The organism is Luteibacter sp. 9133 (genome assembly GCF_000800155.1).
GTDB lineage: Bacteria > Pseudomonadota > Gammaproteobacteria > Xanthomonadales > Rhodanobacteraceae > Luteibacter > Luteibacter mycovicinus.
The window spans coordinates 348,015-405,685 of record NZ_JUHO01000001.1; the positions used below are offsets into that span (position 1 = coordinate 348,015).

Sequence of the window (57,671 nt, forward strand, 5' to 3'; positions counted from 1 at the left end):
GCTGCCTCTGATCCCATCGGGCTATACCGGGAAGGCTTGGTACGACCCGGGCCGCCGGCTCCGCGGAAGCGGCGCCGGCGGCTTCTTGTCGTTGCAGGGGGCAGCCCTGCTGGCGCGCAAGTCGTACCTATATCGATGCCCTGCTCGCCGCGTTGCATCGCGGGCAATGAGCGCGCCCGCGAATCGCCATAAACGCGCCGCGCATCCGCCCGGACGCGCACGCACATTGACGTGACACCCAGGGGATCCCACGCATGAACCGCACACCCGGCCTCGACACGCTGCGCGCGATTGCCATCGCCTGGGTGATGTTGTTTCACAGCTATCTGGTCGGCGGCCTCGGCGATGGCTTCAGCAAGCTGGAATGGTCGGGGTGGATGGGCGTCGACCTGTTCTTCGTGCTGAGCGGCTACCTCATCGGCACGCAGGTGCTGAAGTCCCTGAAGACCACCGGAAGACTCGATTTCCCTGGCTTCTACCGGCGCCGTTTCGTACGGATATTTCCTGCGTTCATCGTCGTGCTGGCGATGTATGCGTTATGGCCGGCATGGCGAGAAACGCCGGGTATGCAGCCGTTGTGGCAATTTCCGACGTTCACCTTCAACCTGTTGTTCGACAACGGCGACAACTATGCGTTCTCCCACGTGTGGTCGCTATGCGTGGAAGAACACTTCTATCTCGTCTTTCCCTTGCTGGCCTTCGCGCTGACGCGCAAACCCGCTCTGTGGAAGTTCATCACCGTATGCGTCGCGGTGGTCGCCGGCGGCCTCCTGTTGCGGGCATGGCTGTGGTCCGATTTGCTGGGACCGGCTCGCGATACGGACATCGGTGCGGGACTGGTCTACCTCCGTTACCTCTATTACCCCACGTGGTCGCGCCTTGATGGGCTCGTCGCCGGTGTCGCCCTGGCGGCGTGCGGGGTGTATCGCCCGCAGTGGATGGCATGGATCCATGCGCGCGCGGGCTGGGTGCTCGGCGCCGCCACCGTTCTCCTTGGCGTCTGTCTGGTCCTTTTCGACGGTGCACGCCCCCTGTTCTGGCCCTGCGTCATCGGCTACCCCCTGCTGTCGCTGGCGATGGGTGGCTTCGTCGCCGCCTTCAGCGGCCCGACCGTCTTCGCAAGGCTGCGGGTGCCCGGTGCCGGATGGCTGGCCGCCGCTTCGTACAGCCTCTATCTCTGCCACAAAGGCGTTTTTCATCTGACGGAGGGGCTGCTCGGTGACGGTCTGGCCGGTCATCGCTTCGTCCGTTTCGCCATCTATGCGTCCGCGACCCTGGCTGGCGGTGCGCTGCTTCACTATGGTGTCGAGCGCCCGTTCCTGCGCTGGCGCGACCGCCGCGTTCATGCTTCGGATACACTACCGCCGCCCAAGGTGATTCCCGGCGTCGCAGCCGGGGATTGAAACGGGAATCCGGTGACCCGCGCGATCCACGAGGTCCGCGTCATTCCGGAGCTGCCCCCGCAACGGTAGGCGAGCCAAAGGTCTGCATGAAGCCACTGTGCCCCGAAAGGCATGGGAAGGCGCCGACCGGCAGGGATTCTCCCTGCGCTCGCAAGCCCGGAGACCGGCCTTCGAGGTAACACCGGACAGGCGGAGGGCCATGTCGAGGGTGGCCGGCCGGCCTTCCGCCATCGGCGATCCCCGCTACCGTCTCCCTGTCTCTCGCCATTCATGCCGCGCGGATGGGCGCGGTAGTGCAGGAGTCACCACGTGTCGCTTCGTATTTCCACCCTCGCGGTCGCCATCGCGATGGCATGCCTCGTTCCCGCCGCGGCCTTCGCCGATGACACCTCCACTGACCTCGACAAGGTCGTGGTCACCGCGAGCCGGACCGAGCAGACCCAGGCGCAGGTGCTGTCCGCCTCCACGGTGATCGACCGTGCCGGGATCGAGCGGCTGCAGCCGCGCTCGCTGGCCGACCTGCTGCGTGCGACGCCCGGTGTGTCCATCGCCAATAACGGCGGCCCGGGCAAGTCGACCTCCGTCTTCATGCGCGGCACCGAGTCCGACCACGTGCTGGTGCTGATCGATGGCGTGAAGGTGGGTTCAGCGACCTCCGGTACGGCGGCCTTCCAGGATATTCCGGTCGACCAGATCGAGCGCATCGAAATCGTCCGTGGCCCGTTCTCCAGTCTCTATGGCTCGGACGCGCTGGGCGGCGTCATCCAGATCTTCACCCGTCGTCCGGAAGGCAGCTTCGTGCCGAACTTCTCCGTCGGCGGCGGCAGCTACGACACCTTGCGCGGCTCGGCCGGCTTCAGCGGACGCGGCGCCAACGGCTGGTACGCGGTGGAAGCGAACCACGACCAGACCGACGGCATCAACGCATGCCGCGGCCGCCCCAGCCCGGGCGGCGGCGGTTGCTACACCTACGAGCCGGACAAGGACGGTTACCGCAACAATGCGCTGTCGCTGAAGGGCGGATGGCGCTTCGACGAGCAGTGGGACGCCGACGTCAATGCCATGCGCACCGAAGGCGCCAACCATTACGACGGCACCAGCAGCAACTTCGCCGACTCGTCGACGCAGGTCGTTGGCGGCCGTCTGCGCTATACGCCGTCGAAGGACGTGAAATTCACCCTCAACCTCGGTCGCAGCGGTGACTTCTCGACCGACTACGAGAACGGCGTCTACGCCGATACGTTCAACACGCATCGCGACGTCGCCTCGGTGCAGGCGGACCTCGGTCACGTCGGTGGGGACGCAGGCCAGACCACGCTCGGTTACGACTGGCAGCGCGATCGCGTCGTCGGCAGCACCGACTACTTCGTCGATGCGCGTCGCAATCACGCGATTTTCGGCCAGTGGCTGCAGGCATTCGGCGACAGCTCGATCCAGGCCAGTCTGCGCCGTGACGAGAACAGCCAGTTCGGCGGCAAGACCACCGGCAGCCTGCAGTACGGCTACATGCTGACGAAGGACCTGCGTGTCACCGGCAGCTACGGCACCGCGTTCAAGGCACCGACGTTCAACGACCTGTACTACCCCGACTACGGCAATCCGGACCTCCGCCCGGAAACTTCCCGCAACTGGGAGCTGGGGCTGCGCGGTACGCCCACGTGGGGTAACTGGTCGATCAATGCCTTCCAGAATCACATCGACAACCTGATCGTCTTCGACTCGAGCCTGACCGGTCCGCTGTTCCCGTTTGGTGGCGCGAACAATATCGACCGCGCACGGATCCGTGGCGTGGAGCTGGCAGCCGACACCACCGTCGCCGACTGGCACCTCTCGGGTAACGCGACGTGGCTGCAGCCGGAAGACGATAGCGACGACGACAGCAAGGGCAACCTGTTGCCACGACGTGCCCGCCGTACCGCGAATATCGACGTCGACCGCTCGTTCGGCGCGCTGAGCGTCGGTGCCAGTGTGTTCGCCTCGGGCTATCGCTATGACGACTCGACCAACCTGCACCGGCTGGGTGGCTACGCGCTGACCGATCTGCGCATCGCGTACGCCTTCGCGCCGGCGTGGTCGGTGGAGCTGGCCGGCAAGAATGTCTTCGATCGCCACTACGAGACCGCGCGTTACTTCAATCAGCTGGGTCGCAACTACATGCTCACGTTCCGTTACCAGCCCCGCTCGTAATCCGTCCCCCCGTACGAGGTACGACCCGATGAAACCCCTGTCACGTCCGTTGTTTGTCGCCATGTCGGCATGGTTCGCGCTGATCATGATCGCCACGCGTTTTCATCACTTCGGCGATGTACTGCATCTTCCCGACGCGTCGATGGCGTTGTTCTTCCTCGGGGGTATCTACCTGCGAAAGCACCTGGCCTTCGTCGCCTTCGTCGTCCTGGCCGTGCTGATCGACTGGGTTTCGATCAGCTACGCGGGCGTGAGCGACTTCTGCATCACGGTGGCCTATTCGTTCATGCCGCTGGCGTACGCCGTGCTCTGGTACGGCGGCCGCCTGGTGGCACCGCGTTTCGACGGTTCACTGGCATCGCATGCGATGGTTTTCGCGGCATTGCTGGTCTGCGCCACGGTCTCGTACGCCATATCCAATGGTGCGTTCTACTGGCTGGGTGGCCGTTACACCGATACCAACATGACCCAGTACGTCCAGCGCTTCATGCAATGGGCGCCGCTCTTCGTGCATGCCGCCGCGGCGTATGTGCTGGTGGCTCAGGTGGTCCAGGCGGCGGTCTGGCGCTTCGCACCGCGGGCACGGGACGCCCGTACCACTCACGCATGAGCGGCGACACCACGCCATGGAGTGAAATGGACGAGGAGGCTCGTCATCGCGACCGCATGCGCCGGAAGAAGGAGCTGATCGACCGACGTATCGCGAAAGCGACCATCGATCGCGGCGTGCTCGTGGTCAACACCGGCAACGGCAAGGGAAAGAGCTCGTCCGGATTCGGTATGCTGGCGCGGTCGCTCGGCCATGGCTTTCGTTGTGGCGTCGTCCAGTTCATCAAGGGCAGTTTTTCCACCGGCGAGGAGGCATTCTTCCGCATGTACGAAGACGGTCCGCTCGATTACCACGTGATGGGCGAAGGCTATACGTGGGAGACACAGGACAAGGCGCGCGACATCGCGGCGGCCATGGCCGCGTGGGATGTCGCCGAGCGCATGCTCGCCGACCCGGCATACGATTTCATCCTGCTAGACGAGCTGAACATCGCGCTGGTGAAGCAATACATCCCGCTCGATCGCGTGCTCGACGCCTGCCGGGCGCGGCCCGAACGACAGCATGTGGTGATCACGGGCCGTGGCGCGCCGGATGCGCTCGTCGAACTGGCGGATACCGTGACCGAGATGCGCGTGGTGAAACACGCCTATCAGGCGGGTATCCGCGCGCAGAAGGGCGTGGAACTGTGAGCCGTTCGTGTCCCGCGCTGCTGGTCTCGGCACCTGCGTCGGGGCAGGGCAAGACCAGTGTGACGGCGGCGCTGGCGCGTGCGCATGCGCGTGCCGGCCGCCGGGTCCGCGTCTTCAAGACCGGACCCGATTTTCTCGACCCGATGATCCTCCAGCGCGCATCCGGCGCTCCGGTTTACCAGCTCGACACCTGGATGGGTGGCGAAGACGACGTTCGCGCGCGACTCCATGCCGCGGCGGAGGAGGCGGACCTGATCCTCATCGAGGGCGTGATGGGGCTGTTCGACGGGCGCCCGTCGAGCGCGGATCTGGCCCAGCGGTTCGGTTTGCCCGTCCTTGCCGTGATCGATGGCAGTGCCATGGCGCAGACCTTCGGTGCGCTGGCGCATGGACTGGCCAGTTATCGCGACGGGCTCATCGTGCACGGCGTGATCGCCAACCGTGTTGGCAGCGCGTATCACGCCACCTTGCTGCGCGAGAGTTTGCCGCCTGCGCTTACCTGGTACGGCGCGCTCCCGCGCGATGCGGCCATGGGTCTGCCGGAGCGGCATCTCGGCCTCGTGTCCGCCGCGGAGCTGGCGGATCTCGACGCGCGGCTGGATGCGCTGGCCGACGCGTTGCCCGCCGAGGCGGTGGGCCAGCTGCCACCCCCGGTCGTTTTCCAGCCACCGGTCGACCGACATTCCACGCGGCGGCTGGACGGCCGCCGCATCGCCATCGCCTGCGACGAAGCATTCGCTTTCGTGTACCCGGCCAATCTCGACGTGCTGCGTGACGCCGGCGCGGAGCTGATCTTCTTCAGTCCGCTGGCGGGTGACGCCTTGCCCCCATGCGATGCGATCTGGCTTCCGGGGGGCTACCCCGAATTGCACCTCGACACGCTGACGAGCCGTGACGATCTGCGCCGCGATCTGCACGCGCATGTCGATGCCGGACGCCCCCTGCTGGCGGAGTGCGGCGGTCTGCTCTATGCCCTCGACCGGCTTACCGACACGCATGGCCATGCAGCCGGCATGGCGGGGCTGATCGCCGGAGACGCGACGATGCAGCCGCGCATGGCGGCGCTCGGCATGCAGTCGGTGGACCTGCCCGAAGGGATCCTGCGCGGTCATTCGTTTCACTATGCGAAGGCGACGATCGCCGCCACGGCTCTGGCGGTGGCGAGCAACCCGAATGGCGGGCCCACCGCCGAGGCGGTCTACCGCCGTGGGCGCATGACCGCCAGCTTCGTGCACTTTTATTTCCCATCGAATATCGACGCCGCGCTGCGTCTTTTCCTGCTGTGACCACCGCCTTCGCGATGCTCGCGGCGCTGCTGCTCGATGCATGGTGGGGTGAGCCACGACGCGCGCATCCGCTGGTCGGCTTCGGCCATCGCGCTCAATGGATCGAGCGACAGCTTTATGCCGATCGCCGCCCCCGGGGCGTCCTGGCCTGGTGCCTGGCGGTGCTTCCGCTGGTCGGACTGCTCGCGCTGATCCGATACGGGATGCCCGCCGCGCCCGGGTTTGTCATCGATACGGTGGTGCTGTATCTCGCCGTGGGTCGGCGCAGCCTCGCGGAGCACGCGTTGCCCGTCGCCGATGCGCTGAGCGCGGCCGATATCGGTGCGGCGCGGCAGGCGGTCGGTCGCATGGTCAGCCGCGATACGGAGGCCCTGGATGCCTCGCGTGTGGCCGCCGCCGCGACGGAATCCGTCCTCGAGAACGGACACGATGCCGTCTTCGGTGCGCTGTTCTGGTTTCTGTTGCTGGGCGCGCCGGGCGTGCTGTTGTTCCGTCTGGCGAATACGCTGGATGCGATGTGGGGCTACCGGACGCCGCGCTACCTGCGCTTCGGCTGGGCGGCGGCGCGTATCGACGACGTGCTCGGGTTCATCCCCGCAAGGCTCACCGCGCTGACATATGCACTGGCGGGCGAATTCACGACGGCACGTCGTTGCTGGGCGACGCAGGCACCGTTGTGGGACAGCCCCAATGCCGGCCCGGTGATGGCCGCCGGTGCGGGCGCGCTGAACGTGCGACTGGGTGGGCCCGCGCCGTACCACGGTCAGTGGGAAGACCGTCCTGTCCTCGGTACCGGGGATGCGCCCGACGCCACCTCGATACGACGCGCCCTGCGTCTCGTCGATCGGGGCGTAGCGATCTGGATCGGTCTCGCACTCGTGGCTGGAGTAGCCGCTCATGCTTGAGCACGGCGGACGTCTGGCTCGTGCGGTGACACAGCACGGCATCCCGCGCGAGCACTGGCTCGATCTGTCGACGGGTATCAGCCCGTATGCCTATCCCGTGCCTGCCGTACCGGCCGAGGCGTGGCACCGGTTGCCCGAGGACGACGACGGGCTCATGCGCGCGGCCCGCGCCTACTACGCGGCGCCGCATCTTCTGGCCGTTCCCGGCTCGCAGGCGGCGATCATGGCGTTGCCGCGCATGCGGTCACGCTCGCGTGTGGGCGTGATCTCGCCGGGCTACAACGAGCATGCGCATGCGTGGCGGCAACACGGTCACGACGTCCGCGAGTGTCCGGCGGATGCATTGTTCGAACGCGCCGCCGACTTCGACGTGATCGTGCTCATTCATCCCAATAACCCTGGCGGCGACCGGTTCCGTCGCGAGGCGCTGCTCGCACTGCACGCATCGCTCGCGTCGCGCGGTGGCTGGTTGATCGTCGACGAGGCGTTCGTCGACACGCGACCGGACGGCACGCTGTGCGCAGCGGCATGCGACGGTCTGATCGTCTTGCGCTCGGTGGGTAAGTTCTTCGGCCTCGCCGGCGTGCGCGCGGGGTTTGTCGCGTCGTCGCCGGGCCTGCTGGAGGCACTGCGTGAATGTCTGGGGCCGTGGACGCTGAGCGGGCCGACGCGCCACGTCGTGAAGGCGGCGCTGACCGACGTCGACTGGCAGATCACGATGCGCGCGCGGCTGCGCGAAGACAGTGCGCGGCTGGTTGCGTTGCTGACGGAGCACGGACTGCGTCCCGATGGTGGCTGCGATCTCTTTCAGTATTGTCGCCATCCCGACGCCGCTCGTCTCCACGACACCCTCGCGGCGCGTGCCATCCTTACCCGCCGCTTCGACGATCCGCCGGCGCTGCGTTTCGGCCTGCCAGGCGATGAGGCCGGTTTCGAGCGCCTCGATGTGGCACTGGCCGAGGTGCTGGCTTGAGCGCGCGCGTACTCATGGTGCAGGGTTGCACGTCCGACGCGGGCAAGAGCACCGTCGTCGCCGCGCTGTGCCGCTGGCTGCGCCGTCGCGGTGTCGCGGTCGCGCCGTTCAAGCCGCAGAACATGGCATTGAATTCCGCCGTCACGGTCGATGGCGGCGAGATCGGTCGCGCACAGGCGGTGCAGGCGCAGGCGGCGGGCGTCATGCCGCATACCGATTTCAACCCCGTCCTGCTCAAGCCGAACAGCGACACCGGTGCGCAGGTGATCGTCCACGGACACCCCGTCGGCAACATGGACGCCGTCGGTTATCACGCGTACAAGCGTGTCGCGATGGACGCGGTGCTCGCATCGCATGCGCGACTCGCCGACGCCTATGCGGCGATCGTTGTCGAAGGTGCCGGGAGCCCGGCCGAGATCAACCTGCGCGATCGCGATATCGCCAATATGGGGTACGCCGAGGCGGTCGACTGTCCTGTCATTCTGGTGGCCGACATCGATCGTGGTGGCGTCTTCGCCCATCTCGTCGGCACGCTGGCTTTGCTGTCGGAGAGCGAGCGTAACCGCGTGGCGGGCTTCGTCATCAATCGCTTTCGCGGCGATATCGCGCTGCTCCAGCCCGGTCTCGACTGGCTGGAGCGTGAAACAGGCAAGCCGGTACTGGGCGTCCTGCCCTATCTTCACGGCATGGTGCTGGAAGCCGAAGACGCCTTGCCGCGGGACCGGGTGCGTCGCGAGCACGCGCGCCTGCGTGTGGCCGTGCCCGCGCTTCCACGGATCAGCAATCACACCGATCTGGACGCGCTGCGCCTGCATCCCGATGTGGCATGTGTCTTCGTCGGTCCGGGCGAGAGCTTTCCGGCATGCGACCTGATCGTCCTGCCCGGATCGAAGTCCACCCGCGCGGATCTGGCATGGCTGCGGTCTCAGGGCTGGGACCGGGCCATCCTCCGGCACGTCCGTTACGGCGGCCACGTCATCGGCATCTGCGGCGGTATGCAGATGCTCGGCCACGCGGTGCACGACCCGCTTGGCGTCGAAGGGGCCGCGGGTTCCAGCAGCGGGCTCGGCCTGCTCGACCTCGAAACGACACTGGCGCCCGCCAAACAGTTGCGCATCGTCAGCGGCCAGGTGAGTGGCAGCGATGCCACCGTCATCGGTTACGAGATTCACTGCGGTGTAAGCACCGGCGCGGGGATGAAGCGTCCCGCCGTCGTGCTGGACGACGGGCGCGACGACGGAGCGCGCTCCGACGATGGACGCGTCATCGGCACCTACCTGCACGGGCTGTTCGATCACCCGGATGCGTTGCGCGCATGGCTGGGACACGCGGGTCTCGATGGGTCGGCGCCCTTCGACCTCGGCGCGTTACGCGAGGCGACGATCGACCGCCTGGCCGACACGATAGACGCGCATATGAATACGGCGGTACTCACCCGACTTTTTGGACTCGATGCATGCAGACCCTGATTCTGGGCGGAGCCCGCTCCGGCAAGAGTGCGCTGGCGGAGAGATTGGCCAGCGCGTCCGGCCGCGATGTGGTGTACGTGGCCACCGCGCAGGCGCTCGACCTGGAGATGGCCGAACGCATCGCGCATCACCGCGCACGGCGGCCCGCGTCGTGGACCTCCGTGGAAGAGCCGCTGATGCTCGCCCGCGTCCTTCGGGAGCACGCGGCGGAGCATCGCTGCGTACTCGTCGATTGCCTCACCTTGTGGCTGTCCAATCTGCTGGGCATCGACGACGGTCGTCATTTCGGCAGTGAGCACGAGGCGCTGCTGGCCACGGTGGCGACGTTGCCGGGCGACATTCTGTTCGTGAGCAATGAAGTCGGTCTGGGTCTCACTCCCATGGGCGCGCTGAGCCGCCGGTTTGTCGACGAAGCCGGTCGGCTTCACCAGTCACTGGCCCAGCGCTGCGATCGCGTGTTGTTTACCGCCGCCGGCCTGCCCCTCGCTTTGAAAGGAACCCTGCCATGAAGCACTGGCTCGCCACACCCGCACGGGTCCCCGATGCCGCCGCCGCCGAGGCGGCGACCTTGCGCCAGGCGACGCTGACCAAGCCGCCTGGCTCGTTGGGTAGACTGGAATCGCTCGCCGTACAACTCGCCGCGCTGCAGGGGCGTGAGCGTCCTCGCGTCGACGTGGTCTGGATCGCGGTGTTCGCCGGTGACCATGGCGTGGCGGTCGAAGGTGTCTCCGCGTTCCCGCAGGTGGTCACCGGCGAGATGCTGCGTAACTTCGCGCTCGGCGGCGCCGCGATATCCGTGCTGGCGAGGGCGCTCAACGCCACCCTCGATGTCGTCAGCCTCGGCACGGTCAACGATCCGGGCGACGTCGCCGGCGTACGCCGTGAAATCATCGCGCCGTCGACCGCGAATATCGCCGAGGGGCCGGCCATGACGGATGACCAGCTCGACGCGGCGCTGATCACCGGCGTACGTAGTGTCGAGCGCGCGGTCGCCGCCGACGCGCAGGTCTTCATCGGCGGTGACATGGGTATCGGCAATACGGCCGTCGCCAGCGCGCTTGCCTGCGCCTTGCTGGGTGAATCGCCCGATGTGCTCGTGGGCGCTGGCACCGGACTCGACCAGGCGGGCATCGCACGCAAGGCCGCGACGATCGAGCGCGCGCTGCGTGCCAACGCCGCCGCCATCACGCCGCTCGAATGCCTGCGTTGTCTGGGCGGTTTCGAAATCGCCGCCTTGACCGGCGCCTTCATCGCCGCGGCTCAGCATGGCATGCCGGTGCTCGTCGATGGCTTCATCACCTCCGTGGCCGCGCTCGCGGCCGTCGCGTTGCGCCCGGATGTGCGCCCATGGCTGATGTTTGCGCATCGCTCACAGGAGCGCGGCCACGCGCGCGTGCTCGCCGCGCTGGGTGGCGAGCCGTTGCTCGACCTGCAGTTGCGGCTGGGCGAAGCCAGTGGCGCCGCGTTGGCCGTCCCGCTGCTGCGTCTGGCCTGCACCCTGCACGGTTCGATGGCGACCTTCGCCGAGGCCGGAGTGTCCGAGGCATGAGCATCGATCTGCTGCGCCATGGCGACACCGGTCAGCGAAGCTATCGCGGGCAGCTTGACGATCCCCTGACCGAACTGGGCTGGCAACAACTCCGCGACGCGGTGCTGGGCCATCAGTGGGACCGCATCGTCTGCTCGTCGATGGCGCGCTGCTCGCGTTTCGCGACCGAACTGGCCGAAAGGCGCGGTCTGCCGCTGCGCATCGATACGCGGCTTGTGGAATATCACTTCGGCGACTGGCAGGGCGTGCCTGTCGAGACGATCGCGGAGACGGACGGCGATGCGCTCGGCCGCTTCTGGGCCGACCCCGTGATGCATCCGCCCCCGGGCGCGGAAACATTCGACGCCTTTCGCGAGCGACTGTCGGCGGCGCTCGACGACATCGCGGTAGAGGCGAGCGATGCGCGCGTGCTCGTCGTGACCCACGGCGGTGCGATTCGCCTGCTGCGTTGCGTGGCTGAACATCGCTGCTTCGGTGACATGGCGGGCATCGACGTTCCACACGCGTCGCTGCACCGCATCGCCTGGACACCGTAGTGCGCGGACTCGTGACCGCGTTCGCCTTCCTCACGCGCATCCCGATGCCCCGCGTGTCGATGGACGAGCGCGAGCAGGCCGCTTCGCTGAAGTGGTACCCCTTTGTGGGACTGGTGATCGGTCTGGCGCTCAGTGCGCTGGCCCTCGTGGCGCAGCGATGGGCGACGCTACCGGGAGCCGCCCTCGTGCTTCTGCTCTGGGTCGCGCTCACCGGTGCCCTGCATCTGGACGGCCTTGCCGACAGCGCCGACGCGTGGATCGGCGGAATGGGCGATCGCGAACGCACCCTGACGATCATGAAGGATCCGCGCAGCGGGCCGGCGGCCATCGTCGCTCTGGTGCTCGTCCTGTTGCTCAAATTCTCGGCGCTGGCCTCGCTGGCCGATCCCTTGTTACTGGTGCTGCCGCCCCTGCTGGGGCGCGCGGCGCTGGTCGGCCTGTTTCTCACCACGCCGTATGTCCGCAAGGGCGGGATGGGCGATGCCTTGCGCGGCGCTTCGGCCACCGGCTGCCGGGCGTCATTCTTCATCGCGGTGGCCGTCGCCGCCTGCTTCGGCGCGCGGGGCGCCATCGCAATCGGCGTCGGCCTCGTCGTCGGCGCCTGCTGGCGGCGCGCGTGCGTGATTCGCCTTGGCGGCTTCACCGGCGATACCGCCGGGGCGATGGTGGAGATGGTGGAAGTGGCGACCGTACTCGCGCTCGTGGCGACGCGCTGACGCCACTGTCGACGACACCCGGCGTCCACTAAAGGTAGATCGCTCCGGTAATCATCGAGTCTGCATCGATCGGGTCCGCCCGGTCTGGCGGGGCGAGCCTGCGCATGCCGCGTGGCTGGCCGGATGGGTGACGCAGCGCGACAGATCGTGCCGCGATGAGGCACTACACGTCGTCACACATGGAATCTGTGCACAGGTTCTCATTTCTGTTATGTGTCGCCACATTTTCTTCACGTCTTGCCGAAATTGCATCTCATTGGTGTTGGCACACACTTTGCTCTGATCCTTCTCCGTACAGGGGAAGCCGCCGCATTGGCATCCAGCCGTCTTTACCTAGCGCAGTTCCACGGAACCGTGACGGCCTGTCGCACCCAAAATTCAGGAGATCGCCGTTTTGAACAGAGTTTTTCGCATCGTATGGAATCGCGCACTTAATCAGTTCGTGGTCGCCTCTGAACTTTGCCGTTCGCGCGCCAAGGGCGCACGCTCCACCGGCGGCGGCTCCGCGATCGCCACCACCAGGGGCCGTCTGGCGGCTGGTGTGCTTCTCGCCCTGGCCGGGACGACTGGCGCCTTCGCGCACACGACGTCCATCGGCTACGCGAATTCGGGCAACAACTCGCTGTCGTTCTATTACGGCACGTACCATCAGTCCGACGAAGCGACGTACACGGAAGGTTCGCTCCACCTCACCTCCACGGCCGGCTTCGACCAGACCGTCTCGTTCAACATCCTGACCGGCACCAAGCCCGCCGGCCTGGTCGACGGCGACACGAACTTCTTCTCGGACGGCACCAAGCTCATCGGCACGCCAAATCGGGTGATCGCGAACTGGCAGGGCGTGACCTTCAATAACCTGGTGCACGGTACCTACACCTTCACCTATATCCCCATCGCCAACCCGACCCAGGTCTGGGCACCGATCGACAACGTGATCCTGTCGAGCACGATCACGATCATCAATGCCGACCTCAGCACGGCACCGCACGTGGTGGCCGGCCAGGTCGTCGACCAGACGTATGCGATCGATCCGTTGATCATGGACGGCGGCATGGTGAAGAACACCGCCGACGGCACCATGACCCAGATGGTCAGCATCACGAACAATAACGGCACGTTCGACACCAACGGTCACAACCTCACGCTCACCGGCGAGATGGATGGCCGCGGCGCGCTCATCAAGCAGGGCGAAGGCACGCTCAACCTGCGCGGCGACAACACGTCCGTCGGCGAGATCGACCTCAACGGTGGCGCGATCAACGTGCTGTCCGATGCGGCCCTGGGCGATACGAGCAACGACCTCAAGTTCAATGGCGGCAGCCTGCAGTGGGGTGCGGACTTCGACCTGAACAGCGGGCGCAACGTCACGCTTGGCGCCAACGGCGGCACGTTCGACCTGCAGACCTACGATACCGATGTCTCGAACAGCATCTCGGGCACCGGTTCGCTGACCAAGACGGGCACGGGCACGCTCACGCTGTCCGGCACGAATACCTACACCGGCGGCACCCATGTCGCCGGGGGCGACCTGATCGTCGCCAGCAGCGGGAACCTCGGCACCGGCATACTGAACGTCGACACCGGCTCCGCCGTGACGATGAACAACGCCACGCAGACGGTCGCAGGCCTTGCTGGCGACGGCGGTATCGATCTCGAAGGCACGACCCTGACCCTCAGCGGCAACGGCGCGTCCACCACGTACGGCGGCGTGCTTTCCGGTACCGGCGGCCTGATCAAGAATGGCAGCAACACGCAGGTCCTGACTGGCAGCAACACCTACAGCGGTGGTACCACGGTCAACGACGGCACGCTCGCTTTTGCCAGCGACGCCAACCTCGGCGACGCGGCGGGCAGCCTGACCCTCAACGGCGGTACGCTCGAAGCGACCGGCACGGGTAGCACGGCACGCGACATCCACGTGGCCGGTGGCGCCATCGCGGTGGACGGCGGTCAGCAGCTGACCTCGACCGGCAGCGTCAGCGGTACCGGTGGCCTGATCAAGAACGGCGGCGGCACCCTGATCGTCGACGGCGTCGCCTCGCAGGCCGGTGGCGTGACCGCGAACGGTGGCGTGCTTTCCCTGGGCGGCACCAATACCTATACCGGCGACACGACCATCAACACCGGTGCGACCGTCCTCGTGTCTCGCGATAACAACCTCGGCGCGTCCGCGAACCAGGTCGATCTCGACGGCGGCGCGCTGATCGCGACCGGAAGCTTCGCCACGGCGCGCGACGTGACGGTCGGCAGCGCGGGTAGCAGCCTCGGTGCCAGCACGGGCACCACGCTCACATCGACGGGCGTCGTGTCCGGCAGCGGTACATTGAACACGCAGGGCGCGGGCACGATCGTGCTTGCCGGAACGAATACCTACACCGGCGGCACCGCGATCAACGGTGGCGTCCTGCAGATCTCTTCCGACGCCAATCTCGGCGCAGCGGGCGGCGCCATCGGCCTGTTCGGCGGCACCCTGCACTCGACCGCCGACATCACCAGCACGCGCGACGTCACAACGGGCGGTGCGGGCGGCGTCGATGTCGACGCAGGAACCACCTTCAGCACCTCGGGTACCGTCAACGGTGCCGGAGCCTTGATCAAGAATGGCGAAGGCACGCTCGCGATGTCCGGCACGCTCAGCCAGGTCGGTGGCGTGACGGTCAACGACGGCACGCTGATCCTGTCGGGCAACAACACCTACGAGGGTGCCAACACCCTCAACGACGGCACGCTTCAGATCGCCAGCGACGCCAACCTCGGTGACGCCGCCAACCATGTCGTCTTCCAGGGCGGCCAGTTGCACGTGACCGGCGATACCGCGACGGCGCGCACGGTCGATACGACCGCCGGTTCCGATGCCGACCTCGTCGTCGACGGCGGGAAGACGGTAGCGCTCAACGGCACGGTGCAGGGCCAGGGCGGTCTGGTGGCATCCGGCACGGGTACCCTGGTCCTCGGGGGCGCCAACACGTACGCCGGCGGTACCTCCGTGAACGGCGGTACGGTGCGGATCGGTAACGACGCGGCGCTCGGTGCCGCAACCGGCGCCATCACGCTCGCCGGTGGCACGCTGCAGGCGACGGGCGATGTCGCTTCGGCCCGCAACGTCACGGTGAACGGCGGTGCGTTCGCCATCGATCAGGGCGCCACGTTTGCCACGACGGGCAACGTCGGCGGCAACGGCGGTCTGGTGAAGAACGGCAGCGGCACGCTCGAGATCGATGGCACGGCGTCGCACACCGGCGGTACCACGATCAACGACGGTACGCTGGTTCTGACGGGCAACAACAGCTACACCGGCGGCACCACGCTCAACGGCGGCACGCTGCAGGTCGGTAGCGACGCGAACCTCGGCAATACGTCGGACGCCCTGGTCTTCAACGGCGGCACGCTGCACGCCACCGGCGACGTAAGCGGTGCGCGCGCCGTCACGGTGAACGCCGACGCGGTCATCGCGACGGATGCCGGTGCGAGCTTCGCGACATCGGGTACGGTTTCCGGCAACGGTGGCGTCACGAAGAAGGGCGACGGCACCCTGATTCTCAGCGGCGACAACACGTACACGGGTGCGACCACGATCGACGCCGGCACGCTGCAGATCGCGTCCGACACCAACCTCGGCGCATCGACATCCGGCCTGACCTTCAACGGCGGCTCGCTGCACACCACCGGTAACATCGTCACCCAGCGCACGCTCAACCTCGCCGGCAATGCCACCGTCGTCAGCGACGCCGGCACCTCGTTCACCGCCGCGGGCGCAGTTGTCGGCAATGGCGGACTGGTCAAGAACGGCGAAGGTACGCTCTCGATCACCGGCGTCGCCTCGCATACCGGCGGCACGACCGTCAACGAAGGCACGCTGGTGCTCTCGGGCAACAACACCTACACCGGCGGGACCGTGATCAACGGCGGCACGCTGAGCATCGCCAGCGATGCCAACCTGGGTAATGCCGCCAATGCCGTCACGCTCAACGGCGGCAACCTGACGGTGACCTCGAGCATCACCACCGCGCGCAACATCGTCATCGACAACGGCGGCGGCTCGATCACCACGGACACCGGGGCCACGCTCAGCCAGACGGGCAGCATCTCGGGCAACGGCACGCTGACCAAGCTCGGTGGCGGCACGCTGATCGTCAGCGGCAACAACAGCTTCACGGGCGGCACACTGGTCAACGGCGGCACCATCCGCATCGACAGCGGTTCGTCGCTCGGCACCGGCGACATCATCCTGCAAGGTGGCACGCTGCAGACCTATGCGACCCTCGGTACGGGTCAGACGGTCCTGGTCAGCGGCAACTCAGGCGTGAATGTCTCCGCCGGCACCACCACCGTGCTGTCGGGCGACATCAATACCAGTGGCGCCTCGGGTTGCTTCATCAAGAGCGGCGCCGGTGCACTGAGCCTCACCGGCAAGGCGTCGCTCGACCAGGGTACCTGCGTGCAGAACGGTACCCTCCGCGCGAACGGCACGCTCAACAGCAGCTTCGTCAATGTCGACGCGATCGGCACGCTGCGTGGCGTCGGTGTCATCAACGGTCCCGTCAACGTGACAGGCCGCCTGGCACCGGGTAACTCGCCGGGTACGCTGACCGTCAACGGTACGGTGACGATGAATGCGGGCAGCACCTTCGAAGCTGACATCGATGGCAAGGGAACCGGCACGGGCGCAGGCAACTACTCCCGTTTGCTCGTGGTAGGCGCGGGTCATCAGTTCATCGCCAATGGCACGCTGGCACCGCTGCTCCGCGGCATCACCGGTGACGCGAGCAATACCTTCACGCCGACGCTGGGCGATACCTACCGTATCGTCACCGCCGAAGGCGGCATCGTCGGCCGCTTCAGCAGCCTCGACCAGCCGAGCGTCGGCCTGCCCGCGAACACGCGCTTCCTGGCCTTCTACAACCTCGCCAACAGCAACAGCATCGACCTGCGCGTCGTGCCGAAGGCGTACAGCGAGTTCCTCGGCACGGGTACCACGCGCAATACGCTGGCGCTGGCCGGTGCGCTGGACCGCGCGGTGGATGCGCAGATCGCCGGCAACGGCGCGGCCTATACCGCTGTCGTCAACGCCATCGGTGCGCTCGATACCGGTCGCATCGCCGACACCGTCAAGGCGATGGCCGGTGAAGTGCACGCCGACCAGGCGGCCGCCGCACGCGGCATGGGTCTGGCGCTCAACCGCGATGCCTTCGATCACCTGGGCACCGACACGACCAATCCGGCCAACAAGGTCTGGGCAAACGTGACCCAGGACGGCCAGCGCTTTGTCGCCGACAACCAGGGCTCCGGCTACAACGCCAGCACCAGCCACGTCACCGCGGGCGTAGACGTATTCACGAACGACACCACGGTCATCGGTGTGGGTGCGTCGCATGGCGAGAGCAACATCATCGCCACCGGCGGCCAGGGCACCATCCGCGGCAACGCCGGCCTGATCTACGCCCAGCAGAAGGCCGGTGCCGTCATCGTCGACGGTGTCGTGTCCTACGGTTCGGACGACTGGTCGAGCCGTCGCATGGATCCGTTCGGCAATGGTTCGCTCGAGACGCGCACGGATGGTCATGACACGATGGCCAGCCTCACGGCGCGCCTTCCGATGAATGCCGGTGGCCTGCGCATCGAGCCGTATGCCGGTGTGATCTGGCAGAAGGTGGAACGTGATGCGGTGAACGAGACGGGCACGTCGCCGGCGGCGCTGTCGCTGGACAAGCTGTCCGTGACCGGCACCCGTGCCCTCGTGGGCGTGACCGCCGGCTCGAACGCGAACGATCCGCTCGCCTCCGAGCTGACCTGGCGCGTCGGTGTCGCCGGCGGCGTGGATTCGGGCAAGCTGCTCGATCCGACGGTACGTGCCCAGCTCGCCGGCGAACAGTTCGAAACCAAGGCGCCGGATGCGGGCCGCGGTTTCGTGCAGTTCAACGCGAACGGTACGATGCGCCTTGCCCGCAACACCTACCTCTACGGCGGCCTCACCGCCGAACAGGGTTCGGGCCGGACGGCATACGGTGTGACTGCCGGTGTGCGCGTCGCCTTCTGAGGCGACGCATCCGGGGAAAAAGCCCGCTCGCAGCGCGTGTAAAAAGCTCGCTGCGGCGGGTACCTAAAGAAAAAGGCGCCCCTCGCGAGAGGGGCGCCTTTTTCTTCGCTGTCGAACGCGATCAGTAACGCGGAACCGTCGGGTCGATCTCGCGAGCCCATGCATCCATGCCGCCTTCCACATTGAACAGGTGGGTGAAGCCGTGCGCCGCCAGACGCTCGGCCGCCGCCTGGCTGGAAATGCCGTGGTGGCAGATGAAGGCGATGGCCGTGTCCTTGGGCAGAGCGGCGAAGGCTTCGTAGCCCTCGTCTTCCAGAATGCGCGCGCCGGCCAGCGGGGCCGCCATGGCGCGACCGTGCGCCGGGCGCACGTCGACGAGGATGACCTCGCCCGCGGCGAGCTTGTCCTTCAGCTGATGCACGGTGATCGACGTGATCTCGACCGCACCCGGGAACTTGAGGCTGAGGCCTTCGCCCTGGACGGTGCTGACCCAGTCGATCACGATGCCCTTGGCCCGCTGGGCGCTGCCCGGATCGAAGTGCACTTCGATACCGCTGGCGACGACGACGATGTCGTGGTCGCCAGCCGGAGCCAGCTGGAAGCCGGCGCTGTGGTCCGGGCCGATTTCCAGATGCAGGGCCTGGCCCTGGGCATTGGCCATGCCGCCACGAATGGCTTCGGCGGCCTTGTCGGTAATGGTGATTTCCGGCGGGGTACGGTCCGGCGCGCTGGCGCCGAACAGCGTGTACAGCTCGCCGCTGGTGTACATCTGACGGATGATGTCCGAACCGCCGACCAGCTCACCCTTGACGTAGAGCTGCGGGATCGTCGGCCACTGGCCGTACTCCTTGATGCCCTCGCGGATTTCCGGGTCTTCCAGCACGTTGACGGTGTGGTAGGTCGGGATGATGTCGTTGAGCGTGTTGGTCGCCGCGGCGGAGAAACCGCACATCGGCTGCTGGCGCGTTCCCTTCATGAACAGCACGACCTCGTGCTCGGAAAGGAGGGATTCGATGCGCTCGCGAGTGGGTGTATCGAGGGCCATGGGGTCACCGCGGATAGGAAAGGGGCCATTTTACCGGCATCCCTCGCACATGGGCCCGTTCTCGTGACTTTCAACCTGCTAGTGACGTTTCCGCCCGCAACTCCGCCAGATTGGCCCGGCAATCGGCGAGCGGAGCGAACCCCAGAACGGCCTCGGGCGAGGGCAGTACCGTCTCACGGCTGGCGCGACCCAGCGGCGTGCGGCGCTCGGTCCAGTGAATCAGCTCCATCGCGCCGCTGAAGTCCTCAACCAGGGCGGTGCAGTGCTCGACCCAGTCGCCGTCGTTCATGTAGAGCACGCCTTCCAGCGGACGGATGTGGCCGAAGTGGATGTGCCCGCAGATATGCCCGTCGAATCCGCGCTCGCGGGCATCGGTGGCGACGCGTTGTTCGTAGTCGCGGATATAGGCCAGTGCGGCACCGACGTGTGACTTGAGGATGATCGACAGCGGCATGTACGGCAGTTCGAGACGCTTGCGCACCGCATGCACGCGGCGGTTGGCCCAGCAGATGAAGCGGTGCAGGGTGTCGCCCAGCCAGTTGATCCACTTGCGGCCGATGTGTTCGGGATCGTATTCGTCGCCGTGGCTGACGCGGTAGCGGCGGCCATCCGCACCGTCATGGACGGCGTCCAGCTCGACCCGGATCCCGGCGATGGTCGAGCCGGCGAGGCCGCGCATCTGGTAGTCGTGGTTGCCAGGAAGGTAGGTCACCTGGATGCCTCGTGCCGCCATCGCGATCAGCTCGGCGATCACCGCGCTGTGATCCGGGTGCCACCAGTGGCGTTTGGCCAGCGCTTCCAGGTCGACGATGTCGCCGACGAGGTAGAGGCGCTCGCAGTCGAGGCTCTTCAGGAAATCGAGGAGATAAGCGGCCTTGCAGTCCGGCGTACCCAGATGCACGTCGGAAATGAAGGCGGCGCGACACGTGAACTTGGCCATGGCGGCGATTTCCGGGGTTGTCCCGGGAGATCAGTCTCGGGCCGGGAGGTAACCGGGGCATGGCGTGGGTGTTGCAGGAGTGTTGCGGGTGGGCATCCGGGGCATGCATCGCGGCGGGCAGGTTCCCTCCGGGTTGCGGTGGCCGGTTGGGAGTGGCCTGGCGGGAGGCGGCCTGCCGACGATCAGCCTGGCAGTTCGCGGACGGCCGCGAGCGCCTGCGGAAAAATCCGCTCCACCCACATCCCGTACTGCCTGGCGGAAGGATGAAGGCCATCATCCACGAGCATGTCCGGCTTCGCGCCGGCCTCGCGCGAAGCGGCCGTCACATCCACCCAGCGCGCATGCGCACGATGCGTTTCGTCACGCGCAATGGCATTGAACGCATCGATCTCACGCCCGATCGCCGCGCGATCCCGCCCCTCGGCAAACGCCGTCACGCCCCAGTCGGGAATCGACACGACCACCACGCGGCGCGAGTCGCCGGCGAGCTTGCCCGCGCGTTCGAGCAGAGCAAGAAACTGCTCGCGATATTCGACCGATGAGCGCCCGCGGTACTGGTTGTTGACCCCGATCAGCAGGGTCACCAGCCCGTACTTGCCGTGCAGTCCGGCGACATCCATCGCCGACGACAGCTCGTCCGTCGTCCAGCCGGTAGTGGCGACGATTTTTGGCGCAGCCACGGCCACACCATGCTCGCGCAGCCGGGCAACCAGCTGCACCGGCCAGCGACCGTCTTCGGGCACGCCCTCGCCGATCGTGTACGAATCGCCGAGGGCGAGGAAGCTCGCTTCCGCCACGGCTCAGGCGACCGCGGTCGCGACCGGTGCGGCTTCCTCGGCCATCCGCTCCAGCACGCGGTTCATCCGCACGAACACCTCCTGCAACTGCGTCGGCTCGGGCAGCAGCGTGAGACGCAGGTGCCGGCTGGCGGAAAGATTGAAGCTGGTGCCGGGCACGACCAGCACGCTTTCCTGTTCGAGAAGGCGCAGCGCGAACGCCGTGTCGTCGAAATGCGCGATGGCGTCGGCGCGGATCTGCGGAAACGCGTAGATCGCTCCGCCCGGTGCCACGACATCCAGGAACGGGCTGGCGGCGACGCTGTCGAGCACCACCTGACGCGCGCGGTGCAGGCGGCCGCCCGGCGCGGTGAGTTCACCGATGGTCGGCTTGTCGAGCAGCGCGGGACGCACGGCCCACTGCGCGGTGACGTTCGCACAAAGGCGTAGCGCGGCTAGCAGCTGCAATGCGTCGCGGTATTCCGCGGTGCGCTTCGGGTCGCCTGACAGGCTCATCCAGCCGACCCGGTAGCCGCAGGCACGGTGCACTTTCGACAGACCGCCGAAGCTGACGCAGGGGTGATCGCCGGCCACGGCCGCCAGTGGCTGGAAGGGCGTGTCGTCGTAGAGGATTTCGTCGTAGATCTCGTCGCACAGCAACAGCAGGCCATGGCGGCGGGCGACGTCGACGATGCGCTCGAGCAAGGCCCCGGGATACACGGCGCCGGTGGGATTGTTCGGATTGATCAGGACCAGGGCGCGCGTGCGCGGTCCGATCAGGGCCTCGATCTCTTCCGGATCGGGCAGGTGCGCGTTCTCGGCCAGGCAGCGGTAGTAGCGGGGGCTGCCGTCGTTGAGGATCGTGGCGGCGCTCCACAGCGGGTAATCCGGGCTGGGCAGGAGCACCTCGTCGCCCGGCTGCAGGAGTGCGCGCAGGGAGATGTCGATGAGTTCGCTGACGCCGTTGCCGATGAACACGCGCTCCACGTCCACGCCGAACGAACCACGCGCTTTCTGCTGGGCCACGATGGCCTCGCGGGCTTCCTCCAGACCCTGCTCGTGCCCGTAGGCCTCGCTGTCGGTCAGATGGGCGCCGATGGCTTCGCGCAGATGCGGGGGCGTGGAAAAACCATAGCGGCCCGGGTTACCGATGTTCAGTTTGATGATCGGCTGGCCGGCCGCTTCCATGTCGCGGGCGCGCCGGGTGAGGGCGCCGCGGATTTCGTAGCGCACTTCCGCCAGGTGCGCGCTGGGCTTGATCGAGGACACTTCTGACGACTTCCGGTAAGTACGGCGGGCCGTTTCCCGCCGTCGTCACCCGATCCTAACAGCGTCGCGGCGGCGTCGCGAGGCGGATTTCGGGCGATAAGCGGGCATAATCCCGCCCATGACCGACACCCCGGACCTGGCGCGCCTGCGCCATATCGGCTGGCGCGACCCCGCCTTGCCCGACGATTCCCGCCGCCTTGCCCGCGTCGTGGCCCAGCATCGCGCCGGTTACGAGCTGCATGACGGCTCCTCGGCCTTCAACGCGCAGCCTGCCGGCCAGTTTCTGAAAAGGGGGCTGGACCCGTCGCTTCGCCCGGCGGTCGGCGACTTCGTCTTCCTCGACCACGCCAGCCACCCGGTGATCGAGGAGGTGCTGCCGCGCCGTTCCGTCCTGACCCGTGCCGCCGCGGGCGAGCGATACGAGCGGCAGATCATCGCGACCAACATCGACTACGTTCTCGTCATCACCGGCCTCGACGGCGACTTCAACCCGTCGCGCATCGAGCGCTACCTGACCCTGGTCGAGGGTTCCGGGGCGCGTCCGGTCGTCCTGCTCAGCAAGGCGGATACCGACGTGGACGTCGAGGGAGCGGTCGCCGCTCTCGCCGCGCGCCTGCCCGCCGAAGCGGCGGTGCATGCGATCAACGCGAAGGATCCCGCGACGGTGGCCTTGCTTGCGTCCTACCTCGGGCCGGGCTCCAGCGCGGTCCTCGTCGGCTCGTCGGGAGCGGGCAAGTCGACGCTCACCAACACCTTGCTGGGCGAAGAACGTATGGCCACAGGCGCGGTACGCTCGCACGACAGCCGCGGCCGGCACACCACGACGCACCGTGCGCTGCTCAGCCTGCCCAGCGGCGGTTGCCTGATCGATACGCCCGGCATGCGCGAACTGAAGCTGACCGGCGAGGAAAACCTCGACCTGTTCGCCGACATCGAAGCGCTTTCCGCGCAGTGCCGCTTTGCCGACTGCGGACACAGCAACGAACCGGGTTGCGCGATCCAGGCCGCGCTCGCTTCCGGCGAGCTGTCGCCGCAACGCTGGCGCAATTTTCTCAAGCTGCACGACGAGCGCGAAGAGCAGGCGGCGACCCTCGAAGCACGCCTGAAGCGCAAGGCGGGTCCGCGCCCCGCCGGTAAACCGAAACGCGGCGAGTGGCGACGCGGAGACGACTAACACTTACTTTCGTCGCGCGCGCTCCCGACATACAGGCATCCACCTGCTGAATAAGTTGACTTCCTCCCTACGAGAGCGAGGAAGTCTTCATGGTCGTCCATTGTTACCGGCGCCGCGCAGTAGCGGCTGCCTTGTGCGGTGTTTTTGCCGCGTCCGCGTCGGCTACCGAGTTTCCTTACGGCATCCTCGTCGAGAAAGGCACGGCACTCACGCTCGAGCCCGGGGACCGCATCTCGGTAAGCGGCCTGGCGACCGGGCGTGTCATCACCGTGGAGTCGCGCGGCTCGTTCGACGCCACGGACGTTTCGATCGAGAACCGCACGAGCGGCAATCCGGCAGGCTATGCCTACGGCGTGCTGGCGTTCGACGGCAGCCAGGCGTCGATGTCCGCCGGATCGCTCATCACCCGCGGTGACCGGTCGGTGGGCGTGCAGGTGCAGGGCGCCTCGCGTGCCGTGTTCGCCGGGGTGCAGCTCACTACGCTCGGCGCGAACAGCATCGGCATCACCGCGCGGTCAGGTGCGGCGATCCTGATGAACCGCGCGCACCTGAGTATCGACGGACCGGATAGCACGGCGCTGGTCGCACAGGGCACGGACGCCGCCGTCGTCGGGCTTGCCGACATAGAACACCGGGGTGCCGCATCCGCGCCGGGTCGCGCGCAAGCCATCGCCGTTCGCGACGGCGCGCGGATCGGCCTGAGCGACAGCTCGGTCATTGCCCGACATGCGAATGTCGGTGCCGTCGTAATCGATGGTGAGGCCTCGGGATTCAGCACATCGCGCAGCCATATCGTTGCCGAGGGTGAACACGCCTGGGCGCTTTCCGGTACCTCGGGGCGCGCGATCCTCACCGCGGCGGAGTTGAATGGCAACGGAGGTGCGATCACCACGCGTGTTCCCGGCGCAGGCACGTTGCAGGTCGATCTGCTGGGGGGCTCACGCTCGGTGGGCGACATCGTCAGCGGCGACGCTTCGCTCGTGCTCAACGCCGAGGACAGCGAACTGCGCGGCGATCTGCATCGGGCAGGCACGGGATCGCTGGATGTCACTCTTGCGCGATCCCGGTGGCTGGGACGTGCACAGGGTGTCAGCGCTCTGACCATCCATGACGGCCATTGGTCCCTGACAGGGGGCAGCGTCCTCGGACGGCTGACGCTCGCAGGTGCCGCCCGCGTGTCTTTCCCGGAGGGCACGGGCGCCTTTTCGACGCTACGCGTGAGCCACCTCGCTAGCCAGGGCGGCGTCGCCGCCATCCGTCTGCGTACGCGCCTGGATGCCGGCGGCATCCTCTCGCGGCAGGGTACGGACCGGCTACTGGTCGACGGCGACGTCGACGGAACGACACGACTCGAGGTCGCGGCGGTGGAGGGCGGCGGTGCCGGCACCGCACCCGGTAGCTCTGGCGGTATCAGTCTCGTGCAGGTCAACGGTTCGGCCAGCGACACATCGTTCCGTCTCGCCGGCGACTACGTGGTGGCGGGACCATGGCGTTACGGTCTGAACGCATACGGTCCCGGCGAGTCGGACGCATCGCAACGACTCGTCGCGGAAAACGGATCCGGCTTCTGGGACTACCGCCTGCAGAGCACGAAGATCGATTCGCAGGGGCGTTGGCGTGACGCGCTCGGCCGCACGGCGGATCCGACCTCGCCGGCCATGCCTGCCCGCGATGCGCTGGCGCCGCAGGTGCCTTCCTATCTGGTGCTCGCCGGGGCCTTGTTCGGCTACGGCCGGACTGCCATCGATGCCGCGGGACCCGACGCCTCCGCCAACGACGGCGGGTCGACTTTCCGCGCACGCAGCTTCGGCGGGAACGCCAGCTATCGCAATTCGCTCGGTTTCACGCGCTTTGGCTTCGACAGCATCCGTCGCGACCGCGGCCTGCAGGTAGGTGGCGATCTCGCGTCTTTCGATGCCGGGACGTGGCATATGCGTTCGGGTATGTCCGCGAGTCTCGGAAGCACGCAGGTCACCCCTCGTGCCGTAGACGGCGCGAGCGACGCCCGGGCGCAGGGTCGCGGCCTGGCGATCACCCACACGTTCAGCGGCGATGACGGATGGCGTATCGGCGCGGCCTATGCTTTTACGCACTACCGGGTCGCCGTGCGAACGCCGCGACGCGGTGAGACGCTCGCCCGGTTGCGGGTGAACAGCAGCGATGCGTCGTTGTCCGCGGGTTTCCGCTGGACGGCCCCGCGGAACGTCGTCATCGAGCCGGGAATATCGTTGCTCTGGCAGCGTCTTCGCTTCGGCAAGGCCACCGACCGCGACGGCATCATCCTGCAGCCTGGGCGTCCGGAACGCATGACGGCGCGTGTCGGAGCGCGAGCTACGCGTCTCTTTCCGTTGCAGGGGCAGCGGGTGAGTGCGTGGTCCGCGTTTCTTGACGGTCGTATCGAAGCGACACGGGATACCGGTGCGGCGCTGGCCTTGTCGGGCGTCCGCTTCGCAACGGGACATGGCGGCCGGGCGCTGCAGGTGGCAGCGGGTACCACGTTGGCATTTCGCCGGGCCATCACGCTTTCCGGCGACATCAACCGGCAAGTCAGGATCGGCGGCCGGGGCGACTCCTCCTTCGGTGTACGCCTGGGTGCCGCGATAGCGTTCTGATGCCACGCGATCTCAATACGTCACGGTCACCGTCACGATGTCGCTGTACGAACCTGCCGGTTGTGCGGGCTGTATGGGTACGCGACCGTAGACAGTGAGCGTCTGCTCGGACCCGGAACCGGTTCCCGCGGCGGTATCGGTGTTGAGCGTGTTGCCCCACCGCGTCGTCCGTCCGGGGTCGGTGAACAGCTGGTACGTAACGAAATGCGTCCCATCGGTCATGCGTCTCGTCGTTCCCGACGCATTCTTTCCGTTGTCCAGACCGATCTGGTACGCCGCCCGTTGGGTGCAGGTCGCGCGCACCAGTGAGGTCTGGTCGGTATTGACACGAAGCAGGCCGGAGACGCTGCCGAAGTTGAGTTCGGTCGCCGTGCCGACGGTGCATTTTGCGGCGACGTTGGCGGTGGCGGTCAGTGCGGGACCGGCCACCGTCTGCGCCGCTACGGTTCCGCCGCTGGTGCACGACGCAGGGAAGGTGCCGAGCGTCAGAAGAACTTCGTTGTAGCTCCAGGTAATCGACGTGCCTGTGAGCGACCCGGCAAGCGTGCCGCTGTAGTTGCCAGGCGAAAGGCCGCTCTGCAGCGCCGGTACCTGACCGTAGATCGTGAGGCTGCCGGTGATGGTCACGTTATTGGATAGCAAACCGAAGTTTCGGGTGAACGTTTGCGGCGTGTACGTCGCATTGTTCACACGCCCCCAGATCGTGCTGTAACTCCCGTCCTTGAACGCCTGGTACTGCATGCGGTCGGTATTCGCGGTGTTGAGCAGGGTTCGTGGAGCGAAATTTCCCAGGTCGTCCGGCGCGAGGCTGACACATGCCGAGATGTAGCTGCCGTACAGGCCACCGAGCACGCCCGAGTAGCTGCAACTGTAGTTCACGGTCGCCTGCGTGTTGACGACGGTACCGGTCGGATCCACCGTGCCGAAGGCCAGGTTGGTAATGCTAGTGATGCTGCAGGTGGTCGCGGCCTCGACGCGCGGCGTGGCTGCCATCGCCGCGATGGCCAGGAGTATGAGGACGAACCACTTCATGGCGTCACCGTGCGGCAGATCAGCGGGCCGAGTTCCGGCAGGTCGCGCGCATGTGCCGGGTACGTCAGCGTCGTCTTGCAGTGTGTCCCTCCGGGCAGCGTCACATTCAGAGGCGTATCGCCACCCTGCAGGTTGTCGAGGTACACCAGGCCGTCATAGCCGACCATGGCGGGAGCCGCATCACCCGTCGCGACGGTAGCGCCGACGGGCAGCGGCTGGCCGCCGGCATCGACGAGGATCGCCGACGCCGCACGTACGCGCTTCACGGGAAAACGCACCACGACGCCGGCGCGATCGGACGGTGCGATGATGGTCTCGACCCGCTGTACACGCTCATCCGCAGGCAGGTCGATCGGGTCGATCGCCAGCCGGTTGTCCTGGTATGCGTTCAGTCGTGACACGAGCAACAGTCCGCTGCTGTCGGTGACGCCGGTGCGCCGGTTTTCGAGGAGTACGGGAATGTCCGGCGTTCCTTCCGTGGTGACCAGTGCGAACGCGTCGTCGATACGTCGCGCGGCGAAGGCATGGCCACCCATGAGCACGACCGCTCCGTTCGCGTCGGCATACGCATACGACGAGCTGCCGAAGTCGCTCGCACCGACCGTGAGTTGTCCGCTGTTGCCGAGCCAGCCGACCTCGCCCAGTCCGCCGCCGGTATCGCCGGTCCGTCCCTGGACATGCCAGCCGAAGCCACCGTCGCCGTCGATCGGACGGCTCGCATCGACGATGCCGAACGTCTGTTCGCGGTCGCGCTGCGCGGACGCGCTCCATGTCGTGCGCGCGTCGAGCGACATCGTCATGCCGAGAAAGAAGCTACGGTCCGATGCCAGATCCAGGTTCTGGTTGTAACTGACGTTGACCGAGATCCCACGACCGAAGTTACGCAGCGCGAACAGCCCCGCATAGCGCGTTGCCGGCTGTCCGCCATAGCGCAGGCGCACGTAGTTGGCGCCGAAGCTCGACTCGCGCACGTTGAAACCGATCAGCGCGCGGTCGCTGGTACGGGGCGACGGCGAGCCGTAGCCGCTGGCGATGTCGTTATAGCGCGAGTTGCTGCGCAGGGTGTCCACGGATGCGTTGATGTAGCGCCCGTTCCACGAAAAGCCCCCGCCGTACTGGGCGCCGGCGTCGCGCGATCTCGCGTACGACCCGTTAACGACGAAGGCCCCGACGGGGTTCCACACCATGCCTGCGCCTGCGGTACCTCGTCCATCGCCGCCCTCGGTATGCGCTTCGAGTGTGAGCCGGTCGGTGATGCCTCGCCGCCACGTCGCACTACCCACGGGCGCTTCGCCGTACGAGAAGGAGTCGATACCGTATGCCTCGCGGACGGTGCCGAGTTCGACCGACCAGTCGTCGAGGCCGGCACGAAGCAGCTGGCGCGCGGAATAAAACGGGAAGGTCACCGTACTGCTGCGACCGAGCGCGTCGGTCAGAACGACCTGGGCCTGACCCGCCTGGTCCACACCGGGCACGGCCGTGAGCTGGAAAGGACCGGCGGGGACTTTGCCCGAGTACTGGCGGATGCCGTCGATATAGAGCTCAACGGACGAGGGCGCGGCGGCCTGCCCGAAGAACTGCGGCAGCGGCGTGGTGACGCGGTAAGGCTGCAGCGCGAAGTCGGTGCCATAGGCGATGCCTCCGATGCGCGTGGCGCGTGACCACGAAAGATACCCGGTGAAGGTGTCGCCGACAGTCAACGTCTGTGCGCGGTCGGGGAATGACAGTCGCCATTGCGTGTCGAGTCGCACCGTGTCGCCTTGCCAGCCGTCGGCAGGGGTCTGATAGCGACGCGTCAGCGACGTGTTGCTGAGTACGCCCAGCCCGTCGCTGAAAGCACGGAGTTCCGCCAGGCCGCTGACATTGCTGAGACCACCGCCGTGAGCCGCGTAGATGTCGTAGTTGATCAGGATGCCCGTGCCGCTCGATGCCCGGGTGCCGGTGTGCTCCGGGGCGTTGAGGATCTGCGTCGGCAAATTGAGCTGACCGGTCGGCACGTCGATGTTCACGCGTTGCTGTGCGACGTCGTAGGTGTAGCGCACGCCGGGAAGGTCGGGCAGGCAGCGCTCGTCTTCGCCCGGCGACAGAACGAAGCCGAGGCCCCGAAGATCCGGTGCCAGTGCGCAGAGCGCTTCGCCGTGACGGGTGAAGTGCACCAGCTTTTCGGTTCGCGTGCCGTTGAGCACCACTTCGAGATAGAGGTCTTCGCCCGCGACGCGTACGCGCGGCGTGACCGTCGCCGGTGGCGGTGCGGGCTCCGTTTCGCGCTCCACGGCATGCGCGGCAGCGGCGTCGAGGGCCAGCATGCTAGCGGCCGTCCGCGTCCACCACCAAGGTCGATTCGGCCGGCTCACCGTTGATCCTTGCGCGCACGGCACCATCCGCGTGCCGTGCGTTGTCCGGCAGTTTCCAGCTCATCGTCGCGCCGGGGAGGGCGTATCCGACCAGCCCCGGCAGGAGTGTCGTTCGCTGGCCTCTGGCGCCTTGCCATGTCACGTCGGCGATCTGCGCATGGCCGTTTCCCGTGTTGCGCACGCGCAGTCGGGGACCTCCCGGTGTGTGCTCCCAGGTGGCCTGCAATGTCGCCTTCATCGAGGGATCGCCCGTGGGCGCGAGGAAGACCGGCACCGAATAGCGCAGGACGAACTTCAGCCCGGGCGTATCGCCCGCATCCACCGGTAATTCGTCGACGAGCACCCGGTACGCGGTCTCGGTTCCATCGGTGGGCGGCGCCACCCGACGGATGACGCGCACCAGCTGTCGGTCGCCCGGTGCGATCGTCACCATCGGCGGGCTCACCACGAGATCGCGCGATGGCTCGAGCACATCCTTGCCATCCACCTGCGTCCAGCGAAAGACGCGTACCTGGGCATGGACCGGATCGGTGCCCGTATTGGTCAGCCACATGGCTTCGGCCGACGCCGAGGCGGCCAGCCGCAGGCCGATAGGCGAGACCTGCAGGCCGCTCGCGTGCGTGGCGAGGGCCGCGGCGGCCAGCGCGACGGCCAGCGCCCAGCGGAGCGGCCACGGGCACACCGTCAATACGTGATCGTGGCGGTGATGACGTCGGCGTAGCTGCCCGCCGGGAAATTGGTGTTAGGCACACGGCCGTAGACCGGGACGGTCTGCACGGTACCGCTGCCGGTGGCCGCATATACGTTGCCGCCGGTGCCGGTGGTGCTTCCCCAGACGTCGGCGGCGGTGCGGGTCGCGGCGCGATAGAGCTGATACGGCACCTGTGCGGTGCCGCTGCTCATCTTGCGCGTGTTGGCGTCGGTACCGTTCTGCCCGTTGTCGAGCGCGATGGTGTACGGCGCGCTGGGCGTGCAGTTCACGTTGAGCGCGCCCTGATTGTCGACGTTGGTGGCGGTCGACGGCGCGGTGCCGAAGTTGACGTCCGTCGGTGCCGTCGTGCTGATGTCGCAAGCGGCGGTGATGGTGATACGGACGTTGAAGGTCGTGGTCGCGGTGGCGGCCTGCGTGGAGGTGGCGGCGACGGAGGCGGCGAGCAGGGTGGCGGTGGCGGCGATCGAGCGGAAGGACATGATGTTCTCCTGTGAGGTTCGATGCGTCGTATTCCCGGCGCGTCGCTGAGCTGTGTCTCCGTCGGAAGCAAGGATCGGGGAAGGTAGGACGTCACGGGAGTGGATGACCTCGCGCCATGCCGGAACGACGTAGCGATGCCGAATGTGTTCACCCTTATGTCAAGGCTGCTTGACATGGCGCGCGGAGAGGGTCACGATGCGTGTCAAGGGTGCTTTACATCTTTTTGCTGACGAACGATTCGTGATGGCGTTGCACGTCACGTTTCGACCTGACACGACCAGGGAGATCGGGGAATGGCCATGCGTGCCGTGCACAAGCGTTATCTGCGTGAGTTCTTTCCGGCGATGTTCGCCTACGTGCTGCTGATCCTCCTGTCGGTCAGCTGGCTGAAAACGCTGGAAGGCACTGTCGCGCGCACCTTCGTGACCTTGCTCCCCACCATCCCCGTCGCCTTCGTTATCCGGGCCATGGTCCGGGTGATCCGCGATCAGGACGAGTTCGAGCGCCGGATCGACCTCGAGGCTCTCGCGGTGGCGGGCGGCATCGGCAGCTTCGGCTTCTTTACCTTCGGCATGTTGCTCAACGCCAAAGTGCTGGCCGCACCGCCCGCCGAGGCTGTCGCGATCTGGGTGATGCCGGTGATGATGTTCGTCTTCGGCATGGCCAAGTGTGTCTTCAGGCTGTACTACCACCGCGCACGATGAATAACCGCGTCCGTGAACTCCGCACCGCGCTGGGCTGGTCGCAGGCCGACCTCGGCGACCGCCTCGACGTCTCGCGTCAGACCGTGAATGCCGTCGAGACGGGCAAGTACGACCCGAGCCTGCCGCTGGCGTTCAAGATCGCCCGCCTGTTCGACCTGTCCATCGAATCCATCTTCGTTCCCGAGGAATGACGGCATGAAACGACCGCCACGCATCGCCATCATCGTCGCGATCCTTGCCGCCGTGCTCTCCGGCCGACATTTCGTGAAGGCGTCCCCGGTTGAGGACGGGGCTCGCGCGTCGACGCCGGCGGCGACCCGTCCCGCGCCGCCGCGCGTCTGGCATCTGGGCTCGGTCGAGCTCACGCCCTGCGAACTGGCGCAACCGCATTCGGGCCTCTCGACCGCCGCCTGGTGCGCGCCTTATCAGGTTCCCGAGGACCGCTCGCGGCCTCAGGGGCGCAAGATCACGCTGCGCCTGGCCGTCGTTCGCAGCAGCGCCCAGGTGCCCGCTGACGACATGCTCGCCTTTATCGCGGGTGGCCCGGGGCAGTCGGCCGCCGAGAGCTACCCGGCGATCGCGCCGGCCATGGCGCCCCTGCTCGCGCATCGCAACCTGCTCCTGCTCGATCAGCGCGGTACCGGCGGCTCGCACCCGCTGAGCTGTCGCGACGACGAACCGGGTGCGCCCTCCAGTGACGACGAACCTCACGGATTCGACGCAGCCGCGGTGCGCAAGGAAACCCAGCACTGCCTCGACCAGCTGTCGCAGGATGCGGACGTACGTTTCTACACGACGACCGACGCCGTCGCCGATCTCGAGGACGTGAGGCATGCGCTGGGGACGCCGAAGTTCGACCTGATCGGCGTGTCGTATGGCACGCGTGTGGCCCAGCAGTACGCCATGCGGCACCCCGACGGTCTGCGCACCCTGGTACTCGATGGCGTGGCCCCTAACGCGCTGGTGCTCGGCGAAGACTTCGCGGTGAATCTCGACGCGGCGCTGAAGGCGCAGTTCGCCCGCTGCGAAGCGGACGATGCCTGCCGTGCGCGCTTCAGCGACCCTTATCAGACGCTGTTCCAGCTGCGCGATGCGCTGCGCGCCAACCCGCATACCGTGAGCTTTCGCGACCCGCAGAACTACGCGTCGGTAAAACGCGTACTCAGCGAGCACGACCTGGCTACGGTGGTTCGTATGTTCGCCTACTCGCCGGAGACGGCGGCGTTGCTGCCGCTATCCATTGACGCCGCCGCGCGCGGCGATGTCGGACCGCTGCTCGGTCAGGCCAAGCTGCTGACCGGCGATCTCGGTGACACGATGGACGGTGGCATGCAGTACTCCGTGATCTGCAGCGAGGACGGCGATCTGCTGACGTCACGCCCGCAGGACAAGGACACGATTCTCGGTGACACGATGATCGAGGCATTCCGTGCGGCGTGTTCGGTGTGGCCACATGGGCAGCGCCCGGCCGACTTCCACGCACCGCTCAGGAGCAACGTTCCCACGCTGTTGATGTCGGGCGAGTTCGATCCCGTGACGCCGCCGCGCTACGGTGACGAGGTGCTCAAGGGACTTCCCAACGGTCGGCACGTCGTGCTGAAAGGGCAGGGCCATAACGTGATCGCGCGCGGTTGCATGCCACGCGTGCTCGACCACTTCGTCGACGACGCCAACGCGAAGACGCTCGACGTCGGTTGCCTCGATCGGCTGCAGCCGCTGCCGGTCTTTGTCGGATTCAACGGAGCGACGCCATGATCGAGGTGAAGAACCTGCTGAAGTCGTTTGGCGAGGTGCATGCCGTCAACGGTGTGAGCTTCACCGCGCGCGACGGCGAGATCACGGGCCTGCTCGGTCCGAACGGGGCGGGCAAGACGACCACGCTGCGCATGCTGTACACCCTGATGAAACCCGACGCCGGCGAGGTGCTGGTCGATGGCGTGAATGCCTACGACGACGCGCTGGCGGTGCGTCGCCGGCTCGGTGTGCTGCCGGACGCCCGGGGTCTCTACAAGCGACTGACCGCTTCGGAGAACATCGATTACTTCGGTCGTCTGCAAGGCATGGCGCCGGAGCTTCTGGCACGCCGCCGCGAAGCGCTGATCGATGCGCTGGAGATGCGTGACATCGCCCATCGTCGCACCGAAGGTTTTTCGCAGGGCCAGCGCGTGAAGACCGCCATCGCCCGGGCACTGGTTCACGATCCGCGTAACGTACTGCTCGACGAGCCCACCAACGGCCTCGACGTCATGGCGACCCGAGCCATGCGGCGTTTCATGCGGCAGTTGCGCGATGAGGGCCGCTGCGTACTTTTTTCCAGCCACATCATGCAGGAGGTGGCCGCGCTGTGCGATCGCATCGTGGTGATCGCGCACGGTCGCGTGGTCGCCGACGAAACACCGGCCGCGCTGCTGGAGCAGACGGGCGAGACCAGCCTCGAGGATGCCTTCGTGAAAATCATCGGTACCGACGAGGGGCTTGCCGCATGAGCGCCTTCTCCGCCGTTTACTGGAAGGAAGTTCGCGAGAACCTCCGCGATCGCCGGACGCTGGTCAGTGCGCTGATCACCGGCCCGCTGCTGGGGCCGGTGATCTTCATCATGCTGATGAACGTCATGGTGAACCGGGAACTCGCCAAAGCGGACCGCAACATCGAAGTGCCGGTGATCGGCGCCGAGCTGGCACCCAACCTCATGGCGGCATTGAAAGGTGCGGGCATCAACGCCGATCCCGGCATGAGCGATCCGGAGAACGCCGTCCGTGAACAGCGTGCCGATGTCGTCATCCGTATCGGGCCGGATTACGCCAGGGCATGGAACAAAGGCCAGAGCGTCCAGGTCGAGCTGATCTACGACTCCTCGCGACGCGATGCATCGACGCCCGTGATGCGTGTGCGCAGCGTGGTCGAGAGCTACGGACGTCGTGAGGGCGCGATGCGTCTGATCGCGCGCGGGCTTTCACCGACCACGGCGTGGCCGGTGCAGGTCGCGGAGCGTGACCAGGCGACTTCACAGTCGCGTTCGGCGCTGATGTTTTCGTTCCTGCCTTACTTCTTCACGCTCACGGTGTTTCTCGGTGGCATGTACCTCGCCATCGACCTGACGGCCGGCGAGCGTGAGCGGCAGTCGCTGGAACCGTTGTTCGTGAACCCCGTCGCGCGCTGGAAGATCCTCGCCGGCAAGCTGGCCGCGATCAGCACGTTCTCGCTGGTCAGCCTGTTCCTGACGATCGCCGCGTTCATGACCGCGCCCTTCTTCATTCCGACGGAGAAGCTGGGCATCGCGCTCGATCTGGGGCCTCGCTTCGGTGCGCAGGTGGCGCTGATCATGCTGCCGCTGATCGTGCTGATGGCCGCGCTGCAGTCGCTCGTGTCGGCGATGGCCAAAAGCTACCGCGAAGCGCAGACGTACCTGTCGATCCTGATGATGATCCCGATTCTGCCCAGCGTGCTTTTGTCGGTGATTCCGGTGCGCGCGGAACCGTGGATGTATGCGGTGCCTTTGCTGGGGCAGAACCTGGGGATCGTGCAGTTGCTGCGTGGCGACGGCATGCCGGCGTGGCAGATCGGTACCTGCCTTGCCGGTGGGTTTGCCGCGGCGCTCGTGGCCGTGTGGGCCGCGGCGATGTTGTACCGGTCGGAGCGGCTGGCGATTTCGGGCTGACTCGCTCCTGCCTTACCGCCAGCGCAAATCCACACCCACCAGGAACGTCCGTCCCGGCGCCGGCTCGTAATATCGCCCGTTGCCGTCATTGACGATCACCGAGCCGACCACATGCCGGTCGGCGAGGTTGTCCACCCTCGCGAACGCGTTGATCCGCCACGGGCCGTCATCGACGATGTACCCGCCGGACAGACCGAACAGCGCGTATCCCGCGGCCGACTCGGTCCCCAGGTCGTTCACCGAGGTCGAGCCCATGGCATTCATATCCAGCCCGACCTGCCAGCCACGATCGGCACCATACTTCAGCGCGGCATAACCGTTCGAGCGTGGCACGCCGGGAATGCGCGTCCCCGCGGCCACCGGCGTATCCGGCGTGGAGCAGCCGGTCGACACGCAGGTGAGAAACGGCGTACGGAAGGTCGCCTGCAGGCGCGTGTACGACGCGACGAAGTCGAGGTTCGGGGCGAGCTCGGTGCGGAACGATGCTTCCAGCCCCTGACGGCGCGAGCGCGCGATGTTCTGGTAGGTCGTGCGACCCCCCAGGTTGGTCGCCACGGCCAGCTCGTCGTCGCTGTCCGCACGGAACACGGCGAGGCCGGCTTCGGTGTGGTCGGACGGCTGAAGCTTGATGCCGACTTCGCCGTTGTGCGAGCGCGAGGGTTTCAGGTCGAAGGCGAGACCCGCACCGCCATCGGCGCGATATCCGAGCTCGGAGAAGGTCGGCGTCTCGAAGCCGCGACCCCAGTTCGCGTACACATGTGCCCATGGGGCCGCACGCCACATCACACCGAAGGCCGGCGTGGTCGCGCTGTACTTCGTGGTGCCGCTGTCGTCCGGGTTGCCTGCGGCGATGTATCGATCCGTCGAGCGGAAGCGCACCTCGCTGTGACGCAGGCCGCCCATCAGACTCCAGTCTTCGGCGACACGCCACGTGGCCTGTGCGTACTGGTCGAAGTCGAACACGCGGTCGATCTCGTCGCGACGTTTCGCGCCCTGTACGCCGAGGGTATTGCCGATGTAGTTGTTGTAACCCTGGCGATGCTGTTCCTGGTTGTCGTAGCTGATGCCACCGGCGACCTCGAAGGGCCGGCCGGCCAGCGTGTCGCTCCAGGTCCAGCGCGCGTCGCCGCCGCCGTATTCGTTATCCAGGTCGACGACGCCGCCGGAGTTGCCCGGCTGAGCCGCCTGCGTCGCCTTGGGAATCGACAGGTACTGGGTGACGCTGCGCTGGCCGTAATAGCCCATGACGCGCAGGCTGTTCGCGCTGTCGATGCGCTGGTCCCAGATCAGACCGGCCTGCTGCTGATCGGTCGACTTGCGCGTGTTATACGTCTCCGCGACCGAGGCGACCTGTTGCGGGTCGGCTTTCACCTGGGCCCGGGTCAGACCGAGCGGATCCTGCGCATCCGGCACGTCGACAGTGTTCACGACCAGCGTCAGCTTGCTGTCGTCGTCGATCTTCCAGCCGATCTTCGCGTTGCCGGACTCGCGGCGCGCGGCGCTGTGATCGCGATAGCCGCTGGTGCGGAAATGGCTGAAGTCGATGTTGTAGTCCACCGGGCCTTCGGTGCCGCGCGCGTTGACCGAGCTGCGGAAGTTGCCGTTGCTGCCGCCGGCCACACCGAAGCGCAGCTCCGGGGTCTCGGTACCGTCGGCGGTGAAGATCTGCACGACGCCGCCTGACGCATTGCCGTAGAGGGCCGAGAACGGCCCGCGCAGCACTTCGATACGGTCGGAGGAATCGAGGTTGAAGTGCGATACCTGGCCCTGACCGTCCGGCATGGTCGCCGGAATGCCGTCGGTGTACAGGCGGATGCCGCGGATGCCGAAGGTGGAACGCGCGCCGAAGCCGCGAATCGACACCTGGGCGTCCTGCGCATAGTTCTGGCGGTCACGGGCGATAATGCCGGGAATGGATTGCACGCGCTCCGAGAGATTCACGTCCAGCGAGCCATCGGGAGGCGTCGTCACCACGTCGATCGCCGCCGGAATATCGTAGGGAGACTGGGCGGTACGGGTGGCCGTGACCACGACCGGTGCCAGCGTGGCTTCCTGTGCGGCGGCGTTGCCGGCCAGCGCGAGGAGTACGCCAGCGGCGAGCGGGCGAAGGGGGAAAGAGCGCATGTGTGAGGATCCCTGCGGAACAAATGCTGCAATGCAGAAGGCGCCCAGTGTAACGGCACGGATGTTTTCGCGCTTTCACCGGTCCGCCGCAGACGAACGGAAAGGCAGGTGGCAGGGCCGGATCGCCGTGCTAGCCTTCCCGGCCACATTCCCGCAAACACCCGGTGTCGCCATGAAGAAGCTCGCATTCGCCTGCGCTGGACTGCTCGGTCTGGCCCTCTCGCACACCGCGCTGGCGGCCGACGTCGACCAGCCCGCGCAGACCACGCCACCCGCCAGCGCCGGTCAGCTCAGCTCGGCCCAGCTCGACAAGGCGATCGCCGGCAGCTGGCGTTCGCCGGAGAACAAGGCGCGCGACGTCTACCGTCACCCCAAGCAGATGCTGACCTTCTTCGGTATTCGCCCGGATATGACCGTGATCGAGATCTGGCCGTCGGGCGGCTGGTTCACCGAGATACTGGCGCCTTACCTGCACGACAACGGCCACTACATCGGCGCGATCGAGACCGGCTCCAAGGGCGTGGCCTCGATGCAGAAGAAGTTCTCGTTCGCCCCGGCACAGTACAGCACGGCAAAGATCGTGGAGTTCAACCACAAGGCCCCTGTGCTGGGCGCGCCGGGATCGGCCGACATGGTGCTGACCTTCCGCAACGTGCATAACTGGGCCGCCGATGGCAGTGCCGAAGCGATGTTCAAGTCGTTCTTCACGGTGCTCAAGCCCGGCGGCGTGCTCGGCGTCGAAGACCATCGCGCCGACGCGGGCAAGAAGCTCGACGACGTGGTCAACTCCGGCTACCTGCCGACCGACTACGTGATCAAGCTCGCCACCGATGCCGGCTTCAAGCTGGACGCGCAGAGCGAGATCAACGCCAATCCGAAGGATGACCACAACCATCCCAAGGGCGTGTGGACGCTGCCGCCGACCTACGACATGGGCGAGACGGACAAGGCGAAGTGGGCGGCGATCGGCGAGTCCGATCGCATGACGCTGCGCTTCGTGAAGCCCGCTTCCGCGAAGTAAGGTGCTGGTCGCGCTCAACAAGCCCTACGGCGTGCTCTGCCAGTTCACCGACGAAGCCGGCCGGCGCACGCTGGCCGACTTCGTGCCGCAGAAGGGGGTCTACGCGGCGGGGCGACTGGACCACGACAGCGAAGGCCTGCTGCTGCTGACCGATGACGGCAAGCTGCAGCACCGGCTCGCCGATCCGAAGCACAAGCAGCCGAAGACATATGTCGTGCAGGTCGAGGGCGTGCCTTCCGAGGAGGCCCTTGAGCGCCTGCGTCGCGGCGTGACGCTCAATGACGGGCCGACGCTGCCGGCGGGTGTCGAGGCGATCGATGAGCCGGAGTGGCTATGGCCGCGCGATCCGCCGGTGCGTTTTCGCAAGACCGTGCCGGATGGGTGGCTGCGGATCGTTTTACGTGAAGGACGGAATCGCCAGGTGCGCAGAATGACGGCGGCTGTTGGCCTTCCGACACTGAGGTTGATCCGCGAAGCCATCGGCGATTACCGCCTCGATGGGCTGGGCCTGGGCGAGGTTCGGGTTATCGAGCCGCGCCTCGCTCGGTAGGAGCGCGCCTCGCGCGCGACATCTTCTGCCTCACGTTCACTTGCTTACGCGGAGTTGTAACAGCACGGCACGATCTTCGATTTCATAGTCACCTTGCCTGCCCGTGGGTGCGACGAGTTCCATTCTGGTCAGTCGCTTCAGCGCAGCCTGGATCTTCGCAGTCGTCAGGCTCGCGTCGATGTCAGGCCAGCGGCTTAGCCAGGCGACGGATTCGGTGCTGTATACCGACGGGTGACCGGGTTGCGCCAGCATGTTCATCAAGGCGAGTTCGAGTGGTCGCAATTCTTCGAGCAGCGCGCCCGCACCCGTCTCCGTGTGCGACTGCATCCACTTCGCCATCGCGGCATCGATATTGCCGTTGCCCGCGATCAACAGGTGCAGGATCACTTCGTTGAGGAACTCGGGCGTCCGGCCGAGGCGTTCGAACGCGTTTCTGAGCGACGCCTCGTCGATCCGGGCACGGGTACGTTCCGCGAGAAAAACCATTCGGTCTTCGATGAAGTCGTCGCCAAGGTCGGGGAGCTGTACGGGCATCGCAGACGCGAACAGTGGCGCTCTTTGCTGGCGGAACATATGGTTCAAACCCTCGCGGGAGGATCCCGTGTAAAACACCAGTAGTCGCCCTTGCAGTTTCTGGATGACCGTCCGTAGCGCCGCGACGAAGTCTTCGCGCTTTGCTCCGGCCAGCGCCTGGACCTCGTCGAGCACAAGGAGGGTGACGTCTTTCTCCGCAAGCGCGGACAGGGCGAAGTCGAGCCTGTTCTCCAGAACGGCATCGGGCGTGAAACTCACGGGCTCGAGAGTCGATTCGACTTCGGCGGCGCCGGCGCTCGCCTTGGCGCGAAGCTGCCTGAAACGTAGACGTCGCTTCCAGCCGCTGCGTCTTGCCTCGAGGAAAGCCTCCAAGCCCTCGACGAGCGCAAGTTCCGGCTCGCCTCTTCGCCTCCAGAGATCGATATACAGCGTCTTCCAGCCGAGCTCATGAGCAGCCGGGATGAGCTCGTGCCGGACGAAGGAAGTCTTACCCTGCCGTCGAGGGGCAAACAGCGTCACCCCTTGCTTCAGTCCGCTGGTCAGGATCTGAAGGACGTCCTCAACGAGTCCTTTCCGGGGGAAGTACGGCAGTTCGAACGACAGGCCCATACCAGTTATCCATAATTATTCAAACTTGAATAATTATGGATAATCTCAGAAACGTCAATTCGCGCAATGGCTTACCATTCGGCGACCGACCCATCCTTATGCCGCCACAGCGGATTCCGCCACTCCGCGGCCTCGCGGCTGCGTTCGATGATCCGCTCCTCGTCCACGTCGATACCCAGACCCGGACCGGTGAACGGCTGCGCATAACCGCCGTCATCGAGCTTCAGCGCGTCCTTGTTGCGGACGTAGTCGAGCACCTCGCCACCCTTGTTGTAGTGGATGCCCATGCTCTGTTCCTGCAGCGTGGCGTTCCAGCTGACGAAGTCCACGTGCAGGCACGCGGCCAGGGCGATCGGGCCCAGTGGGCAGTGCGGGGCGAGCGCCACGTCATAGGCCTCGGCCATGGCGGCGATCTTCACGCACTCGGTGATCCCGCCCGCGTGCGACAGATCGGGCTGCAGGATTGAAATGCCGCCGCGCTCGAGCACATGCTTGAACTCGTAACGCGAGTACATGCGCTCTCCCGCCGCGAGCGGAATGGACGTCTGTTCGGCGATGCGCGGGTAGTACTCGGCAAGTTCGGCCAGCACCGGCTCTTCGATGAAGAGGGGGCGGAACGGCTCCAGTTCCTTCACCAGCACCTTGGCCATCGGCGCGGAGACGCGACCGTGGAAATCGAGACCGAACTCGATGGTGTTACCGAAGGCCTCGCGGATCTCGGCGACACGGGCGACCGCGGCATCGACCGCCTTGCTCGAGTCGATGATCGCCATTTCTTCGCAACCGTTCATCTTGAACGTGTCGAAGCCATGGGTCAGGCGTTCACGAATCTGCGCGATGACGTCCGCCGGACGATCGCCACCGACCCAGCAATAGGTCTTCATGCGGTCGCGCACGCGCCCACCGAGCAGTTCGTATACCGGGGCATCGAGCACCTTGCCCTTGATGTCCCAGAGCGCCTGGTCGATGCCGGCGATGGCGCTCATGAAGACGGCGCCGCCGCGGTAGAAGCCGCCGCGATACATCGCCTGCCAGATGTCGTTGATGCGCGCGGGATCCTGTCCGATGACGAATTCGGACAGCTCCTGCACGGCGGCCTCGACGGTGCGCGCGCGGCCTTCCACCACGGGCTCGCCCCAGCCGACGACGCCTTCGTCGGTCTCCATCTTGAGGAACATCCAGCGAGGCGGAACGCGATAGGTGGTGATCTTGGTGACTTTCATGCTCAGACCGAACGATAGGCTTTGACGAAGGCGGCGGCCTGGTCGCGCGTGCGGGAGACGGGCTGTCCTGGTTTATACAGGTCGCCGCCCAGACCCGCGCCGATGCAACCGGCGTCGAGGAACTGTCCGAGATTATCGGGTGTGACCCCACCCACCGCCAGCAGCGGCACATCGGGTGGCAACACGGCACGAATCGCCTTGATGTACGCCGGTCCGAGGTTGGTCGCCGGGAACAGCTTCAGCGACTGCGCGCCGGAGGCGAGGGCGGCGAATGCCTCGCTCGGCGTCATGAAACCGATCGCCGTGTAGAGATTGCGCTCGCGCGCCTTGCGGATGGTTGCCGGATCCGTGTTGGGCGTGACCATCAGATGGCCGCCCAGATCGGCCACTTCGGATGCCAGCTCGGGCGACAGCACGGTTCCCGCGCCCACCAGTGCACGCTTGCCGGCCGCCTGGACGGCCAGCGGGATGCTGCGTCGCCAGTCCGGGGAATTGAGCGGAATCTCGATCGCATCGAAACCGGCTTCGATCAGTGCCTCGACGTGGTCGACGACCTCGTCGGGAGTGATGCCGCGCAGGATCGCGATAAGGGGAAGAGCGGTAGGCCAGGCCATGACGATTACTCGTGGTAAAGCTGCGAACGACCGCCGTCGATGCGGATGTCGGCGGCATTGATGTAGCGGGCCTCATCGGAAGCGAGGAACAGCGCCGTATAGGCGATCTCCAGCGGTTCGCCGATGCGCTTGTTGGGCAGGATATCGGTCTGCTTGCGGCGCTCGGCCACCGGATCCGCGGCGGCGGCAAAGCCGGCTTCCGCGATCGCGGTGAGGACCAGTCCCGGCGAGATCGAGTTCACCCGGATGTTGTGCGGCGCGTACTCGATACCGAGTGCCTTGGTCAGGCCGATAAGGCCGTGCTTGGCGACGGGGTAGGGGAAGCAGTGCGGAATGATCTTGTGCCCATGCACCGAAGCGATATTGACGATGCTGCCGCGACCGAGCGAGAGCATGCCCGGCAGGACGGCCCTGGCGCAGTTCCACGCGCCTTTCAGGTCCACCTCGAAGCAACGCGCCCACTCGTCATCGGTGAGCGACAGCGGCTCGTTGAAGACGTTGATACCCGCGTTGTTGATCAGTACGTCCGGCGCGCCGAAGCGCTCCGTCGCGGCGGCCACCATGCGCGTGATGGCCTCCCCGTCGGTGATATCGGCCTGAAACAGCATCGCATCGTCGGTGTTCAGCGATGCCAGCGTCTCACGTGCCTGCGCGTTGTCCTCTAGCACATTGAGCACGACCTTCGCCCCATGCGCCGCGAACAACCTCGCCGTCGCCGCACCGATGCCCTGCGTCGCACCCGTCACGATGGCGACCTTCCCAGCCAGGCGGGGAAGCGGTGTCGTGCGCGGGTCCGCGGTCATGACAGCGCTCACGTGACGACCTTGTGCCCGTAGCGGGCTTCGGGAAGACCGCGACCGCGCGGCGGCGTGCCGATGAAGATCGCACCGTTGAGCGGCTCGTCCTTCAGCACGGCCTCGTCGAGACCCTTGTACGCGGAAGTGATCACCATCCGGTCCAGCTCGGCGCCGGCAAAGCTCACGCAGCTGGGCTGGCGCGCGGGCAGCTCGATGGTGGCATCGACGCGACCGTCGGGTGCGTAGCGCACCACGCGGGACGCCGCCCACTGCGCATTCCACAGGTAGCCTTCCGCATCGATCGTCGAGCCGTCGGGCTCATGACCGGCGCTCAGCTCGGCGAAACCGCGGATGCGGTCGACCTCACCCGTGCTGTCGTCGTAGTCGCAGGCCATGATCCGTGCCGTCGGCGAATCGGTGAAATACATCGTTTTCCCGTCAGGGCTGAAACAGATGCTGTTGGTGATGGCGGCCTTGGGCAATGACAGGCGGCTGAGCCCGCCTGCCGGCGTGTAACGCCAGAACGAAGCGATCTGCTCCGGGCCGCGCTCGTTGAGGGTGCCGAAGATGAAGTTGCCACCCCGGTCGCAGCGACCGTCGTTGGCGCGGGTGCCGGCGACATCCGCCTCGATGTCCCCGAGCACGTGCAGCTTGCCGTCGCGTGTATCGAAACGGGCCAGCTGCTTCTCCAGTGCCAGCAGCAGTACGCCGGGCTCATGGGTCAGGGCGAAGCAACAGACGCGGGCGGGCAGCGCGTGTTCGCGCACCACGCCCGTGCCGGGGTCGTAGTCGTAGATCGTTGACGCGGAGATGTCGGTCCAGCGGACCAGTCCCATCAGGTCGTCCCAGATCACGCCCTCGCCATGGGCCTGGCGCTGCGGGGACAAGGGTTTGAACGAATCGGTCATCAGCGGGCTTGCCTGCGGTTCTTGAGCTGGTCCACGAGGACGGCGATCAGGAGGATCGTGCCGCGGACCAGATACTGGTAGAAGGCGTCGATGTTCATCAGACTCATCGCATTCTGCACAGTTCCCATGATGAGAACGCCAACGAGCACGCCGCTGATGCTCGCCCGGCCGCCCATCAGCGAGACGCCGCCCAGGACGCAGGCCGAAATCACGTTGAGCTCGAAGCCCTCACCCGCATTGGGCTGACCACTGGTCATGCGCGAAGCGAGGATGATGCCGGCCAGTGCGGCGACCAGGCCCTGAATCAGGAAGATCAGGATCCGCACGCGGTCCACCGGCACACCGGCAAGACGCGCGGCATCGGGATTGCCACCGATGGCCAGCGTATTGCGGCCGTAGATCGTCTTGTTGAGCAGTACACCGAAGAGGACGAAGCAGCCCAGCGTGACCCACACCGGCACCGGCAGACCGAACAGCTCCGCGCTGCCCAGGGTGAAGAACGCCTCGCTGGTGACGCCGACCGCCTGGCCCGAAGACGCGATGAAGGCCAGACCGCGGACGATCTCCATCGTCGCCAGCGTCGTGATCAGCGCGTTGATCTTCAGCTTGGCGATGACCGCGCCGTTGATGAAGCCGATGAACGCACCGGCCAGCAGGCTCGCGCCGATACCCAGCGTGACGCTGCCGGTGGCGTTGGAGACGATGGCGCAGAACACGCCGGCAAAAGCCACGGTGGAACCGACCGAAAGATCGAAGTCCCGCGAAGCCAGACAGAACATCATGGTGCAGGCGACCATGCCGATCTGTGAGACGGACAAGGCCAGGCCGACGATGTTGTCCCACGAGAAGAAGTACTGCACGGTGACGCTCAGCACCCCGAACAGCACGATGAAGATGCCGATCAGACTGTAGTCGTCGATAGCCTGCCAGAGCAGGGCACGGCGGCGGTCGTCGCGTGTTTCGCGCGTCGCGCCTATGGCGGCGGCATTGGGTTCGGTCATGGTGAAACGTTCCTCGTCGGGATGGCGCTGGCGCCTTCATTGAGAGCGGCGGCGAGGACGTTCTCCTCATTCGCCTGCGCGCGGTCGAACTGTGCGGTGATGCGACCGCGGCACATGGTGACGACGCGGTCGGAGACGCCGAGCACTTCGGGAAGTTCGCTCGAGATCATCACCACGGCGACGCCACGGTCGGCCAGTTCGTAAAGCACGTTGTAGATTTCGTTCTTGGCGCCGACGTCGATGCCGCGGGTGGGCTCGTCGACGATGAGCACGCGGAGATCTTTCTCGGCCAGCCAGCGCGACAGTACGGCTTTCTGCTGATTGCCGCCCGAGAGCAGACGAATCTCCTGCCGACGATGCGGCGTACGGATGCGCAGGCGATCGATGAAGGTGTCGGCGGTGCGCGCCTCATTGCGGTCGTTGACGAACAGGCCCGCCGTGAGATGGTTGCGTCGCGCGCTGATGTTGATGTTTTCCGACACCGAGCGTACGCCGATGATGCCGTCTTCCTTGCGGTCCTCGGGGCAGAACACCAGACCGTGACGAATGGCGTCGCGCACGTGCGATGGCTTCACCGCACGCCCGTCCACCGTGACTTCCCCGGCGGTGCGGCGATCCGCACCGTAAATCACTCGCATCACCTCACTGCGACCCGCGCCGACCAGACCGAAGAAACCGACGATCTCGCCCGCCTTCACCTCGAAGCTCACGGGCAGCTGCACGGCGCGGCCGGTGACGGCCTTGACGTCGAGACGCACCTTGCCGTGCGCACGGTGGCGATAACCGAAGATATCGCTGATCTCGCGACCGACCATGCGCTGCACGAGCTGGTCGCGGGTGACGCCTTCGAGCGTGTCGAAGTCGGCCACCTTACGTCCGTCGCGGAAGATCGTGGCGGCATCGCAAAGCTCGAAAATCTCATCGAGGCGATGCGAGATGTAGATCATGGCCTTGCCCTGCGCACGCAGGTCGTTGACCAGGCGGAACAGCACCTCGGTCTCACGGTGCGACAGCGAGCTGGTCGGCTCGTCGAGGGCGAGGATCTTCGCGTCGCGAAGGATCGCCTTGACGATCTCGACCATCTGCCGCTGACCGATCGACAGCTGCCTGAGCTTCGCACGCGGGTCGAGGTCGACACCGAGGGCGTCGAGGCGCTCACGCGTCCAGGCCAGCGCCTTGCGCCGGTCGACCAGGCCGAAACGCGTTGGCAGGCGACCGAGCAGGAGGTTCTCCATGACCGAGAGCTCCGGTACGTACTGGAGCTCCTGGTGGATCACGGCGACACCGGCGTCGATGGCGTCGGCGGCCTTGCGGAAATGCATGACCTGACCGTCGATCGCCACCTCACCCTCGTCGGGGATGTATTCGCCGCCGAGAATTTTCATCATCGTCGACTTGCCGGCACCGTTCTCGCCGAGCAGGCCGTGAACGGTGCCGGCACGCACGGCGAAACCCACGTCGCCGAGCGCGCGCACGCCCGGGAACGTCTTCCCGATGTGGCGAAATTCCAGGCGTGGCGTGTCACTCATCATCAGAGACCCATTTCCTTGCGGACTTCCGTCACGTTGGCGCGTGTCACCAGCTTGCCGGTGGTCAGCGTGAGCGGCGGCGGGGCCTTGTCGTTCTTGATCCATTCGTACATGTTCACCGAGGTCTCATAGCCATGACGCTTCGGGCTGATCAGTACGCTGCCGAAGAAGCCGGTCGGCTGGGCTTTGGCGAACTCGTTGAGTGCCGACTTGCTGCCGCCGATACCCACGCCGATCATGTTGTCGGCGCGGAAGTTACGACCTTCCGCAGCGCGCACGGCACCGAGCACGGCTTCATCGTTCAGGCCGAACGCGACCCAGTGCTTGAACTTCGGGTTCTGCGTGATGGCGATGTTGGCCGCGTTGAACGCGTTCTCCGTATCGGTCTTGGCTTGCGGCGCGTTGATCACGTTGGCGTTCGGGAAACCCGCGGCGGTGAGCGCGGCGATCGCGCCATCCGTACGGTCCTTGGCGGTCGGCAGCTGGTCGTACGAAATACGCAGCGCGCCGGTTTCTTCCGGCTTCCAGCCACGCTTCTTCATCTCGTCGGAGATCGCCTGACCGACCTGCTCACCGATCTTGGTCGCCGAGATGCCCATGTGCGGCACGGATTCGATCGGCTTGCCCGAACCGTCGACGAGGCGATCGTCCACGGTCATCAGCTTAAGCTTGTCGATCCTGGCCTTGGCGACGATCGACGGACCGAGTTTGACGTCCGGCGTGCAGATGACGAAGCCCTGCGCATGCTGGGACTTCAGGTTGTCGATGGCGGTGAGCACCTGCCCGCCATCGGGAGCGGCAATCTTGACCAGGGTGAAGCCTTTTTCCTTGGCGGCCTGTTCGGCGTACTTCCACTCGTCCTGGAACCAGGGCTCCTCGGGCTGTTTCACCACGAAACCGATCTTGACCGGCTCGTCGGCGGCGAAAGCCGGTGCCGAGCCGATAGCGAGTGCGACAGCCAGGACACGTAGGCCCAGTGCGATTTTCGTTTTCATGCGTTCCCTCCTCGGATTACTCATGGTCGACCAGCCCACGGCGACGGGCCACGGCGATCGCGCCGGCTCCCGCTAGATCGCGTTGGTCGTCGTCGCCCAGCACCGTCACGGTGCCGGAGAAAAAGTCGTCGCCTTCGACCAGCCGCGCGATCGCTTCGCGCAGGATCGGCTTGCCGCTGACGACAAAGCGCGTGCCCGGACTCATCCGGATCGCGCTGGAATTCTTGAGGGTGAGCAGGTCGGAACCCAGCACCGCGCCGAGCAGGAAGTTGGCGCGCGCATTGGCGTCGTACACCGCGAACTGATCGAGGATACGCACGCTGAAGCACGCACGGCCCAGGCCTATCTTGTTCGCCGAAGCGGCACCCGCCAGCAGCATTTCCGGATCGATGCGTTTGGCGAAGCCTTCCTTCAGCGAGCCAGCCAGGATGGTGTCGTGCGAGATCACGTGCAGCAGCTCACCGGCCAGCGTCGTGACGCAGCCGTCGATGCGCCCGCTCTTGTCGATGCTGACGAACTTCGAGTGCGAGCCTGGTAGCACGACGACGGTGGGTTCGTCGAGGCCCAGGCGTTCGACCAGCGCGAAGGATTCGGTCTCCTCGCCGCGCATCATGTCCATCGCCTCGCAGTTGTGCAGGCCGATGTGGTCGACGGCGTTACGCACACCCGGCACGAACCAGATCGGCGCGTGCCATACGTTTTCGACCAGCGACTCGCGCATGGCCTTTGCCAGGTCGTCGATGCTTGCCGGTGCCGGTACGTGCGGAATCTCGCAGAGCCCCACATTGGAGGTGATCATGCCCGAGGCGAGTACGCGGCCGATGTCGCCGGCTTCCAGCCTGGCGTTGGCGAGAGCTTCGGCGATGGTCTCGCGGACGCCTTCCTCCAGCTTGCGTGTATTGCCGGTAATGGCGGTGTCGCGTACGCCGACCTGTCGGGCACCGTGTCCAACGACCTTGCCGTCCTGCCAGACGGTGACTCGCGTGTTGGTCGTGCCTGTGTCGATGGTGAGGATGTTCATCGAGTGTCCGTGGGAAGAGCGCTACGGATTCTTGGCGTTCGCGAATCAGGCAGGCAAACTAGAATTTGTCGGGGTCTTCCCCAAAAAAAATTTGATGACTTCGCAATGAAGCGCTCCCTACCCCTGAATGCCGTGCGCGTCTTCGAACTTGCAGCGCAGCATTTGAGCTTTACGAAGGCTGGTGAAGAACTCTCTCTGACGGCGGCCGCGGTGAGCGCTCAGGTCAAATTGCTGGAGTCCTATCTCGGTACGCCGTTATTTGTGCGGAGCAACAATCGACTGTCGCTGACGGCGGCCGGTGAGAATTATTTTCCCCGCGTTCGCGACGCGTTTCGTGCGCTGCAACATGCTACGGGCCAGGTGATGGGCGAGCGCCCGGCCTCTTTGAGGGTGTCGGTGCCGCCCACGTTCGGTACGAAATGGCTGGTGCCGAGGTTGTTCCGCTTTTTCGGAAGGCATCCCGGGATCGCTGTCGAGGTCGTGACGGACGGTGCGGAGGAGGGTGGCTGGGACCTCGCGATCGACGATCGGCTGGGCGAGGGTCTCGAGCAGGTCATCCTGGCGAGCAGCGGCTACACGCCGGTGTGTTCGCCCGCTGTGGCGGCTCGTGTCGGGGAGCCTGCCTCGCTGCTCGACCAGATGCTGTTGCATGAGCGGTCCAATCGCCGCTCGGCGGCCGCGGCGAGCTGGGATCAGTGGTTCGAGCGCGCGGGGATCGAGCCCGGAGCCATCGCGCGCGACATGGGCTTTGGTGACGGCACGATGATGCTGCAGGCGGCGATCGAGGGGCAGGGCGTGGCGCTGGCGCAGGAACTGCTGGTCGCATATGACCTCGCCGCCGGGCGACTGGTCGAGCCGTTCCGGCTCGAATTGCCGTTGCAGCACACGTATTATCTGGCGGTGTCGCGTGATGCGGCGTCGCGCGAGGAGACGATGGTGTTTCGCGACTGGTTGTTCGCCGAAGTGTCGGTCGGGGCGTGAGCGGTATCCACGCCCTGACGTGGTACCGCCAGTGTTCACGATCGGCTTCGGGTCATTCGTCAAAGGGATGATTCGAACGAGCGTGCTCGGTGATTTTCCACGCCGCATCCGAGATGTCCACCACAACGCGGTCGTATACCCCTCCCCTGGTATCGGTCGAAGCTTCGTCCAGCAACGTCCCGTCCTCGCTTACCATGGCCAGGACGATATCGAAGATGGCGTATTGCCCTGTAACGCGCGACGTTAACGAGCCGAGGATGGCCAGCGTCGTATCGTTCGCAATGGCATCCGGCATGGATTTTCGGTAGTAAGCGGCAACACTGGCAGCCTTGGCCTGGGGACCGAACTTCGTGGTGCCAACGATGATCTCGTAGAAGTTCTTAAAGAAAGCCACTGCTATCGCGGGGTCGATCTCGGCTGGATTCTCCTGATATGTCGCCACCGGGCTGGCCAGCGGAGATCGGCCCAGAACCTTGCTGCCGACTGTGTTCGCAAGGGCGCTGGCTGCGGCCGCGAATGCGGCTCCCCCATCACGAGCCGTGTACTTGACGCGGAAAATGACGTCGGTGAGTCGCGAGGCGCCTTTGCCCAGCACCGTCTCCCACCCGGTCCTGATGCCGGGCAGCTCCAGTCGCCATGTTGAGATGGCGCCCGTGCCTTCGAAGGGCAGTAGCCGGCAATCGTCAAAAAGCAGCGAGGCCAGCACGCTCTCACCTTCCGCCGTCAGCGCGTCGGCGGTCCGTGTCGACACCGCGGTCTGCTGATTGGCCCGCACAGAGGTGCGTAGCGCCTCGTGTGTGCCGGTCTCGGGTTTGTAGAGGCGTTCGAGTGCTTTCGTGTCCGCCTCAGTAAGGATGGTGCTGCTGATCTGTGTGAGTAAAGCGGGTACGTGGCACGTGGGATCGACGGCCTCCACGCCATTCAGGACGAGCGTGACCGAAACATGCTGGATCTGGCGCAGGTAATGTCCCGGATAATCCTGATCGAACAACAGCGACGGCAGCGAGAACGCGAAGCCCCTGCCGGACAGCCCATGGCGCAGCGCCGTGACGTCATCGCCACCCTTCAGCCCCGCCAGCGATATGTCTCGCTCCACCAGTATCCGCCGCTCGTTTTTGCGAAGGTAAGCGGAGTCGATCATCAGCAGGTCGCGTTGAAACGATTCGCCGGCCAGCATGCCTTTCCACTTGTCGGACCACGCTGCGGAACTGACAAACTCGCTGGTGAAATCGCCCGTGTCGCGTTGGTAAGCAGCCTCCGCATCCAGGCACAGTGCGAAGACCGCGTCATATGCCATCGAATAAATCGATGTCAGTTGGGAAATCATCCAGTGATAGGTCGGCCCGATGGCGAAGCCAGTCGTCATGAATACGTATTCGTCATCCATGAGGCGCAGCTTGGTCTGGGCTTCCTCCAGCGCAAGACCCGCCGCCGCCACCGCAAGGTCCTGCACCGCTATCTCGCTGTCGCAGACCGACAACTCGGCCTTGGCGGTCGCAATCTCAAATTTCCATTCCGCCGTGCGGCGAGCGAATTCGGCCTCTTTGAAAGCCGCCTGAGCCGCCACGTCCATCATGTCGGCCGCGTATTTCACGGCCTGGCTCACTGCGCCGGCGATGGCTCCTGGCTTAGCACCCCCTGAGGCCACCCCGAAGATGGTCGGATAGACTTCGCTCCCTTTCTCGACGCTGCCGAACACCCCGGCCTGGGTGCGCAAGAAACCGGCCGTCGTGCCGAGCACGAAGCCAGCGGCCTCGGCGTGGTAAAGGCCATTGTCCACCAACCGTTCGAAATGCTTCTTGCGCTCGAGGAGAAGGTCACGACCGCGCTCAAGCTTTAGTCGCTCGGCTCGTGCGGACGTGAGCCCGTTGCTCTGAAGATTGATGGTGAAGCGGTGAAGATCGATAAGGTTCTTCTGCTGCATGACCGCCAGTTCGGCGTCGAACTCCGCCTCATACACGTGGAACAGTTGCTGGCCCATCTCCGTCAACCAAGCCGCCGCCTCCCGGGCCTTGGGCATGATCTCGCCATATCGGTAGCCCGGCGCGGTCAGCGTCCGGGATGGCCTGCCCTGGCTCGATGAGCCCGTGCGCGGATTGAGCAGGTAATTGAGTGAGGTCTCGCCCGCGTACAGGGGAAGTAACCCGGGTTTGCCGTCGAGGGTCAAGCCATGGCGTAGGTTGTCCATGCGACGTACGAGATTCCGGTGAGCCTGCGTGATCCGCCGGTCTGGCGAGGCATGCAGGGCTTCCATCGACAGCGACTTCAGTTCGGTTACCTGCCACCGCTCCGGGGCTAACGGTTCCGGTAGCCGACCGATAAGACGCAATGCCTTCTCGTAACACAGCCACGCCTCCACCAGTGCGTCGCGCGTCATTTGCCGGTAGAAACTGTCGCCTTCGGCGAGCCATAGCTCGACGAGGAAAAGGAACGTCGCGCGGCGATAGTGGTCGAAGTTAAAGTCGGCCAATGCATCCGGATCCTGCACATAGGTCTGGCTGGCGAGCGCACCGCCCTTGAGGGTGAGCGGCACGGCATTCCAGTACCTCGACATACCATTACCGCCATCAGGCAAACCGCGCTGCGGATCGAACAGGTGCCTCGTACACCATTCCTCAGCAAGGCGGAATTGCCTTGTTTCGCGAAGACGCCATGCGACCAGCCATGGGACGTGGAAGAAGAGCTCCCAGAAATACACGCCGTTGCAACCACCGAAGTCGATGGGCGACGGCGAGGCATCGCTGGTCGCGCCAGGCTCTTCCATTGTTTGCGTGCGCCAGGCGAGCACGCGCTGAACGGAGTGTGTGGCCAAGGCAACGAGGCGCTTGCCGAAAAGGGTGCTGAGGGGAATCGCTGTCGGTGGCAGCGTGCTCCCTCCTTGCGCCTTACGATTCGCCTCAGTGAAGTCCAGGCTATGTATGCGCGACGCATTGCAGCGCATGACGACCGACGGCACACCATCGTCGGGTTGAAGCTCGTCCGCCAGCAGGTCGACAATCGCCAGGCGCGCAATTCGCGTGGCATATGGTTCCGACTTGGGCTTCAGGCGGCTGAGCGTCACCGTGATTTCGAATGGATCGTTGAGCTTGCTTCGCTCCACGAAGAATTCACTCGTCAACGCGGCGAGACTGTCACCAGCCTTACATACGAATTGTGCAAGTTCCGCACCCTTACTATCGGTAACGCGAACGAGCGTGTCAGCCAAAGCAATCCCGGAGGTTGGAAAGTTCCACTCCCACCGCCCCATCGAATACCGGAAGTCCCGGTTATAGACACTTACCGAGCCCAGCAAGCTTTTTGCTTCCTGGTAAGAATAGTAACCAAAGTTACCGGACCACTTTGCGAAGGAAAGTGAGCGGCTCGATCCGTCCGAGAAAGTCAACTCGGCCATTTTTCCGGGTGCTCTGCTATATCTTCTCAGCTGGAGGTAGCCAGGCTTCGACGGTGAGAGCCAGAGGTTCGTATCGTAGCTGTCGGTAGACGGCATATCGCTAGGTAAAGACGGTAACGCCATGTTCCCTTCTATCCCGTACAAGACACGTATCCGATCCCCGTTCGCCGCGGAATCTAATTTGATAAAAGGAATGTGAAGAGGTTCTGAGAAAGGAGCTTTGAAATATCTGTCACGCAGAGCCTCTTTATCCTTTTCATCCGCGCTCGCAATCGCTTCGGCTTCTGCCTTCCATTCATCTTTAAGTTTGGTCAACGTCCGATTCAACTTTTCATCCGCAATGACGTTCTGGCTTTCGCCAGCTAACTCGTCGCGTATGATGGTGGCAGCTCCCACATATCGATGCTGAATGACCCTGGGGTCGTCGAACATCCTGCTCCACCGGTCGACGAGCTTTGCCTCGCGTGGGCGTCCGACAGGGTCGTCTGTATCGATCTCCCGCGTTTCGACGAGAAGAAGATCCTTTGCGGCGATGTAGTAATCGCTGTTGCGCGCGTAGGTGGCCTTTTTCTTCTTCCAGGACACGTCGGTATCGCGTGTGACCAGTAGAGCGACCAGCCAGGGATCGTCCGTACGTGGGCCGCTTTCGTCCACCATCACGACAATGCGGGGTTGGTAACTCAGCGTTTTCATCAGGGTCTTGTCAGGTTGGCCACCGCACCGTTCAGGCCGACCCGCCGGATCGGTGCCGTCGAGCCGAATAAGCTCGTTGGCCGTGCTCCATTGACCATCGGTCTGCAGGTAGGCGTAACACAGCCGGAAGACATAGACGTCGCTTGTCTTGTTGTCGAAGTTCGCGGCGGTGCCGTCACGCTCCAGCCACACGATGTATCGGCGCCCTGCAATGACGACCGGGCGAACCGCATCGATCGAGGTTCGCGGGTCGTTGCCGAAGTTGGCGCTCGTTTCCTTGTTGAGAGGTGTCTGCACGATGACGCCCGTGGCGGGCAGCGTGATCTTCTGCCATTCTCCCCAGGCCAGCATACTGGGTGCGCCTCGGGTGTCCCGGATCGACATGTCCAGTGTGCGCCAGTAATACTCCGCCGGCTCCACGTTTGATCGGCCGATGAAGTGAAACGTGTCGTTCTGAGGATCCACCCCGTCGTGATACGCGGATAGCGGCTGGATATTGCTGACGCGCTCGAAGCCGGCCAGGTAAGTCAGCATAGCGGTCTGAATCTCGTCGGCAGCGAACTTACCCTGCCCCACGAGTTTCTCAAAAGCCTCGAACAGGCTTGATTTGCTGCTCCGGCGGGATGGATCGAGAAAGCCCGATGGCTGGCGCTTCATCGTGTTGTAGGTCTGCCACGAGCCGAACTGGCTGCGCCAGGCTCGCCACGCCTTGCGTTCGCTGACGAAGTGTTCCTGCCATGCATAGCCATCCTCCAGGCGCGCATACACGCGATGGATGTACTGCTGCAGGCTGGCGATGGCGGCGGCGACACGCGTCGTACGAGGCTCGCTTCCCACTTCGACGTCGGTGAGCAAGTAGGCGGACAGGTCGACACGGCGCACCATCTCCGGCAGTGGTACGGGCTGCGAGCTTCCGAAATGCAAAAGCCACGTGCACAGTGCGTCGCGCCAGGCTTCCGCGAGCGTGCCATCCAGGGCGGTACGCTGGGAGGCGTCCAGGGTGGTACTCAGGCCCGCAGCCACGCGCTCGACCTGCGGCGCGTCCGGCGTCTCCTTCATGTCATTGAGATCCTTCAGCGTGGCGACTGAAATTCCCAGCTCCCGCTGCAAGGCCAGCAAACGCATGACATAGTCGATGTCCGCCACGTCTCCCGCGATGCCGGCAACGGCTTTTTTTCCGATGCTCCTGGAGAGCTCGCGGATCTCCGTGGGGGTGGCGCCAAGCAGTCTGGCCAGGTTCGCTGCCGCTTCGTCAATGGCAGGCGACTCCTTTTCATGGGTGCGCTTCAGGTACGCCAATGCATCTGGCTCGTCGAAGCCAGTTGCAAGCGTTCCCACCCAGTCGCGGTAGCGGCTTAAACGATAGAGCATGTCAAGCCTGATCGAATGTGTCGGCTTGCCGTCAGGGCTCCGCAGGTTGAACCATTCCGGATGAGCGACGAGGCCATCGATACAAGTGCCGCTGAGGCCGAACATGCGGACCACCGAAGCGATACGGTGAACCCGATGCCAGCGCTGCGTCATGTCGCTGGAGAATGTGCTTGCGTCCGCGTCACCATCGACGCGGTTGTTCAGAGCCATCATGGCGTCGCCGAGCAACTGGTAACCGCTGACGCCGGCCCAGGTCAGGACGGCCGGGGCCTGGGCGACGTCAAGTGCGAATGCCGTGCGCAGCAATTGACTCGCGACCTCGTTCTGAGACGCGGCGGTATCGGCGATCGCATTGCCGAGTTTTGACACGTAGTCCTCGACGGGCGATACGGTGTCAGGCTTTTTCAGCTTCGTCAGAAGCCCGGACAGCTTGATACGCAGGGCTGGACTCTGCATGGCCTGTGCGGCGGGAAGGATCAGTCCGTTGTTGTCCACGAACTCGTTCAGGACCTCGCTCCACGCTTTTCCACCGAGGTCGTAGTCGACCTCGGTGTCTCGCATGAGCTTCTTGATCGTCAGCGTATCCAGCCGACTGGTCGACAGCGATTGGGCAGCATCGGCAAGAGCCGCCAACCAGGCGTTGGTGGCGGTGGTCGGCGCCGTGTCGTCACAGAGCGGCTTGAGCTTAATAAACGAAAGATGGTGCTGCCGGGCCCAGTCGGCCGCGTTCCAGATGGCCGGTATGACATCGAGGATGTCGAAAGCATCCAGCGAGCTGGTTATAGACGGGTTACCCGCGATCTGGGCGTTGTAACCGTTGGTCTGCTGCTCGAGCAGGTCCAACATGGCGAGTCCTTCTTCGATGCTAAGGCCGAGCAGACGCGGTAGCGACGTCAGGCGGTAGCAGGCGGAGATCACTGGCAGCGTGCACGCCCTTGTTTTCTGCACCGCTTCGACACGTTGCAACAGTTGTTCCAGCAACGTGGTGTCGATGCGCAGTGCGGTGGCGAGCGCTGCGGTGTCGTCTGCCGTGAACGGCTTGTTGGTTACCTTGATCAGGCTGTCGAGTAGCGCAGGCGTACGACCGATCGCATAGACGGGGAGGTTCCCGATAAGCGCGGCGAAGCCGTCCGGAGTGATCTCTGTGCTGGCTTTCAGATGGCCGTAGAGGCCTAGTGCGCGTAGCGTCTGCTCGGTCGGTAAGGTATCCGCCGCTGCCTTCTCTGCAGCGAGCGCGCTGCGAAGCAGCAGGTCGGCTTCGGCGTACGAAACGTCGAGGCGCGTGCGGACTTGCAGCAGGCGCTGCATGCGATCCATGTGCGTGGCTGTTAGTCCGGCGATTTCCGTATCCATGGCGTCGGCGGATCCGGCACGCTGTTTTATCCATAGCGGGCCGGCGCCTGCATTGATAAACGCAGCGCCATACGCTTTGCTGGACGGCTTGCTCGTGCCGTCGGGAGCGTATCGGGCGAGGGACACAGCGGTGGCTGCATCGGCTTCCTTGGCAACGCCGTCGACGGCCAGAAGATGGCGTACATCACGACGTTTCAGTCCCGTGGCTTCCATGAGCGTCTTCACCGCGCTCAGTTCGCCAAGGGTGGCGCCAGCTTTTTTGCTGAACAACGCTGCCGCGGACGCATCCGTCGTCACGGCTGGCCCGATCAACATCTTGCGCACGGCGGGAGAGAAGCCGCAGCCCATCGTCACTGCGTCGCGCAAGCCTTTACTGGGTTTCTCCGTGGCGACGAATGCCGGGAATTCCGGGTCCGAATGGCGTACTGCCCGCCATAGCGGGATGCCGCGCAGGTGGAGGATGCTGAGTACGCGATTCCATGGCGCGTCATAGGGGAGCCCGATGGGTGTCGTGGCACTGACCATGCGCTCCTGGACGCTAGTGGAGCTGCCGGTGCACAGGACAATGCGCTTCTCCAGCAGCTCGTTAACGAGATCGAGCGTGCAATATTCCCGACGGAGCGCCGCGCTATCGAGAGCGAGGTCGGGAAGGTCTGGTCGTCGCATCGCGAGCAGGCAGGCTTTTTCGGGGGCGGCGCCCTCTTCGAGCCGGCTGCTCAACGTAAACAAGTCGCTGAGATAAGCCACCGGGCCCGTCTCGTCGTCGACGGCTCCTGCCACCGTCAGCAGATTCGCATCCTCGGCGAAGAGTGCGCTGTACGTAGCCGCGTCGATGGTGGCGGCGGATGGAGCATTCGTGACGTCGCTGTCGCTGCTCATCAGGGATCCTTCCCTTGGTTAAGGCGACGGAACGTCGCGTATCAGGACGCTAGCAGTTGGATTCAGGCAGTGATATAGACCGTTCGTTGTAGGTGACCCGCCGCGATTCACTACGGAGGCTTAGCGCTCGTCCGCAGATTTGTGCTTTCGCCACCAGATGACGCCCAGCCCGATCACTGCCGCGGCGATGGCCAGATAAATCCCCGTCTGCCCGCGATGGATCCACATTGACAGCCATTCGTGGTTATGCGCGCCGAAGTAACCCAGATACACCCAGATCGGCACGCTGATGGCGGCGGCAAGTCCATCGAGCAGCAGGAAGCGGAAGAAGCCCACGCGATGAGTGGCACCGGCGGTGATGAACACCGCGGTACGCATACCCGGCAGGAAGCGGGCCACGAACATCATGCGGTTGCCGTACTTCTCGAACTTCTCCTGCACTTTCGCATAGCGCTCGGGGGTGAGCAGGCGGGCAACGACACGCCAGCTCATGATCCGTCCCCCGAAATGCCGGCCGAGCAGGAACATCGTGGAGTCGCCGAACAGCACGCCCGCCATGCCGACACCCACCATGGTGTGGACGTCGCCATAGCCGAGCCCGGTGATGATGCCGCCGGCCACGAGAGTGATGTCCTCGGGCAGCGGGATGCCCGCGCCACAAAGCATCAGCGCGAAGAAAACGGCGGCGTAGCCGTTCCTTCCGAAAAAATCGACGAGGTCGTTGAGTAGATCCATCAGTGGCGCGTAAAGCCGGCTGGGGCCGGTCCCTTCGAGGAACGAGGCGGGGATGATCCCATGGATCGTGTTATGAGAGCGGTGCGCCGCATCATTCGCCCGCCGTGCGGGCCGGCGCGGCGCGGGCCGCCAGGAGAACGCGCAGTTCCGCCTTCTCGGTGTCGTCCAGCACGCCTTCGCGAACCCGGGAGATCAGGTACTCGCGGCGTTGTGTCGTCGCCTGGCGCTCCATCTGAATCAGCGCGTCGTGGAACTCCACGCGCTGCATCTCCGGCTCGCCGATGAC

The 57,671-nt window shown here is 65.4% G+C and carries 44 protein-coding genes, 1 pseudogene and 1 riboswitch (2 of these 46 cut by a window edge); of the genes and pseudogenes, 24 read left to right on the forward strand and 21 right to left on the reverse strand.

Annotated features, from left to right (window positions below; genetic code table 11):
* From FA87_RS01275 to FA87_RS01340, 14 genes and pseudogenes are all read left to right on the forward strand, one after another.
* Nucleotides 1-11, forward strand: partial view of a hypothetical protein gene (locus FA87_RS01275; RefSeq protein WP_043691844.1) — the end only. It extends 469 nt beyond the left edge of the window; only the last 11 of its 480 coding nucleotides appear in the window; the start codon falls outside the window, past its left edge; its stop codon occupies nt 9-11.
* Nucleotides 12-254: 243 nt separating this feature from the next.
* Nucleotides 255-1,331: pseudogene (locus FA87_RS01280) on the forward strand (acyltransferase); the annotation flags it as partial.
* Nucleotides 1,332-1,354: 23 nt separating this feature from the next.
* Nucleotides 1,355-1,590, forward strand: a riboswitch (cobalamin riboswitch).
* Nucleotides 1,591-1,712: 122 nt separating this feature from the next.
* Nucleotides 1,713-3,590, forward strand: a complete 1,878-nt coding sequence (gene btuB / locus FA87_RS01285) for a TonB-dependent vitamin B12 receptor (RefSeq protein WP_043691847.1) — start codon at nt 1,713-1,715, stop codon at nt 3,588-3,590.
* Between the two features lie 28 nt (nt 3,591-3,618).
* Nucleotides 3,619-4,200: a hypothetical protein gene (locus FA87_RS01290; RefSeq protein ID WP_043691849.1), complete on the forward strand. Its 582-nt coding sequence runs from the start codon at nt 3,619-3,621 to the stop codon at nt 4,198-4,200.
* A gap of 26 nt (nt 4,201-4,226) precedes the next feature.
* A complete protein-coding gene (cobO, locus tag FA87_RS01295; protein WP_043691851.1) occupies nt 4,227-4,829 on the forward strand; it encodes a cob(I)yrinic acid a,c-diamide adenosyltransferase in 603 nt (200 codons plus the stop codon).
* A complete protein-coding gene (locus FA87_RS01300; RefSeq protein ID WP_043691854.1) occupies nt 4,826-6,115 on the forward strand; it encodes a cobyrinate a,c-diamide synthase in 1,290 nt (429 codons plus the stop codon). Before cobO ends, FA87_RS01300 begins: the two co-directional genes overlap by 4 nt.
* 14 nt (nt 6,116-6,129) lie before the next feature.
* Nucleotides 6,130-7,020: an adenosylcobinamide-phosphate synthase CbiB gene (cbiB, locus tag FA87_RS01305; protein ID WP_052191478.1), complete on the forward strand. Its 891-nt coding sequence runs from the start codon at nt 6,130-6,132 to the stop codon at nt 7,018-7,020.
* Nucleotides 7,013-7,993, forward strand: coding sequence for a threonine-phosphate decarboxylase CobD (gene cobD / locus FA87_RS01310; protein ID WP_043691858.1), 981 nt, complete (start codon nt 7,013-7,015; stop codon nt 7,991-7,993). The genes cbiB and cobD overlap by 8 nt, the downstream gene beginning before the upstream one ends.
* On the forward strand, nt 7,990-9,462 hold the full coding sequence (locus FA87_RS01315; RefSeq protein WP_043691861.1) for a cobyric acid synthase: 1,473 nt from the start codon (nt 7,990-7,992) through the stop codon (nt 9,460-9,462). The genes cobD and FA87_RS01315 overlap by 4 nt, the downstream gene beginning before the upstream one ends.
* Nucleotides 9,450-9,971, forward strand: a complete 522-nt coding sequence (gene cobU / locus FA87_RS01320) for a bifunctional adenosylcobinamide kinase/adenosylcobinamide-phosphate guanylyltransferase (protein WP_043691864.1) — start codon at nt 9,450-9,452, stop codon at nt 9,969-9,971. Before FA87_RS01315 ends, cobU begins: the two co-directional genes overlap by 13 nt.
* Nucleotides 9,968-11,011, forward strand: a complete 1,044-nt coding sequence (cobT, locus tag FA87_RS01325) for a nicotinate-nucleotide--dimethylbenzimidazole phosphoribosyltransferase (protein WP_043691866.1) — start codon at nt 9,968-9,970, stop codon at nt 11,009-11,011. The genes cobU and cobT overlap by 4 nt, the downstream gene beginning before the upstream one ends.
* Nucleotides 11,008-11,547, forward strand: a complete 540-nt coding sequence (locus tag FA87_RS01330; RefSeq protein WP_036116455.1) for a histidine phosphatase family protein — start codon at nt 11,008-11,010, stop codon at nt 11,545-11,547. Before cobT ends, FA87_RS01330 begins: the two co-directional genes overlap by 4 nt.
* Nucleotides 11,547-12,263, forward strand: coding sequence for an adenosylcobinamide-GDP ribazoletransferase (locus tag FA87_RS01335; protein WP_275041262.1), 717 nt, complete (start codon nt 11,547-11,549; stop codon nt 12,261-12,263). The genes FA87_RS01330 and FA87_RS01335 overlap by 1 nt, the downstream gene beginning before the upstream one ends.
* 394 nt (nt 12,264-12,657) lie before the next feature.
* Nucleotides 12,658-18,300, forward strand: coding sequence for an autotransporter-associated beta strand repeat-containing protein (locus FA87_RS01340; protein WP_043691872.1), 5,643 nt, complete (start codon nt 12,658-12,660; stop codon nt 18,298-18,300).
* Nucleotides 18,301-18,421: 121 nt separating this feature from the next.
* Here FA87_RS01340 and grxD read toward each other — a convergent pair whose 3' ends face one another.
* The 4 genes from grxD to FA87_RS01360 form a co-directional block, all read right to left on the reverse strand.
* Nucleotides 18,422-19,345 (reverse strand): Grx4 family monothiol glutaredoxin, encoded by a 924-nt coding sequence (gene grxD, locus FA87_RS01345; protein WP_036116451.1) that lies wholly within the window; start codon nt 19,343-19,345, stop codon nt 18,422-18,424.
* A 70-nt stretch (nt 19,346-19,415) separates the two neighbouring features.
* A complete protein-coding gene (locus FA87_RS01350; protein WP_043691874.1) occupies nt 19,416-20,285 on the reverse strand; it encodes a UDP-2,3-diacylglucosamine diphosphatase in 870 nt (289 codons plus the stop codon).
* 182 nt (nt 20,286-20,467) lie between these two features.
* Entirely contained in the window at nt 20,468-21,082 is a 615-nt protein-coding gene (locus FA87_RS01355; RefSeq protein ID WP_043691876.1) for an SGNH/GDSL hydrolase family protein, read from the reverse strand.
* Nucleotides 21,083-21,085: 3 nt separating this feature from the next.
* Nucleotides 21,086-22,330, reverse strand: a complete 1,245-nt coding sequence (locus tag FA87_RS01360) for an aminotransferase class I/II-fold pyridoxal phosphate-dependent enzyme (RefSeq protein WP_043691879.1) — start codon at nt 22,328-22,330, stop codon at nt 21,086-21,088.
* A gap of 118 nt (nt 22,331-22,448) precedes the next feature.
* Between FA87_RS01360 and rsgA the strand changes: the two genes are divergently transcribed.
* The gene (gene rsgA, locus FA87_RS01365) at nt 22,449-23,504 is read left to right on the forward strand and encodes a ribosome small subunit-dependent GTPase A (RefSeq protein ID WP_036116442.1); all 1,056 of its coding nucleotides are present in this window, start codon (nt 22,449-22,451) and stop codon (nt 23,502-23,504) included.
* Between the two features lie 89 nt (nt 23,505-23,593).
* Nucleotides 23,594-26,116 (forward strand): autotransporter outer membrane beta-barrel domain-containing protein, encoded by a 2,523-nt coding sequence (locus FA87_RS01370; protein WP_043691883.1) that lies wholly within the window; start codon nt 23,594-23,596, stop codon nt 26,114-26,116.
* Nucleotides 26,117-26,128: 12 nt separating this feature from the next.
* Here the strand turns inward: FA87_RS01370 and FA87_RS01375 are convergent, their stop codons facing one another.
* The 4 genes from FA87_RS01375 to FA87_RS01390 are packed head-to-tail and all read right to left on the reverse strand — an operon-like array spanning nt 26,129 to nt 30,693.
* The gene (locus tag FA87_RS01375) at nt 26,129-27,148 is read right to left on the reverse strand and encodes a spore coat U domain-containing protein (RefSeq protein ID WP_043691886.1); all 1,020 of its coding nucleotides are present in this window, start codon (nt 27,146-27,148) and stop codon (nt 26,129-26,131) included.
* A complete protein-coding gene (locus FA87_RS01380; protein WP_052191081.1) occupies nt 27,145-29,454 on the reverse strand; it encodes a fimbria/pilus outer membrane usher protein in 2,310 nt (769 codons plus the stop codon). The genes FA87_RS01375 and FA87_RS01380 overlap by 4 nt, the downstream gene beginning before the upstream one ends.
* Before the next feature lies 1 nt (nt 29,455).
* Complete coding sequence (locus tag FA87_RS01385) at nt 29,456-30,184, reverse strand: molecular chaperone (RefSeq protein WP_052191480.1); 729 nt, start codon at nt 30,182-30,184, stop codon at nt 29,456-29,458.
* 2 nt (nt 30,185-30,186) lie between these two features.
* On the reverse strand, nt 30,187-30,693 hold the full coding sequence (locus FA87_RS01390) for a spore coat U domain-containing protein (protein WP_036116434.1): 507 nt from the start codon (nt 30,691-30,693) through the stop codon (nt 30,187-30,189).
* Nucleotides 30,694-30,987: 294 nt separating this feature from the next.
* Here FA87_RS01390 and FA87_RS01395 point away from each other — a divergent pair, with 294 nt between their 5' ends.
* From FA87_RS01395 to FA87_RS01415, 5 genes are read left to right on the forward strand one after another with little or no spacing between them, the layout of a single operon-like run.
* On the forward strand, nt 30,988-31,398 hold the full coding sequence (locus FA87_RS01395) for a hypothetical protein (protein ID WP_036116428.1): 411 nt from the start codon (nt 30,988-30,990) through the stop codon (nt 31,396-31,398).
* Nucleotides 31,395-31,589, forward strand: a complete 195-nt coding sequence (locus tag FA87_RS01400) for a helix-turn-helix transcriptional regulator (RefSeq protein WP_036116425.1) — start codon at nt 31,395-31,397, stop codon at nt 31,587-31,589. The genes FA87_RS01395 and FA87_RS01400 overlap by 4 nt, the downstream gene beginning before the upstream one ends.
* A gap of 4 nt (nt 31,590-31,593) precedes the next feature.
* Nucleotides 31,594-33,153 carry an alpha/beta hydrolase gene (locus FA87_RS01405; RefSeq protein ID WP_043691891.1) on the forward strand — a complete coding sequence of 520 codons (1,560 nt, stop codon included), beginning with the start codon at nt 31,594-31,596 and terminating at the stop codon, nt 33,151-33,153.
* Nucleotides 33,150-33,884, forward strand: a complete 735-nt coding sequence (locus tag FA87_RS01410) for an ATP-binding cassette domain-containing protein (protein WP_036116422.1) — start codon at nt 33,150-33,152, stop codon at nt 33,882-33,884. The genes FA87_RS01405 and FA87_RS01410 overlap by 4 nt, the downstream gene beginning before the upstream one ends.
* Complete coding sequence (locus FA87_RS01415) at nt 33,881-35,056, forward strand: ABC transporter permease (RefSeq protein WP_036116420.1); 1,176 nt, start codon at nt 33,881-33,883, stop codon at nt 35,054-35,056. The genes FA87_RS01410 and FA87_RS01415 overlap by 4 nt, the downstream gene beginning before the upstream one ends.
* Before the next feature lie 12 nt (nt 35,057-35,068).
* Here the strand turns inward: FA87_RS01415 and FA87_RS01420 are convergent, their stop codons facing one another.
* Entirely contained in the window at nt 35,069-37,180 is a 2,112-nt protein-coding gene (locus FA87_RS01420; RefSeq protein WP_043691894.1) for a TonB-dependent receptor, read from the reverse strand.
* Nucleotides 37,181-37,352: 172 nt separating this feature from the next.
* On the opposite strand from FA87_RS01420, the gene FA87_RS01425 reads away from it, so the two are divergent.
* Both FA87_RS01425 and FA87_RS01430 read left to right on the forward strand, forming a co-directional pair.
* Entirely contained in the window at nt 37,353-38,201 is an 849-nt protein-coding gene (locus tag FA87_RS01425; RefSeq protein WP_043691897.1) for a class I SAM-dependent methyltransferase, read from the forward strand.
* A gap of 1 nt (nt 38,202) precedes the next feature.
* Nucleotides 38,203-38,751 carry an rRNA large subunit pseudouridine synthase E gene (locus FA87_RS01430; RefSeq protein ID WP_043691899.1) on the forward strand — a complete coding sequence of 183 codons (549 nt, stop codon included), beginning with the start codon at nt 38,203-38,205 and terminating at the stop codon, nt 38,749-38,751.
* 36 nt (nt 38,752-38,787) lie between these two features.
* On the opposite strand, the gene FA87_RS01435 is transcribed toward FA87_RS01430, so the two are convergent.
* The 9 genes from FA87_RS01435 to FA87_RS01475 all read right to left on the reverse strand — a co-directional run bounded on the left by FA87_RS01435 (nt 38,788) and on the right by FA87_RS01475 (nt 47,982).
* Nucleotides 38,788-39,894 carry a hypothetical protein gene (locus tag FA87_RS01435; RefSeq protein ID WP_043691902.1) on the reverse strand — a complete coding sequence of 369 codons (1,107 nt, stop codon included), beginning with the start codon at nt 39,892-39,894 and terminating at the stop codon, nt 38,788-38,790.
* A 71-nt stretch (nt 39,895-39,965) separates the two neighbouring features.
* Complete coding sequence (gene dgoD, locus FA87_RS01440) at nt 39,966-41,117, reverse strand: galactonate dehydratase (protein WP_036116413.1); 1,152 nt, start codon at nt 41,115-41,117, stop codon at nt 39,966-39,968.
* 2 nt (nt 41,118-41,119) lie between these two features.
* Entirely contained in the window at nt 41,120-41,731 is a 612-nt protein-coding gene (locus FA87_RS01445; RefSeq protein ID WP_043691905.1) for a 2-dehydro-3-deoxy-6-phosphogalactonate aldolase, read from the reverse strand.
* A 5-nt stretch (nt 41,732-41,736) separates the two neighbouring features.
* Nucleotides 41,737-42,546 (reverse strand): SDR family oxidoreductase, encoded by an 810-nt coding sequence (locus tag FA87_RS01450; RefSeq protein WP_239708941.1) that lies wholly within the window; start codon nt 42,544-42,546, stop codon nt 41,737-41,739.
* Complete coding sequence (locus tag FA87_RS01455) at nt 42,543-43,436, reverse strand: SMP-30/gluconolactonase/LRE family protein (protein WP_036116407.1); 894 nt, start codon at nt 43,434-43,436, stop codon at nt 42,543-42,545. The genes FA87_RS01450 and FA87_RS01455 overlap by 4 nt, the downstream gene beginning before the upstream one ends.
* Nucleotides 43,436-44,437 carry an L-arabinose ABC transporter permease AraH gene (gene araH / locus FA87_RS01460; RefSeq protein WP_051944054.1) on the reverse strand — a complete coding sequence of 334 codons (1,002 nt, stop codon included), beginning with the start codon at nt 44,435-44,437 and terminating at the stop codon, nt 43,436-43,438. Before araH ends, FA87_RS01455 begins: the two co-directional genes overlap by 1 nt.
* Entirely contained in the window at nt 44,434-45,966 is a 1,533-nt protein-coding gene (gene araG, locus FA87_RS01465; protein WP_036118540.1) for an L-arabinose ABC transporter ATP-binding protein AraG, read from the reverse strand. The genes araH and araG overlap by 4 nt, the downstream gene beginning before the upstream one ends.
* A gap of 2 nt (nt 45,967-45,968) precedes the next feature.
* Nucleotides 45,969-46,961: an arabinose ABC transporter substrate-binding protein gene (locus FA87_RS01470; protein WP_043691908.1), complete on the reverse strand. Its 993-nt coding sequence runs from the start codon at nt 46,959-46,961 to the stop codon at nt 45,969-45,971.
* A 16-nt stretch (nt 46,962-46,977) separates the two neighbouring features.
* Complete coding sequence (locus FA87_RS01475; protein ID WP_043691910.1) at nt 46,978-47,982, reverse strand: 2-dehydro-3-deoxygalactonokinase; 1,005 nt, start codon at nt 47,980-47,982, stop codon at nt 46,978-46,980.
* 132 nt (nt 47,983-48,114) lie between these two features.
* Here FA87_RS01475 and FA87_RS01480 point away from each other — a divergent pair, with 132 nt between their 5' ends.
* Nucleotides 48,115-48,963, forward strand: coding sequence for a LysR substrate-binding domain-containing protein (locus tag FA87_RS01480; RefSeq protein ID WP_197062352.1), 849 nt, complete (start codon nt 48,115-48,117; stop codon nt 48,961-48,963).
* A 52-nt stretch (nt 48,964-49,015) separates the two neighbouring features.
* Here the strand turns inward: FA87_RS01480 and FA87_RS01485 are convergent, their stop codons facing one another.
* The 3 genes from FA87_RS01485 to dnaG form a co-directional block, all read right to left on the reverse strand.
* Complete coding sequence (locus FA87_RS01485) at nt 49,016-56,650, reverse strand: neuraminidase-like domain-containing protein (protein WP_043691916.1); 7,635 nt, start codon at nt 56,648-56,650, stop codon at nt 49,016-49,018.
* A 120-nt stretch (nt 56,651-56,770) separates the two neighbouring features.
* On the reverse strand, nt 56,771-57,385 hold the full coding sequence (locus FA87_RS01490) for a DedA family protein (protein ID WP_036116396.1): 615 nt from the start codon (nt 57,383-57,385) through the stop codon (nt 56,771-56,773).
* Between the two features lie 91 nt (nt 57,386-57,476).
* A protein-coding gene (gene dnaG / locus FA87_RS01495; protein WP_036116393.1) for a DNA primase crosses the window boundary here: on the reverse strand, nt 57,477-57,671 show its 3' end. Its footprint extends 1,548 nt past the window's final position; only the last 195 of its 1,743 coding nucleotides appear in the window; its start codon lies off the right edge, out of view; it ends in the stop codon at nt 57,477-57,479.

Coding starts and splice junctions, on each gene's coding strand:
- FA87_RS01290 (WP_043691849.1), top strand. CDS start 3,619: ATGAAACCCCTGTCACGTCCGTTGTTTGTCGCCATGTCGGCATGGTTC.
- cobO (WP_043691851.1), top strand. CDS start 4,227: ATGGACGAGGAGGCTCGTCATCGCGACCGCATGCGCCGGAAGAAGGAG.
- cbiB (WP_052191478.1), top strand. CDS start 6,130: ATGCTCGCGGCGCTGCTGCTCGATGCATGGTGGGGTGAGCCACGACGC.
- cobD (WP_043691858.1), top strand. CDS start 7,013: ATGCTTGAGCACGGCGGACGTCTGGCTCGTGCGGTGACACAGCACGGC.
- cobU (WP_043691864.1), top strand. CDS start 9,450: ATGCAGACCCTGATTCTGGGCGGAGCCCGCTCCGGCAAGAGTGCGCTG.
- cobT (WP_043691866.1), top strand. CDS start 9,968: ATGAAGCACTGGCTCGCCACACCCGCACGGGTCCCCGATGCCGCCGCC.
- FA87_RS01330 (WP_036116455.1), top strand. CDS start 11,008: ATGAGCATCGATCTGCTGCGCCATGGCGACACCGGTCAGCGAAGCTAT.
- grxD (WP_036116451.1), bottom strand. CDS start 19,345: ATGGCCCTCGATACACCCACTCGCGAGCGCATCGAATCCCTCCTTTCC.
- FA87_RS01350 (WP_043691874.1), bottom strand. CDS start 20,285: ATGGCCAAGTTCACGTGTCGCGCCGCCTTCATTTCCGACGTGCATCTG.
- rsgA (WP_036116442.1), top strand. CDS start 22,449: ATGACCGACACCCCGGACCTGGCGCGCCTGCGCCATATCGGCTGGCGC.
- FA87_RS01370 (WP_043691883.1), top strand. CDS start 23,594: ATGGTCGTCCATTGTTACCGGCGCCGCGCAGTAGCGGCTGCCTTGTGC.
- FA87_RS01375 (WP_043691886.1), bottom strand. CDS start 27,148: ATGAAGTGGTTCGTCCTCATACTCCTGGCCATCGCGGCGATGGCAGCC.
- FA87_RS01380 (WP_052191081.1), bottom strand. CDS start 29,454: ATGCTGGCCCTCGACGCCGCTGCCGCGCATGCCGTGGAGCGCGAAACG.
- FA87_RS01390 (WP_036116434.1), bottom strand. CDS start 30,693: ATGTCCTTCCGCTCGATCGCCGCCACCGCCACCCTGCTCGCCGCCTCC.
- FA87_RS01395 (WP_036116428.1), top strand. CDS start 30,988: ATGGCCATGCGTGCCGTGCACAAGCGTTATCTGCGTGAGTTCTTTCCG.
- FA87_RS01400 (WP_036116425.1), top strand. CDS start 31,395: ATGAATAACCGCGTCCGTGAACTCCGCACCGCGCTGGGCTGGTCGCAG.
- FA87_RS01405 (WP_043691891.1), top strand. CDS start 31,594: ATGAAACGACCGCCACGCATCGCCATCATCGTCGCGATCCTTGCCGCC.
- FA87_RS01410 (WP_036116422.1), top strand. CDS start 33,150: ATGATCGAGGTGAAGAACCTGCTGAAGTCGTTTGGCGAGGTGCATGCC.
- FA87_RS01415 (WP_036116420.1), top strand. CDS start 33,881: ATGAGCGCCTTCTCCGCCGTTTACTGGAAGGAAGTTCGCGAGAACCTC.
- FA87_RS01420 (WP_043691894.1), bottom strand. CDS start 37,180: ATGCGCTCTTTCCCCCTTCGCCCGCTCGCCGCTGGCGTACTCCTCGCG.
- FA87_RS01425 (WP_043691897.1), top strand. CDS start 37,353: ATGAAGAAGCTCGCATTCGCCTGCGCTGGACTGCTCGGTCTGGCCCTC.
- FA87_RS01435 (WP_043691902.1), bottom strand. CDS start 39,894: ATGGGCCTGTCGTTCGAACTGCCGTACTTCCCCCGGAAAGGACTCGTT.
- dgoD (WP_036116413.1), bottom strand. CDS start 41,117: ATGAAAGTCACCAAGATCACCACCTATCGCGTTCCGCCTCGCTGGATG.
- FA87_RS01445 (WP_043691905.1), bottom strand. CDS start 41,731: ATGGCCTGGCCTACCGCTCTTCCCCTTATCGCGATCCTGCGCGGCATC.
- FA87_RS01455 (WP_036116407.1), bottom strand. CDS start 43,436: ATGACCGATTCGTTCAAACCCTTGTCCCCGCAGCGCCAGGCCCATGGC.
- araH (WP_051944054.1), bottom strand. CDS start 44,437: ATGACCGAACCCAATGCCGCCGCCATAGGCGCGACGCGCGAAACACGC.
- araG (WP_036118540.1), bottom strand. CDS start 45,966: ATGAGTGACACGCCACGCCTGGAATTTCGCCACATCGGGAAGACGTTC.
- FA87_RS01470 (WP_043691908.1), bottom strand. CDS start 46,961: ATGAAAACGAAAATCGCACTGGGCCTACGTGTCCTGGCTGTCGCACTC.
- FA87_RS01475 (WP_043691910.1), bottom strand. CDS start 47,982: ATGAACATCCTCACCATCGACACAGGCACGACCAACACGCGAGTCACC.
- FA87_RS01485 (WP_043691916.1), bottom strand. CDS start 56,650: ATGAGCAGCGACAGCGACGTCACGAATGCTCCATCCGCCGCCACCATC.
- FA87_RS01490 (WP_036116396.1), bottom strand. CDS start 57,385: ATGGATCTACTCAACGACCTCGTCGATTTTTTCGGAAGGAACGGCTAC.